This window comes from Novosphingobium aquae (assembly GCF_037572715.1).
Lineage (GTDB): Bacteria > Pseudomonadota > Alphaproteobacteria > Sphingomonadales > Sphingomonadaceae > Novosphingobium > Novosphingobium aquae.
The window spans coordinates 897,132-953,089 of the sequence record NZ_JBBHJY010000001.1 but is presented as its reverse complement, the minus strand read 5'-3'; the positions used below and the strand labels follow the sequence as shown (position 1 = coordinate 953,089).

General features: G+C 63.1%; 53 protein-coding genes and 5 tRNA genes (2 of these 58 cut by a window edge). 39 read left to right on the top strand and 19 right to left on the bottom strand.

The genetic code is table 11. The features are described 5' to 3' along the window. Positions 1-158: the 5' portion of a hypothetical protein gene (locus WG900_RS04770; RefSeq protein WP_339965101.1), read on the bottom strand. It extends 118 nt beyond the left edge of the window; only the first 158 of its 276 coding nucleotides appear in the window; the start codon lies at positions 156-158; the stop codon falls past the left edge of the window. A gap of 146 nt (positions 159-304) precedes the next feature. Beyond that, positions 305-381 (bottom strand) — tRNA-Pro (locus WG900_RS04765). A gap of 114 nt (positions 382-495) precedes the next feature. Here WG900_RS04765 and thyA point away from each other — a divergent pair. The 5 genes from thyA (at position 496) to WG900_RS04740 (ending at position 5,923) form a co-directional block, all read left to right on the top strand. Beyond that, on the top strand, positions 496-1,464 hold the full coding sequence (gene thyA, locus WG900_RS04760; protein WP_339965098.1) for a thymidylate synthase: 969 nt from the start codon (positions 496-498) through the stop codon (positions 1,462-1,464). A 184-nt stretch (positions 1,465-1,648) separates the two neighbouring features. Further along, positions 1,649-2,932, top strand: coding sequence for a 3-methyl-2-oxobutanoate dehydrogenase (2-methylpropanoyl-transferring) subunit alpha (locus tag WG900_RS04755; protein ID WP_339965095.1), 1,284 nt, complete (start codon positions 1,649-1,651; stop codon positions 2,930-2,932). A 47-nt stretch (positions 2,933-2,979) separates the two neighbouring features. Then, a complete protein-coding gene (locus WG900_RS04750; RefSeq protein WP_339965326.1) occupies positions 2,980-3,987 on the top strand; it encodes an alpha-ketoacid dehydrogenase subunit beta in 1,008 nt (335 codons plus the stop codon). Continuing rightward, positions 3,987-5,312 carry a dihydrolipoamide acetyltransferase family protein gene (locus WG900_RS04745; protein ID WP_339965092.1) on the top strand — a complete coding sequence of 442 codons (1,326 nt, stop codon included), beginning with the start codon at positions 3,987-3,989 and terminating at the stop codon, positions 5,310-5,312. The genes WG900_RS04750 and WG900_RS04745 overlap by 1 nt, the downstream gene beginning before the upstream one ends. A 14-nt stretch (positions 5,313-5,326) precedes the next feature. Further along, positions 5,327-5,923 (top strand): YdeI/OmpD-associated family protein, encoded by a 597-nt coding sequence (locus WG900_RS04740; protein WP_339965090.1) that lies wholly within the window; start codon positions 5,327-5,329, stop codon positions 5,921-5,923. On the opposite strand, the gene WG900_RS04735 is transcribed toward WG900_RS04740, so the two are convergent. After that, positions 5,924-6,277: a hypothetical protein gene (locus WG900_RS04735; RefSeq protein WP_339965088.1), complete on the bottom strand. Its 354-nt coding sequence runs from the start codon at positions 6,275-6,277 to the stop codon at positions 5,924-5,926. 242 nt (positions 6,278-6,519) lie between these two features. On the opposite strand from WG900_RS04735, the gene WG900_RS04730 reads away from it, so the two are divergent. Next, positions 6,520-6,596 (top strand) — tRNA-Asp (locus WG900_RS04730). A gap of 13 nt (positions 6,597-6,609) precedes the next feature. On the opposite strand, the gene WG900_RS04725 is transcribed toward WG900_RS04730, so the two are convergent. The 3 genes from WG900_RS04725 to WG900_RS04715 form a co-directional block, all read right to left on the bottom strand. Continuing rightward, the gene (locus tag WG900_RS04725; protein ID WP_339965086.1) at positions 6,610-6,828 is read right to left on the bottom strand and encodes a DUF2842 domain-containing protein; all 219 of its coding nucleotides are present in this window, start codon (positions 6,826-6,828) and stop codon (positions 6,610-6,612) included. Next, positions 6,828-7,403 carry a 5-formyltetrahydrofolate cyclo-ligase gene (locus WG900_RS04720; protein WP_339965084.1) on the bottom strand — a complete coding sequence of 192 codons (576 nt, stop codon included), beginning with the start codon at positions 7,401-7,403 and terminating at the stop codon, positions 6,828-6,830. The genes WG900_RS04725 and WG900_RS04720 overlap by 1 nt, the downstream gene beginning before the upstream one ends. Positions 7,404-7,608: 205 nt before the next feature. Next, positions 7,609-7,923, bottom strand: coding sequence for a cell division protein ZapA (locus WG900_RS04715; RefSeq protein WP_339965082.1), 315 nt, complete (start codon positions 7,921-7,923; stop codon positions 7,609-7,611). Between the two features lie 335 nt (positions 7,924-8,258). Between WG900_RS04715 and tkt the strand changes: the two genes are divergently transcribed. Genes tkt through WG900_RS04690 form a run of 5 tightly spaced genes read left to right on the top strand, consistent with a single transcriptional unit; the run spans position 8,259 to position 13,873 of the window. Continuing rightward, a complete protein-coding gene (gene tkt, locus WG900_RS04710; protein WP_339965079.1) occupies positions 8,259-10,226 on the top strand; it encodes a transketolase in 1,968 nt (655 codons plus the stop codon). Positions 10,227-10,245: 19 nt separating this feature from the next. Beyond that, on the top strand, positions 10,246-11,253 hold the full coding sequence (gap, locus tag WG900_RS04705) for a type I glyceraldehyde-3-phosphate dehydrogenase (protein WP_339965076.1): 1,008 nt from the start codon (positions 10,246-10,248) through the stop codon (positions 11,251-11,253). Next, positions 11,253-11,726 carry an MOSC domain-containing protein gene (locus WG900_RS04700; protein WP_339965074.1) on the top strand — a complete coding sequence of 158 codons (474 nt, stop codon included), beginning with the start codon at positions 11,253-11,255 and terminating at the stop codon, positions 11,724-11,726. Before gap ends, WG900_RS04700 begins: the two co-directional genes overlap by 1 nt. Continuing rightward, complete coding sequence (locus WG900_RS04695; protein ID WP_339965072.1) at positions 11,723-12,925, top strand: phosphoglycerate kinase; 1,203 nt, start codon at positions 11,723-11,725, stop codon at positions 12,923-12,925. Before WG900_RS04700 ends, WG900_RS04695 begins: the two co-directional genes overlap by 4 nt. A gap of 51 nt (positions 12,926-12,976) precedes the next feature. Continuing rightward, positions 12,977-13,873 (top strand): fructose bisphosphate aldolase, encoded by an 897-nt coding sequence (locus tag WG900_RS04690; RefSeq protein ID WP_339965070.1) that lies wholly within the window; start codon positions 12,977-12,979, stop codon positions 13,871-13,873. Between the two features lie 67 nt (positions 13,874-13,940). Here the strand turns inward: WG900_RS04690 and WG900_RS04685 are convergent, their stop codons facing one another. After that, positions 13,941-14,318: a hypothetical protein gene (locus WG900_RS04685; protein WP_339965068.1), complete on the bottom strand. Its 378-nt coding sequence runs from the start codon at positions 14,316-14,318 to the stop codon at positions 13,941-13,943. A gap of 77 nt (positions 14,319-14,395) precedes the next feature. Between WG900_RS04685 and thiE the strand changes: the two genes are divergently transcribed. From thiE to WG900_RS04665, 4 genes are all read left to right on the top strand, one after another. Next, complete coding sequence (gene thiE / locus WG900_RS04680) at positions 14,396-15,031, top strand: thiamine phosphate synthase (RefSeq protein ID WP_339965065.1); 636 nt, start codon at positions 14,396-14,398, stop codon at positions 15,029-15,031. Between the two features lie 71 nt (positions 15,032-15,102). Beyond that, positions 15,103-16,239 (top strand): L,D-transpeptidase family protein, encoded by a 1,137-nt coding sequence (locus WG900_RS04675; protein WP_339965062.1) that lies wholly within the window; start codon positions 15,103-15,105, stop codon positions 16,237-16,239. A 1-nt stretch (position 16,240) separates the two neighbouring features. Continuing rightward, positions 16,241-16,882 (top strand): M23 family metallopeptidase, encoded by a 642-nt coding sequence (locus WG900_RS04670; RefSeq protein WP_339965060.1) that lies wholly within the window; start codon positions 16,241-16,243, stop codon positions 16,880-16,882. Positions 16,883-17,034: 152 nt separating this feature from the next. Continuing rightward, on the top strand, positions 17,035-18,972 hold the full coding sequence (locus WG900_RS04665; protein ID WP_339965057.1) for an OPT family oligopeptide transporter: 1,938 nt from the start codon (positions 17,035-17,037) through the stop codon (positions 18,970-18,972). Positions 18,973-18,975: 3 nt separating this feature from the next. On the opposite strand, the gene WG900_RS04660 is transcribed toward WG900_RS04665, so the two are convergent. Then, entirely contained in the window at positions 18,976-19,353 is a 378-nt protein-coding gene (locus WG900_RS04660; protein ID WP_339965054.1) for a hypothetical protein, read from the bottom strand. A 193-nt stretch (positions 19,354-19,546) separates the two neighbouring features. On the opposite strand from WG900_RS04660, the gene efp reads away from it, so the two are divergent. From efp to WG900_RS04625, 7 genes are all read left to right on the top strand, one after another. Beyond that, on the top strand, positions 19,547-20,113 hold the full coding sequence (efp, locus tag WG900_RS04655) for an elongation factor P (RefSeq protein ID WP_339965051.1): 567 nt from the start codon (positions 19,547-19,549) through the stop codon (positions 20,111-20,113). 7 nt (positions 20,114-20,120) lie between these two features. Next, the gene (locus WG900_RS04650) at positions 20,121-20,945 is read left to right on the top strand and encodes an inositol monophosphatase family protein (protein ID WP_339965049.1); all 825 of its coding nucleotides are present in this window, start codon (positions 20,121-20,123) and stop codon (positions 20,943-20,945) included. 53 nt (positions 20,946-20,998) lie between these two features. Beyond that, positions 20,999-21,082, top strand: a tRNA-Leu gene (locus WG900_RS04645). A gap of 44 nt (positions 21,083-21,126) precedes the next feature. Then, the gene (locus tag WG900_RS04640) at positions 21,127-22,440 is read left to right on the top strand and encodes an amidohydrolase (protein WP_339965047.1); all 1,314 of its coding nucleotides are present in this window, start codon (positions 21,127-21,129) and stop codon (positions 22,438-22,440) included. 160 nt (positions 22,441-22,600) lie between these two features. Further along, complete coding sequence (locus tag WG900_RS04635; protein WP_310530857.1) at positions 22,601-23,023, top strand: rubrerythrin family protein; 423 nt, start codon at positions 22,601-22,603, stop codon at positions 23,021-23,023. Between the two features lie 78 nt (positions 23,024-23,101). Continuing rightward, positions 23,102-24,427 (top strand): heterodisulfide reductase-related iron-sulfur binding cluster, encoded by a 1,326-nt coding sequence (locus WG900_RS04630; protein ID WP_339965044.1) that lies wholly within the window; start codon positions 23,102-23,104, stop codon positions 24,425-24,427. Between the two features lie 4 nt (positions 24,428-24,431). Then, on the top strand, positions 24,432-25,028 hold the full coding sequence (locus WG900_RS04625) for a DUF3501 family protein (RefSeq protein ID WP_339965042.1): 597 nt from the start codon (positions 24,432-24,434) through the stop codon (positions 25,026-25,028). A gap of 4 nt (positions 25,029-25,032) precedes the next feature. Here the strand turns inward: WG900_RS04625 and WG900_RS04620 are convergent, their stop codons facing one another. Continuing rightward, entirely contained in the window at positions 25,033-25,692 is a 660-nt protein-coding gene (locus WG900_RS04620; protein ID WP_339965040.1) for a hypothetical protein, read from the bottom strand. Positions 25,693-25,756: 64 nt separating this feature from the next. On the opposite strand from WG900_RS04620, the gene WG900_RS04615 reads away from it, so the two are divergent. Genes WG900_RS04615 through WG900_RS04600 form a run of 4 tightly spaced genes read left to right on the top strand, consistent with a single transcriptional unit; the run spans position 25,757 to position 32,376 of the window. Beyond that, on the top strand, positions 25,757-27,142 hold the full coding sequence (locus WG900_RS04615) for a TIGR03013 family XrtA/PEP-CTERM system glycosyltransferase (RefSeq protein WP_339965038.1): 1,386 nt from the start codon (positions 25,757-25,759) through the stop codon (positions 27,140-27,142). A gap of 4 nt (positions 27,143-27,146) precedes the next feature. After that, positions 27,147-29,255 carry an XrtA/PEP-CTERM system histidine kinase PrsK gene (prsK, locus tag WG900_RS04610; protein ID WP_339965036.1) on the top strand — a complete coding sequence of 703 codons (2,109 nt, stop codon included), beginning with the start codon at positions 27,147-27,149 and terminating at the stop codon, positions 29,253-29,255. Then, positions 29,256-30,620, top strand: coding sequence for a PEP-CTERM-box response regulator transcription factor (gene prsR, locus WG900_RS04605; protein WP_339965033.1), 1,365 nt, complete (start codon positions 29,256-29,258; stop codon positions 30,618-30,620). Beyond that, the gene (locus tag WG900_RS04600) at positions 30,613-32,376 is read left to right on the top strand and encodes a tetratricopeptide repeat protein (RefSeq protein ID WP_339965030.1); all 1,764 of its coding nucleotides are present in this window, start codon (positions 30,613-30,615) and stop codon (positions 32,374-32,376) included. Before prsR ends, WG900_RS04600 begins: the two co-directional genes overlap by 8 nt. Here WG900_RS04600 and WG900_RS04595 read toward each other — a convergent pair whose 3' ends face one another. Then, entirely contained in the window at positions 32,377-33,426 is a 1,050-nt protein-coding gene (locus WG900_RS04595) for a DUF475 domain-containing protein (protein ID WP_339965028.1), read from the bottom strand. Positions 33,427-33,479: 53 nt separating this feature from the next. Continuing rightward, positions 33,480-34,349: a 3-methyl-2-oxobutanoate hydroxymethyltransferase gene (gene panB, locus WG900_RS04590; RefSeq protein ID WP_339965026.1), complete on the bottom strand. Its 870-nt coding sequence runs from the start codon at positions 34,347-34,349 to the stop codon at positions 33,480-33,482. 354 nt (positions 34,350-34,703) lie between these two features. Here panB and WG900_RS04585 point away from each other — a divergent pair, with 354 nt between their 5' ends. Further along, positions 34,704-36,299, top strand: a complete 1,596-nt coding sequence (locus WG900_RS04585; protein WP_339965023.1) for an amino acid permease — start codon at positions 34,704-34,706, stop codon at positions 36,297-36,299. A gap of 71 nt (positions 36,300-36,370) precedes the next feature. Here WG900_RS04585 and WG900_RS04580 read toward each other — a convergent pair whose 3' ends face one another. Then, the gene (locus WG900_RS04580) at positions 36,371-36,862 is read right to left on the bottom strand and encodes a pyridoxamine 5'-phosphate oxidase family protein (protein ID WP_339965022.1); all 492 of its coding nucleotides are present in this window, start codon (positions 36,860-36,862) and stop codon (positions 36,371-36,373) included. Positions 36,863-36,999: 137 nt separating this feature from the next. On the opposite strand from WG900_RS04580, the gene WG900_RS04575 reads away from it, so the two are divergent. Genes WG900_RS04575 through WG900_RS04560 form a run of 4 tightly spaced genes read left to right on the top strand, consistent with a single transcriptional unit; the run spans position 37,000 to position 41,937 of the window. Next, positions 37,000-37,716 (top strand): hypothetical protein, encoded by a 717-nt coding sequence (locus WG900_RS04575; RefSeq protein WP_339965020.1) that lies wholly within the window; start codon positions 37,000-37,002, stop codon positions 37,714-37,716. Beyond that, complete coding sequence (locus WG900_RS04570; protein ID WP_339965018.1) at positions 37,667-39,190, top strand: DUF6504 family protein; 1,524 nt, start codon at positions 37,667-37,669, stop codon at positions 39,188-39,190. The genes WG900_RS04575 and WG900_RS04570 overlap by 50 nt, the downstream gene beginning before the upstream one ends. Before the next feature lie 54 nt (positions 39,191-39,244). Continuing rightward, positions 39,245-40,492: a putative DNA modification/repair radical SAM protein gene (locus WG900_RS04565; protein ID WP_339965017.1), complete on the top strand. Its 1,248-nt coding sequence runs from the start codon at positions 39,245-39,247 to the stop codon at positions 40,490-40,492. Next, positions 40,489-41,937, top strand: coding sequence for a UdgX family uracil-DNA binding protein (locus WG900_RS04560; protein ID WP_339965016.1), 1,449 nt, complete (start codon positions 40,489-40,491; stop codon positions 41,935-41,937). Before WG900_RS04565 ends, WG900_RS04560 begins: the two co-directional genes overlap by 4 nt. Positions 41,938-41,943: 6 nt before the next feature. Here the strand turns inward: WG900_RS04560 and WG900_RS04555 are convergent, their stop codons facing one another. Next, entirely contained in the window at positions 41,944-42,834 is an 891-nt protein-coding gene (locus WG900_RS04555; RefSeq protein WP_339965014.1) for an alpha/beta fold hydrolase, read from the bottom strand. Between the two features lie 168 nt (positions 42,835-43,002). On the opposite strand from WG900_RS04555, the gene WG900_RS04550 reads away from it, so the two are divergent. Beyond that, positions 43,003-46,455 (top strand): error-prone DNA polymerase, encoded by a 3,453-nt coding sequence (locus tag WG900_RS04550; protein WP_339965012.1) that lies wholly within the window; start codon positions 43,003-43,005, stop codon positions 46,453-46,455. A gap of 92 nt (positions 46,456-46,547) precedes the next feature. Further along, on the top strand, positions 46,548-46,937 hold the full coding sequence (locus WG900_RS04545) for a PilZ domain-containing protein (protein ID WP_339965011.1): 390 nt from the start codon (positions 46,548-46,550) through the stop codon (positions 46,935-46,937). A gap of 5 nt (positions 46,938-46,942) precedes the next feature. Here the strand turns inward: WG900_RS04545 and WG900_RS04540 are convergent. The 3 genes from WG900_RS04540 to recJ form a co-directional block, all read right to left on the bottom strand. Next, positions 46,943-47,017, bottom strand: a tRNA-Glu gene (locus tag WG900_RS04540). A gap of 45 nt (positions 47,018-47,062) precedes the next feature. Further along, positions 47,063-47,137, bottom strand: a tRNA-Glu gene (locus WG900_RS04535). An 84-nt stretch (positions 47,138-47,221) separates the two neighbouring features. Continuing rightward, positions 47,222-49,018 carry a single-stranded-DNA-specific exonuclease RecJ gene (gene recJ / locus WG900_RS04530; RefSeq protein WP_339965010.1) on the bottom strand — a complete coding sequence of 599 codons (1,797 nt, stop codon included), beginning with the start codon at positions 49,016-49,018 and terminating at the stop codon, positions 47,222-47,224. Positions 49,019-49,142: 124 nt separating this feature from the next. On the opposite strand from recJ, the gene WG900_RS04525 reads away from it, so the two are divergent. The 3 genes from WG900_RS04525 to WG900_RS04515 all read left to right on the top strand — a co-directional run bounded on the left by WG900_RS04525 (position 49,143) and on the right by WG900_RS04515 (position 51,687). Continuing rightward, entirely contained in the window at positions 49,143-50,402 is a 1,260-nt protein-coding gene (locus WG900_RS04525) for a hypothetical protein (protein ID WP_339965009.1), read from the top strand. A gap of 18 nt (positions 50,403-50,420) precedes the next feature. Further along, positions 50,421-50,909, top strand: coding sequence for an NAD(P)H-dependent oxidoreductase (locus tag WG900_RS04520; RefSeq protein ID WP_339965007.1), 489 nt, complete (start codon positions 50,421-50,423; stop codon positions 50,907-50,909). Between the two features lie 109 nt (positions 50,910-51,018). After that, positions 51,019-51,687: a hypothetical protein gene (locus WG900_RS04515; RefSeq protein ID WP_339965006.1), complete on the top strand. Its 669-nt coding sequence runs from the start codon at positions 51,019-51,021 to the stop codon at positions 51,685-51,687. A 118-nt stretch (positions 51,688-51,805) separates the two neighbouring features. Here the strand turns inward: WG900_RS04515 and WG900_RS04510 are convergent, their stop codons facing one another. Continuing rightward, positions 51,806-52,033: a hypothetical protein gene (locus WG900_RS04510; protein ID WP_339965003.1), complete on the bottom strand. Its 228-nt coding sequence runs from the start codon at positions 52,031-52,033 to the stop codon at positions 51,806-51,808. Positions 52,034-52,107: 74 nt separating this feature from the next. Between WG900_RS04510 and WG900_RS04505 the strand changes: the two genes are divergently transcribed. Next, complete coding sequence (locus WG900_RS04505; RefSeq protein ID WP_339965001.1) at positions 52,108-52,344, top strand: hypothetical protein; 237 nt, start codon at positions 52,108-52,110, stop codon at positions 52,342-52,344. On the opposite strand, the gene WG900_RS04500 is transcribed toward WG900_RS04505, so the two are convergent. Beyond that, a complete protein-coding gene (locus WG900_RS04500; protein ID WP_339965000.1) occupies positions 52,341-53,321 on the bottom strand; it encodes an NAD(P)H-dependent flavin oxidoreductase in 981 nt (326 codons plus the stop codon). The genes WG900_RS04505 and WG900_RS04500 overlap by 4 nt on opposite strands. 160 nt (positions 53,322-53,481) lie before the next feature. On the opposite strand from WG900_RS04500, the gene WG900_RS04495 reads away from it, so the two are divergent. Together WG900_RS04495 and WG900_RS04490 are read left to right on the top strand one after the other, a co-directional pair. Next, positions 53,482-54,660: an FAS1-like dehydratase domain-containing protein gene (locus WG900_RS04495; protein ID WP_339964997.1), complete on the top strand. Its 1,179-nt coding sequence runs from the start codon at positions 53,482-53,484 to the stop codon at positions 54,658-54,660. Between the two features lie 13 nt (positions 54,661-54,673). Continuing rightward, complete coding sequence (locus WG900_RS04490; RefSeq protein WP_339964995.1) at positions 54,674-55,834, top strand: FAS1-like dehydratase domain-containing protein; 1,161 nt, start codon at positions 54,674-54,676, stop codon at positions 55,832-55,834. 44 nt (positions 55,835-55,878) lie between these two features. Here the strand turns inward: WG900_RS04490 and leuA are convergent, their stop codons facing one another. Then, positions 55,879-55,958, bottom strand: partial view of a 2-isopropylmalate synthase gene (leuA, locus tag WG900_RS04485; RefSeq protein WP_339964992.1) — the 3' portion only. It continues 1,591 nt past the right edge of the window; only the last 80 of its 1,671 coding nucleotides appear in the window; the start codon falls outside the window, past its right edge — the gene reads right to left on this strand; it ends in the stop codon at positions 55,879-55,881.

Genomic DNA, 55,958 nt, shown 5'->3' with positions numbered 1-55,958 from the left:
CCAAGGCGCGGATCCTCGTCGCTGCGCCAGTTCTTGGCGAGGTTGAGCGCCGAGACGAACAGGTCGCCGTGCCGTTCGAACAGCAGGTGCGGGGCCAGATCGATGCGGAGGCCGTTGTAATTGGCGGCGAGCAGCTTGCGACGTGCAATCGCTTCCATCACAATCATGCGCGGGTCGGACATCAAGGATACTCGATAGGTTTAAGGGAGGAATTGTGCGGTGCACAATAATGCGCGCACCTGAGCCTGCTGGCAAGCCCGCCGGTGGCCGGCTGGCGAACATTTGCATGTTCGATGGAATGATGTGGTCGGGGAAAGAGGATTCGAACCTCCGGCCCCTGCCTCCCGAAGACAGTGCTCTACCAGGCTGAGCTATTCCCCGACCGATCGTTCACCCGTCCGGACCCGAAAGTCATGGATGGGCAAGGCAGGAGCGCGCCTATAGTGAGGCAATCGCGGGGTGGCAAGCAGGCAATCGCCTCGCTACGAAAGAGTTATGGCCACAATGCTCTCCCCCACCGATTCTCAGCAGAAGCGCGCCGATCCCGGCCATTGGGAGTGGCAATACATCGACCTGATGCGCCGCATCTGGGAGCATGGGGACGAGCGGATCGACCGTACCGGGGTGGGCACGCGATCAGTTTTCGGAGCTCAGATTCGCTTTGACCTGTCCGACGGCAAGATGCCGCTGCTCACTACCAAGCGCGTTTACTGGAAGACCGCGACGCGCGAATTGCTGTGGTTTCTCACCGGCGATACCAACATCCGCAACCTCTGCGCGCAGGGCGTTGAGATCTGGACCGACTGGCCGCTCGATCGCTTTCGCAAGGCCGCAAGCAGCGATATATCCCGTGCCGATTTCTCCCGCCGGATCGTCGACGACGCTGATTTCGCGGCAGAGTGGGGCGATCTGGGGCCGGTCTATGGCAAGCAGTGGGTCGATTGGCCAACGTACCAGCCCAACGGGGACGGCACGTTCTCACCCGGGCCGGGTATCAATCAGGTCGCGCAAGTGATCGAAAGCCTGAAAGCTAATCCCGGCAGCCGCCGCCACATCATCGAAGGGTGGAACGTCGCCGAGCTCGATGCGATGGCCTTGCCGCCGTGCCACAAGACTTACCAGTTCCATGTTTCCGGCAACCGGCTCTCTGGCCTCCTCTATCAGCGTTCCTGTGACCTTGGCCTCGGCTTTGCCTTCAACATGTGGAGCCTTGCCCTGCTGACCCGGATGCTGGCGCAGCAAACAGGGATGGAACCGGGCGAGGCGGTCTGGATGGGCGGGGACGTCCATCTCTACCTCAATCACGCTGAGCTGGTCGAAGCCCAGCTGACCCGTGAGCCGGCCGGCGCCCCCCGGCTTGAGATCGTTCGCCGCCCCGATTCGATTTTCGATTTCCGTATCGAGGATTTCTCGGTTGTCGATTACAGTCCGCAAGCGCACATTTCAGCGCCGGTTGCGGTCTGATTATTGCGCGTTTCTGGCGCTCGGCACACGATTCCTGCCGCTGCGCATTGTCATTGACGACCCATGCTTGGAGAAATAATCTAACACGACGTTGAAATTAATTTCGCACCGCAGACCACAATGTCTTCGGGCGATGCGACAAGGGAGAACGGCCATTTCTCGAGCTGGCGACAAGGGTTCCCGCATGGCAGGCAAGAGAAATCTGCCGCCCCTGGAGTTCTACGTTCCCGAGCCGAAGTTCCGGCCCGGTGACCCCGTCGATTTCGTCCATGTGAACATCCCGCCCGCTGGCGCTCAGCCGCGCCCGGACGAGGGCTGCCCGGCGATCGAGACGAGCCCCCTGTGCTACGATCTCGTCCGCGTGCTGGGTGAGGATCATCAGGCCGTCGGCCCGTGGAACCCGCGTCTGGACGCTGATACTCTGCGGGAAATGCTGCGCGTCATGGCGCGCACCCGGGCTTTCGATGACCGGATGTACCGGGGCCAGCGGCAGGGCAAGACCAGCTTCTACATGAAGTGCACAGGCGAAGAGGCAACCAGCGTTGCCTCTGCCTTTGCGCTGGCTGCCGATGACATGGTTTTCCCGTCATACCGCCAGCAGGGCATCCTGCTTGCGCGCGGCTATCCGATGGTTGAAATGATCAACCAGATCTACTCGAACCGCGCCGACCGGCTTAAGGGCCGCCAGCTGCCGATCATGTATTCGGCCCGCGATTATGGCTTCTTTACGATCAGCGGCAACCTTGCCACGCAGTTCCCGCAGGCGGTTGGCTGGGCGCTTGCCAGTGCATCGAAGGGCGACAGCCGCATTGCCACCAGCTTCATCGGCGACGGGTCGAGCGCCGAGGGCGATTTCCACGCCGCGATGACTTTTGCCACGGTCTATAACGCGCCGGTCATCCTCAACATCGTCAACAACCAGTGGGCTATTTCCAGCTTTTCCGGGTTCGCAGGCGCCGAACGCACGACCTTTGCCGCGCGCGCCATCGGTTATGGCATGGCGGGGCTGCGAGTGGACGGTAACGACGCCCTGGCAGTTTATGCGGCGACGCAGTGGGCCGCCAACCGCGCGCGCTCCAACCAGGGCCCGACCCTGATCGAGCACTTCACTTACCGCGCCGAAGGCCACTCGACCTCCGACGATCCCGGCCAGTACCGCTCCGCGCGCGAGGCTGAGGCCTGGCCGCTCGGCGATCCGATCAATCGCCTCAAGAACCATCTCTGTGCCATCGGTGAATGGACCGATGAGCAGCACGAGGCGATGGACCGCGAACTCGCCGAGGAAGTGAAAGCCGCCACCAAGGAAGCCGAAAAGAACGGCATTCTGGGTCACGGCCTCCACCATCCGTTCCACACCATGTTCGAGGACGTTTACGAGGAACTGCCGTGGAACCTGAAGGAGCAATCCGAACAGGCAATCCGCGAGCGCCGGATAAAATGGCCCAGCTGGAAGGAGTACGAAAAGTGAGCGTCGAGGAAGCGGCCCTGAGCCTTGCCAACGCGCCTTCCAAGCGCATGAACATGATCGAGGCGATCAACGATGCGCTCGACATCATGATGGCCCGCGATCCCGATGTGGTGATCATGGGCGAGGATGTCGGCTATTTCGGCGGCGTGTTCCGCGCCACGCATGGCTTGCAGAAGAAGTTCGGCAAGAATCGGGTTTTCGATACCCCCATCAACGAATGCGGTATCATCGGCGCTGCCGTTGGCATGGCGGCCTATGGCCTGCGCCCGGTGCCGGAAATCCAGTTCGCCGACTATATCTACCCCGGTTACGACCAGCTTGTGTCGGAAGCCGCGCGCCTGCGCTATCGTTCGGCGGGCGAGTTCATCGCTCCGATCACCGTGCGCTCGCCCTTTGGCGGCGGCATCTTCGGCGGGCAGACTCACAGTCAGAGCCCCGAGGCGCTGTTTACCCATGTCGCGGGTCTGAAGGTCGTGATCCCGTCCACGCCGCACGATGCCAAGGGCCTGCTGATCGCCGCGATCGAGGATAACGATCCGGTGATCTTCTTCGAACCCAAGCGCATCTACAACGGCCCCTTCGATGGCTATTACGACAAGCCGGTAAAGCCGTGGAACACCCATCCGGACAGCGTTGTTCCGGAAGGCTATTATTCGATACCCTTGGGCAAGGCTCGCACCGTTCGTGAAGGCGAGGCGATGACCGTCTTGTCCTATGGGACGATGGTCCACGTCGCCGCCGCCGTCTGCGCCGAGAAGGGCGTCGATGCCGATATCATCGACCTCAGAACGCTTGTGCCACTCGATATCGAGGCTGTTGAAAAGTCTGTGGAAAAGACCGGCAGATGCATGATCGTCCACGAGGCGACCCGCACCTCCGGTTTTGGCGCAGAGCTTTCCGCGCTGGTGCAGGAGCGATGCTTCTATCACCTCGAAGCGCCGATCGAGCGCGTAACCGGGTTCGACACGCCCTATCCGCACAGCCTTGAATGGGCCTATTTCCCTGGCCCGGTGCGCATTGGCGAGGCCATTGACCGTCTGCTGGGAGCCGAATGATGGGCACGTATACTTTCAAATTGCCTGACATTGGTGAAGGCATCGCCGAGGCTGAAATCGTCGCCTGGCACGTCAAGGTTGGTGACCGGATCGAGGAAGACGGCCGCATTGCCGACATGATGACCGACAAGGCGACGGTCGAAATGGAGAGCCCGGTTGCGGGAACCGTGATCCAGGTCGCGGGTGAGGAAGGCGATGTCGTTGCCATCGGCGCGCCGCTGGTCGTGATTGAAGTCGAGGGGGAAGGGCAGGCAGATGCTGCCCCCGCGACCGCACAGGCAGAAGCTCAAATCGAGGCGGAAACGCCGGGCATGGAAGAGGTAAATGCATCGCCTCCGCCGCCCGCGCCAGCCCCGCCGGCTCCTGAGCAGGTGAAGGCAGCGCCGCCACCGCCACCGCCACCAGCAGCCCCCGCGCCAAGTCCGAAACCATCCGCTGCGCCGGTCAGTCATGCCAAGGTGCAGGCCAGCCCCGCCGTCCGTGCCCGTGCCGCCAAACTTGGCATTGACCTTGGCGACATTCGCCCGGCCGAAGGCGCGCGCGTGCGCCATTCCGACCTTGACGCGTTCCTGGCCTACAGCGGTACCGGCGGCTATCGCGCACCGGGCCTTCACGGGCAGGACCAGCAGGTAAAGGTCATCGGCTTGCGCCGCCGCATTGCCGACAACATGGCCGCTTCGAAGCGCAATATTCCGCACTTCTCCTATGTCGAGGAATGCGACGTGACCGCGCTGGAAGAAATGCGCGCGCAGCTCAACGCCAATCGCGGCGGCAAGCCCAAGCTCACCATGCTGCCGCTGCTGATCACCGCTGTCTGCAAGGCCGTGCCGCAGTTCCCGATGATCAACGCCCGCTTTGATGACGAAGCGGGCGTGGTAACGCGCTATGCCGCCGTGCACCTCGGCATGGCGGCGCAGACTCCCGCAGGCCTGATGGTTCCGGTGATCCGCAACGCGCAGGACCGCAACCTTTGGCAGCTTGCGCAGGAAGTCGTGCGGCTCGCCGAGGCCGCACGCGATGGCACGGCGAAGAGTGAGGAACTGTCGGGTTCCACCATGACGCTGACCTCGCTCGGCCCGCTGGGCGGCGTGGCGCACACACCGGTGATCAACCGTCCGGAAGTGGCGATCCTCGGCCCGAACCGTATCGTCGAACGGCCGATGTTCGTGCCCGATGGCATGGGCGGTGAGCGGATCGAGAAACGCAAGATCATGAACATCTCGATCTCGTGCGATCACCGCGTGGTTGACGGGTGGGATGCGGCGAGCTTTGTTCAGGCGGTGAAGAATCTGCTGGAAACGCCGGTGCTGCTGCTGGCAAACTGATTGGGAGGAAGGCCATGGCGACGCTCGATCCACGGTTCGACGAGTACATCGCTAATGCCGCCTCTTTCGCCCAACCGATCCTGACGCACATCCGCAGGATCGTGCATGAGGCAGTGCCCGACCTGGTCGAGACGATGAAGTGGTCGATGCCGCACTTCATGCATCAGGGTAAGAACCTTGCCGGCATGGCGGCGTTCAAGGCGCACTGCGCGATGATGATCCACGGTGATGGCCGTCAAGGCGATGCCATGGGGCAGTTCGGCAAGCTGGCTTCGATCGCGGACTTGCCGGGCGATAACGAGCTCAAGTCAAAGATTGTCGCGGCGAGCGAACGTATTGCCTCCGAAGGCACGGCACTTCGAAAGAAGTCGACAGAGGCGAAGAAGGAAGCCAAGCCTGACCTGCCATTGCCGCCTGCATTTGCTGGCGCGCTTGAGGCGAATCCGGCGGCGAAGGCCACCTTGGACGCTTTCGCGCCATCACATCGCCGCGAGTATGTTCAGTGGATCGCAGAGGCCAAGACCGAGGCGACACGCGACCGCCGGATCGCACAGGCCATCGAATGGCTCAGCGAAGGCAAAAAGCGCAACTGGAAGTATGAAGGCTGCTGATCAGCGGACAATAGCGCTGTAGGCGATACGGCCTGAAGCACCGCTTGACTGCACCCGCCACCGCACATGGGTGACGTCTTCGGCGGTTACGTAGCGGCTGCCGGTTCGCATCAGACCAAGTTTGCCCCAGTTGCGGCCGCCGTCGATCGAGACTTCCTCGGTTTCGCTGGCGCTTCCCTGATAATAGAGGCCGCGTGGCAGGGCGTTGGCCACAGTGAACTGACCGCCCGGAGATTCGCGCCGCCATGTCAGCACGGTAACAACGCGGTCACCGGGTACAAGCTGTCTGGCGGGCTCAAGGATACGGGCGGTATCGCGGGTGCGCTCCACGAACACCGAACTGTCGAGCGCCACGCTGCGAGCGGTCGCAGACCCTGCACAGGCCAAGGCAAGTACGCAGCCGGAAACTGCAAGAAACGACTTGGAAAACATCGGCGATCGGCCCCCCAACACGAGAAGGCTTGTCGCAAATCGGCCCCAAGATTTGGTTAACGCAGCTCCACCATAAAACTTTTTGGACGGCGCGTGCGATTGCCCGCCAAAGCTGTTGACACGCTCCGAACCCTGCCTTAGTGGCGCGGCTCCCAAGTGGCTGCGCGGGTGTAGCTCAGTTGGTTAGAGTGTCGGCCTGTCACGCCGAAGGTCGCGGGTTCGAGCCCCGTCACTCGCGCCACTTGGGAATTTATTCAGGCTTTCCAGCGCCCGGTTTCCATCCAGATGAGAAACCGCCGCAGCGGGAGAAGCCAGGCAATCCCCAGAATCAGATATACCGGGGTCTGCGCCAGCGCGGGCCACGAACCGATCAGTTCGGGCACATAGCGCGCAATCACAAGCGAATAGACCGCCAAGGCCAAAATCAGCAGTAGCACGCCGATGGGGATCCGCCAGGTAGGTTCGGTGCGCATCAGCTTTTGCTCCAGTAGACGCGGGTAGGGGTGACCACTGCATCAAGCGCGCGGTCATGCGATTCTGTTGGCAGGCTATCCACGCATTGCGCATCCCAGCCAAGGCCGATGGCAAGGTCCACCGGGTTCGCCGCAAGCCAGCGATCATAATGCCCGCCGCCCTGGCCCAGTCGGTCTCCCTGCGGCGTGAAGGCCACCAGCGGCAGGATCAGCGCATCGGGCACAATCGAGGCGGCATCGTCAGCCGGCTGATCTATGCCCAGCAACCCCGGTTCAAGCTGGCCGTCGTCAAAGGGATTGTCCCAGATGGCGAATTCCATCGTGCTTTGTCCGGCGATGAAGCGGGGCAGGGCCACGCGCCAGCCATTTTCATGGAACCAGCCGATCCACCCGCGAGTCGGGGCTTCTTCGCCTTGGGCAATGTAGAACCCCAGTACCGACTTGCCGCGCAAAGCCTCGACAATGTCGGCCGGTGGGCGATTGAGGACCAGCCCGCGCACAGCATCGGGAATGGACGCGACGAATTGCCTGCGCTTCGCTCGCATCTCGCGTCGTAGCGCTTTTTTGTCTTCCAAGGCCGGCTCCTGCGGGAAGGGTGACGGGACCACCATGGGTCGTTGCCGGGGAAATCCACTGACGCGTTCACGTCAGGTGGGGACCATGTGTGCCGGACCAGGGTCCAACCAGGGACAGCCCCCATAGGATTGCTTATAGCCTCAGGGATGTTCTGTCGGTTCGTACCGGGCAGTACCCGTCAGGCCCTATCTAGGCGCTGGACGATCAACCCTCAAGGGCAGAGGCGCACTTTTCAAGCGCGGCGGCGACGGCTTCTAGCCTTTCGGCCAGCACAGGGTCGGGCGCGAGTGCGGCAGCGGGGGCAGCCGAGGAGCTGCGGCTTTGCGCGTCATGGACTTCATCGGCCAGCATCAGCGAGGCGAACAGCAACATCCGCCCTTCGCTTTGCCCTGCCGCGCCGGGCACGGAAGCGACCTTGGAATCGATCATCCGGCCGAGCCCGGTCACATGCGCTTCCTCACCCGCAGCGCAAGCAACCTTGAATACGCGGCCACCGATGGAGAGGTCGACATCGCTCATGCACTGGCGCTCCCGATCAGGGCATCGAGGTCTTTCAGCGATTGTGCCACGACCGATCGCAGGGCCTCATGCCTCTCGGCAAGCCCTTCGTCCAATGGTCCACGCCTTGCCGATGCCGCCTCAATCCGGGCAGCAGCAGCCTCTATCCGGCTCAAGGCCTGATTTATCCGTTCCCCCGTCATAGAGGAATGGCTAACCCAAAAACGCCGTTACGGAAAGCCGGGTAACGATTAGGCGTTTAATGGATCGCTTAACTTGACGACTCGCCGCCTTCCCGCAAAGAGGCCGCATCCCGAATCGCCCCTAGCCAAGCGCTGCTCCGGAGGCCGCTGAACATGACGCTCGATCCATCCCGCCTGGGCCCCATGGCCAATGCCATCCGTGCCCTATCGATGGACGCCGTTCAGGCGGCCAACAGCGGCCACCCCGGTATGCCGATGGGCATGGCCGACGTCGCAACCGTGCTTTTCAGCCAGTTTCTGAAGTTTGACCCGGCCGCGCCGCACTGGCCGGACCGCGATCGCTTCGTGCTTTCGGCTGGCCACGGATCTATGCTGATCTACTCGCTGCTGCATCTGACGGGCTATGCGCGGCCATCGATGGATGACATCCGCAACTTCCGCCAGCTCCATAGCGTCTGTGCTGGCCACCCCGAGAATTTCGAACTCGCCGGAGTAGAATGCACCACCGGTCCACTGGGTCAGGGACTGGCCATGGCGGTTGGCATGGCGATGGCAGAGCGCCATCTCAACGCCGGATTCGGCGATTCGTTGGTTGATCACAACACTTGGGTGGTCGCTGGCGATGGCTGCCTGATGGAAGGCATCAACCACGAGGCCATCGGCCTTGCCGGGCACCTGAAGCTTGGCCGCCTGAACGTGCTTTGGGATGATAACCGCATCACCATCGATGGCGACACTGACCTTTCGACCAGCGAAGATATCGCCGCCCGCTACCGCGCGACCGGCTGGCACGTTACCGAGTGCGACGGCCATGACTTTGCCGACATCGCCCGCGCACTTGCCGAAGCTGCTGCAGATCCGCGCCCCTCGCTCGTCGCTTGCCGCACGATCATCGGCAAGGGCGCACCGAACAAGCAGGGCGGACACAATGTCCATGGCGCTCCGCTGGGCGCTGACGAAATTGCCGCCGCGCGTGAATATCTCGGTTGGACCTCGGCCCCGTTCGAAGTGCCGACGGACATTCTCTCCGACTGGCGTTCGCTTGGCGCAAAGGGCGCATCTGCCCGCGCCGAATGGGAAGCGCGCCTTGCCGGTAACGCCAATGCTCGCGAATTCAGCCGGCGCATGGCTGGTGTCCTGCCGCAACAGCTGCCGGCCTTCGACGCCTATCTTGCTTCGATTGCCGAAAGCCAGCCCAAGGTTGCCACCCGCAAGGCGAGCGAATCCGCGCTCGAAGCCCTGACGGTCGACATTCAGGAGATGGTCGGCGGTTCGGCTGACCTTACCGGGTCGAACAACACCAAGACCAAGGCGACCACGCCGTTCGGTGCGGATACCTACGGCGGCCGCTATGTCTATTACGGCATCCGCGAATTCGGCATGGCCGCCGCGATGAACGGCATGGCGCTGCACGGCGGCGTGATCCCCTATGGTGGCACGTTCCTCGTGTTCTCGGACTATTGCCGCAACGCGATCCGCATGTCGGCGATCCAGAAGCAGCGCGTGATCTATGTCCTGACGCATGATTCCATCGGCCTTGGCGAAGACGGCCCGACTCACCAGCCGGTCGAACACGTGATGAGCCTGCGCGCCATTCCCGACCTGCTCGTGTTCCGCCCGGCCGATGCGCTGGAAACGGCGGAATGCTGGGCGCTGTCGCTCAAGGAAGCCAAGCGCCCCTCGGTGTTGGCGCTGACCCGCCAGAACTTGCTGGCCCTGCGCTCGGACCTCGAAAACAAGTCCGCCCGCGGTGCCTATCGTCTCAAGGCCGCTGAAGCGCCCCGCAAGGTGGTGCTGCTGGCTACGGGTTCGGAAGTGGCGTTGGCGATCGACACGGCCAAGGTGCTCGAAGCCCAGGGCATTGGTGCGGATGTTGTCTCGATGCCGTGCTGGGAATTGTTCGACGAGCAGGACCCCGCCTACCGCGCCGATCTCCTGCCCGCAGATGCCCTCAAGGTCTCGGTTGAAGCTGGGATCACGCTGGGCTGGCAGAAGTATGTCGGTGACGGCCTGACCATCGGGCTCGACCGCTTCGGCGCTTCGGCACCCGCGGAACAACTGTTTGAATACTTCGGCTTCACCGCCGATGCGATTGTAAAGAAAATCACGGTAAAACTATAATTTAGCAGGAGCATTTCACATGGCGATTAAGGTTGCGATCAACGGTTTCGGACGGATTGGGCGCAATGTCGCCCGTGCGATCCTGTCGCGCACCGATCACGATCTCGAGCTGGTCTCGATCAACGATCTCGCATCGGCACAGGCCAATGCGATGCTGTTCCAGCGGGACAGCGTTCACGGTGCTTTCAAGGGCACCGTCGAAGTCGACGGCAATGACCTGATCATCAACGGCAAGCGCATCCAGGTCACGGCGGAGCGCGATCCGGCAAACCTGCCGCACGCCGCCAACGGCGTTGACATCGCACTGGAATGCACTGGCTTCTTTACAGACCGCACTTCGTGCGAAAAGCACATTGCCGCCGGCGCGAAGAAGGTGCTGATCTCGGCACCGGGAAAGAACGTGGACCTCACCGTGGTTTACGGCGTGAACCACGAAAAGCTCGAAGCCGGTCACACCATCGTGTCGAACGCTTCGTGCACCACCAACTGCCTAGCGCCCTTCGCCAAGGTCCTCAACGATGCGATCGGCATCGAACGCGGCCTGATGACCACGATCCACGCTTATACCAACGATCAGAAGATCCTCGACCAGATCCACGAAGATCCGCGCCGCGCCCGCGCTGCCGGCATGTCGATGATCCCGACCACCACCGGCGCGGCGCGCGCCGTGGGTGAAGTGCTGCCCGAACTGAAGGGCAAGCTAGACGGTTCGGCCATCCGCGTGCCGACTCCGAACGTCTCGGTCGTCGACCTGACCTTCACGCCGAAGCGCGACACGACCAAGGAAGAAGTCAACGCCCTGCTCAAGGCCGCGTCGGAAGGCGCGCTCAAGGGCGTTCTCGGCTTCACCGACCAACCGCTGGTATCGATCGACTTCAATGGCGACGCGCACAGCTCGACGATTGACAGCCTCGAAACCTCGGTTCTCGACGGCAAGCTGGTCCGCGTGCTGAGCTGGTATGACAATGAATGGGGCTTCTCCAACCGCATGGTCGATACGGCCGGCGCGATGGGCAAGCTGGCTTGATGACCTCCGGGCGTCTCATGGGTATCGCGCGGCATGATCGGCCGCGCGGGCCCATGGAGACGCTCGACCATGTCGCCGTGACCTTTTCCGAAGGGCTGCATGGTGATTTTCGCGGTGCAGTGCGCCCCGGCAAACGCCCGCGCCGTCAGGTTTCGCTGATCGAGGCAGAAAGCTGGGCAGCGGCGCTTGCCGAACTGGGCCGGCCGGACGATCCGGTCTTGCCGTGGTGGGTCCGCCGGGCGAACCTGCTGACGCAGGACATCCGCCTGCCGCGCGAGGTCGGTGCCGTGATCGCGATTGGCGCGGACCTGCGAATTGAAGTGACGACCGAATGCGATCCGTGCAGCCGCATGGAAGAAATCGCCTCCGGCCTCAAAGCCGTGCTGACGCCCGATTGGCGCGGCGGCGTTCTGGGCCGGGTAATCGCCGAAGGTGACATCGCCGTGGGCGACGAAATAAGGATATTCGCATGACGAAGTTTCGCACGCTTGACGATCTGGGTGATATTGCCGGCAAGGTGGCCCTGGTCCGCGTCGATCTCAACCTGCCGATGCATGACGGCGCGGTGACCGACGATACCCGCGTCCGCGCCGCCACACCGACCATCAATGAGCTTTGCGCCAAGGGCGCCAAGGTCCTGCTGCTGGCGCACTTCGGCCGCCCCAAGGGCGAGCGCGTCTCGACCCAGTCGTTGTCGATGGTGATCGACGCGGTGCAGGACGTGATCGGCAAGGAAGTGATGTTCTGCCCCGAGATCGCCGGCCCCATCGTGGCGCAGACCGTGGGCATCCTCGGCAATGGCGACGTTGCCCTGCTTGAGAACACGCGCTTCTGGAAGGGCGAAGAAGCAAATGACCCCGAACTCGCCAAGGCCATCGCGGCCAACGGCGATTTCTATGTCAACGATGCTTTCTCCGCCGCGCACCGCGCCCATGCGACGACCGAGGGCCTTGCCAAGATGCTGCCAGCCTATGCCGGACGCTCGATGCAGGCGGAATTGGAAGCACTGGAAAAGGCGCTGGGCAATCCCGAGCGCCCCGTCGCTGCCGTAGTGGGCGGCGCCAAGGTTTCGTCGAAGCTCGACGTCCTGATGCACCTCGTCACGCAGGTCGATCACCTGATCATCGGCGGCGGCATGGCAAACACGTTCCTGGCCGCGAGCGATGTCGATGTCGGCAAGTCGCTGTGCGAGTACGACCTCAAGGACACGGCGCTCGAAATCCTCGGCGCGGCGGACAAGGCCGGCTGCACCGTGCACCTGCCTTATGACGTAGTGGTATCGAAGGAATTCGCTGCCAACCCGCCATCGCTGCGCACCTGCGCGGTCCACGAAGTTGCCGCTGACGAGATGATCCTCGACGTCGGCCCGCAGGCGACCGAAGCCTTGGCTGACGTGCTCAAGACCTGCAAGACGCTGGTCTGGAACGGCCCGCTGGGAGCGTTTGAGACGCCGCCGTTCGATACGGCAACGGTCGCTCTGGCCAAGGTCGCGGCAGCACTGACGGCTGAAGGCTCGCTGGTCTCGGTGGCAGGCGGCGGCGATACCGTTGCGGCGCTCAACATGGCCGGTGTGGCCGACGACTTCTCCTATATCTCGACCGCAGGCGGGGCCTTCCTCGAATGGATGGAAGGCAAGGAACTGCCCGGGGTTGCAGCACTTCAGGTAGCCTGAAAACAGGCACTGCAAGAATACAAACGACGCAGGAAATCAGGGAAACAGACGATGAATACTGATGCAATGACCGCAAAGATGGCCTCCGGTGATGGCTTCATCGCCGCTCTTGACCAGTCGGGCGGCTCGACCCCCAAGGCGCTCAAGGGCTATGGCGTGGACGAAGGCGCGTGGAACACCGAAGAGGAAATGTTCGGCCTGATCCACGAAATGCGCAGCCGCATTATCCGCTCGTCAGTGTTCACCGGCGAGAAGGTGATCGGCGCGATCCTGTTCGAACGCACGATGGACGGCACGGTTGACGGCGCGCAGACCCCGGCAGCGCTGATCGCCAAGGGCGTGGTTCCCTTCATCAAGATCGACAAGGGCCTTGAGGACGAAGTCAACGGTTGCCAGCTGATGAAGCCGATGCCGGACCTCGATGCACTGCTCGAAAAGTCGAAGGCGCTGGGAGTCTATGGCACCAAGGAACGCTCGGTAATCAACTCGGCCAACCGCGAAGGCATCGCTGCCGTGGTCAAGCAGCAGTTCGAGGTCGGCCAGCAGGTCCTCTCGCACGGCATGATGCCGATCATCGAACCCGAAGTGAACATCAAGAGCGAAACCCGCGCCGAATGCGATGCGATCCTGCTCGACGAGATCCTCAAGAACCTTGATGCCCTGCCAGAAGGGCAGCAGGTCATGCTCAAGCTGTCGCTGCCGGTCGTGCCGGGCACCTTCGACGCGCTGGTCGACCACCCCAAGGTGCTGCGCGTCGTCGCGCTCTCGGGCGGCTACGAGCGCCCCGAAGCCTGCGTCGAACTGGCGAAGAACCGCGGCATCATCGCCAGTTTCAGCCGCGCCCTGCTTCAGGACCTGCGCGCGCACATGAGCGATGAAGACTTTGACGCATCGCTGGGTGGTGCTATTGACGAAATCTACACGGGTTCAACGCAGAAGGCCGTCTGACCTTTTTAGCGTTTCAGAGTTGGAGAGGAGGCCGCCGGGCAGGGAACCTGACCCGGCGGTTATCTTATCAGCGCCGTTTATACGAGGAGCGGAAGTTATAATCGGCGCGGCGCGGGCTGGCGTTGGTCATGAAGCTATCCGGGCGAATTTCCGCGATCGAAAGCTCTCCGCTGCGAAGTGCCAGCGGCTTGTTGGATTCAAGCTGCACCGATCGCCGTGCGCCGTTTGCCCACACCGTGGCATCGATCACGACGCGCCCGGCCCAGACGCAGCGGGCGTTCATCGGGCATCGGCTGTCCTCGACGAGTCGATCAGGACGGACCAGGACATCGCCGATCCGGGCACGCTCACCGAACTTCGCCCAGTCGTCCAGGCGGTCATCGGGCAGGCTCGCGCAGGCCGAGAGGCCAAGGCAGAGGACGGGCAAAATGACACGTGCAATCATCGCGCTTTCCTACGAAGGATCACATTAATCGCACCGGAACGCTTGGCGGGGGCAATTGTGCGCGATAGAGCGCCGCCATGGCCGAAGAAATACAGCGTGAACCCACCCAGCTTTACCTCATCTCACCGCTTGAGGTGGGGGGAGACTTTCCCGAGCGTCTGAAGCGGGCGCTCGCCGCCGCGCCGGTCGCCGCGTTCCAATTCCGCGTGAAGGACATGGACGAACATGCCGCCGCAGATCTTGCTGCACCGCTGCAGAAGATTTGCGCCGAGGCCGGCACCGCCTTCATCGTCAACGATTCGATCAGCCTCGCAAAGCGGCTTGACGCGGATGGCGTGCACCTTGGCCAAAAGGACGGCGAGGTGCGCGATGCGCGCGAACGGCTTGGCCGCGATGCCCAGATCGGCGTGACGTGCCATGCCAGCAGGGACCTCGCGATGGAAGCGGGCGAGGCCGGGGCCGACTACGTTGCGTTCGGCGCATTTTTCCCGACGACCACCAAAGAGGTCGAACACTTCGCCGATCCCGAGACGCTGACCTGGTGGCAATCGATCTTCGAGCTTCCTTGCGTGGCAATCGGCGGGATCATGCCGGAAACCTGCGCTGAACTGGCCGAGGCCGGGGCCGATTTCATCGCGGTATCTGGCGCGGTGTGGAACGGTGATGAAGCGGCAGCGGTCAGGGCCTTCGCCGAGGCGCTCGGTCTCAAGTAGGGGAGCCTTTCGGGCTGCCGTTCGTTGTGCTCCCCGGCGGCGCTGAGCTGTCGCAAATTTGGGAAGCCTGAATGAAACGCCCCCTGCTGGTCGCACTGCTGCTTACATCGTCATTGTCGCTTGCTGCCTGCAAGATGGACACGCCAGTCGCCGCCCCGTCGCAGGCCGCGGCGGCGACTGGCGATCTTAATTCGCGCGATGGTCTGCCCGATGCTGGCCCACTGGATACGGAGACGCGCCCGGTGATGCAGGCGCAGGTCGTGCTGGACCGTCTGGGCTTCACCCCGGGAGTGGTCGACGGCAAGATGGGGCTTTCCACCCGCAACGCGATTTCCGGCTATCAGGAAGCGAACGGGATGCCGGTCACCGGCGAACTGGATGAAGTGACGACCAAGGCGCTCTCGCAGTATCAATCGATCCCGGCGACTCGCGTCGTGACGATCCCTGCGGAATTTGCCGCGGGTCCGTTTGTCGCCGTGCCCGACGATGCCGCCGATCAGGCGAAATTGCCTGCGCTGGGTTACGAATCGCTGGACGAAAAGCTGGCCGAACGTTTCCACACCACGGTCGAGACTTTGGCCTTGCTCAATCCGCAGATTGTCCCGCCAGAAGCTTCGGGTGCACCTGGTGCCACTGCCAGCCCTGCGGATGAAAAGGCTCCGACCAACTTCTTCGCCGCCGGACAGCAAATCCGCGTGCCGAACGTGGGCAATGACCGGGTCGATACGGCGCAGGTCAAGGATGCCGCATGGGGGCAGACGCTGGTCATGCTCGGCGTTGCCAGCACGCAGCTGCGTGCCGAACGGATTGTCGTCAGCAAGTCCAAGGGTACGATGAAAGTTTATGACAGCGCGGAAAAGCTCGTCGCAGTCTACACCGCGACGATGGGATCAAAGCACGATCCGCTGCCGCTGGGCGAATGGAAGATCAACGGCACGTCCTACAACCCCAAGTTCAATTACAATCCCGACCTGTTCTGGGATGCGAAGAAGGGTGATAAGAAGGCCATGCTGCCGCCGGGGCCGAACGGTCCGGTCGGTGTCGCGTGGATTGATCTCAGCAAGCCGCGTTACGGCATCCACGGCACACCAAATCCGCAGACCATCGGCCGGGCGGAAAGCCACGGATGTGTGCGGCTGACCAACTGGGACGTGGCGAGACTGGCGCAGATGGTCCACGCCGGCACGCAGGTGCTATTCGAGGCGTAAGATGAATCCCCGCGATTTCCTGCTGAGGGCGCTGGGCGGAATTGCCGTGGTGGGGGCGCTGGTCTTCGCGGTTGGAACCGTGCCTAGCGCGCCGCCGGTTCCGCAGAAGTTCGATGTGCAAAGCGCACAACTCACTCGCTCCGAGCCAGGCCGGACTGCACTTGCCGTACCCGCCGCTCCGCCGCCGGTTTATGCCCTGCCGCCAATTCCCTCTCTGGTGATCCCGATTGAAGGCGTAGCGCCGCGCCAGTTGGTCGACACGTTCACTCAAGCCCGCGCTGGCGGGATGCGGCGGCATGATGCAATAGACATCATGGCACCCACCGGCACTCCGGTGCGGGCGGCGACGGCGGGGCAGGTAGAGAAGCTGTTCCTCTCCCGCGATGGCGGCAATACGATCTACGTGCGCTCATCCGATCGCCGGGTGATCTATTACTACGCACACCTCGATCAATACGCGCCGGATCTGGTTGAAGGACAACTGGTGAGTGCGGGGCAGGTGATTGGGACGGTCGGCTTTTCCGGCAATGCCAACCCGGCCGGACCGCACCTTCATTTCGCCATGCTGGTCACACGGCCCGAAGCGCGCTGGCACGAGCAGGCCATGCCGGTGAACCCCTACCCATTGCTCACGCGCCGCTGACCCCGCGCACCGTCCACAAGCGGAAATCGCGGCCAGTTTCCTAACGCTGGCGACTGTGTCATGTCCCTGTAAGCAAGGCCGCCGCCGGCCAAAGTGACACTTTTCTTCAGGACTGTGTCCAGCGGAGGCGGAAACGCGTGGGGAATCGAGCGATGAGCGCATTTACTGGACAGCGTGAACTGACGATCCGAAGTGTCATCCTCGGCGCCTTGCTTACCTTCGTTTTTACCGCGGCCAACGTCTATTTCGGGCTTAAGGTCGGACTTACATTTTCCACCGCCATTCCCGCCGCCGTTGTCTCTATGGCCCTGCTGCGCACGCTTGGCGGATCAACCATTGTCGAGAACAACATCGTTCAGACCATCGGCAGCGCCGCCGGCGCCGTGGCGACGATGGTGTTCGTATTGCCGGGCTTCGTCATGGTCGGGTGGTGGAGCGAGATTCCCTACTGGGAAACGATGCTCGTCTGCGCGACCGGCGGCATTCTGGGCGTCATGCTCTCGGTCCCCATGCGCCGCGCGCTGGTGGTCGATTCCGACCTGCCGTATCCTGAAGGTGTCGCAGGCGCTGAAATCCTGCGCGTCGGCATGGCCGATGCCGAAGGAGCGAGTGAGAACAAGGCGGGGCTGGCGACAATCATCGTTGGCGCTCTGGCCGGCGCGGGCATGGGTTTGCTCACCACAGTGCGTGTCGCTGCGGGCGAAGTGACCAAGGTCTTCAAACTGGGCGCTGGTTACGGTACGATGGGTAGTTCGCTGTCGCTGGGGCTGGTCGCCATCGGCCACCTCATTGGCCTCGCGACTGGCTTTGCCATGTTTGCTGGGCTTGTCACGGGCAAGCTGGTCCTGCTCCCCTGGTTGAGCGCTGGCCTTCCGGGCGTTCCCGAGGGAGTCGTCGGAACAGTGCTTGGTCAACAAGTGCGGATGATCGGTGCCGGGGCCATGGCCGTGGCAGCTGTATGGTCCCTCATGCGGATATCGGGCGCGATGATGCGCGGCCTTGCCGGCATCGCCGCCACCTCGCGGGCGCGGCGAGGGGGCGAGGCGATTGCCTTGACCGAGCGTGACCTGCCGGGCGGCTGGGTGCTGGGGATCAGCACGGCCATGTTCGGACCGATCCTCTACCTCGTCTGGGAATTCGTGCAGGGCGGACCGCTTGCCGGGTCGATAGGCGCGGTATTCCTGCTGTCGGTGCTGTTCATTGTCGTGATCGGTATCTTCACGGCAGTCGTCACGGGCTACATGGCCGGGCTTGTCGGAACGTCGAATAGCCCCGTTTCGGGTGTCGGCATCCTCTCGGTTCTGATCGTTTCAGTCCTGATCACGGCGATGTTCGGTGCCGGGCAGGGGGACAAGGCACCGTTGATCGCCTTTGCCCTGTTCCTGGTCGCTTTCGTGTTTGGTATCGCCATCGTCGCCAATGACAACCTGCAGGACCTCAAGACCGGGCAACTGGTCGGCTCGACCCCGTGGAAGCAGCAGGTTGCTCTGATCATTGGCGTGATCGCCGGCTCGCTGGTGCTGCCGCCGGTGCTGCAATTGCTCTTTACCAGCTTTGGTTTTGCTGGCGCACCGGGGGCCGGGCCCAATGCACTAGCCGCTCCGCAGGCTTCGCTGTTCGCCGCGATCGCGCAGGGCGTGCTGGGCGGAACGCTGCGCTGGGACCTGGTGGGGCTGGGTGCCGGGATCGGGGTCGTGATCGTGGTGATCGACGAGGTCTTGCGCGCCACCGGCCGGGGCAAGCTGCCTCCCCTTGCCGTCGGCATGGGCATCTACCTTCCGGTCACTCTGGTCTTGCCGACGGTGATCGGCACGGTGATAGGGCATTTCTGGAACAAGTGGGCGGCGCGGACCGCGCGTCCGGAATTCACGGTGCGGCTTGGCGTATTGTTGGCAACAGGTCTTGTCGTCGGTGACAGCCTGTTCGGGCTGGCTTTCGCCGGTGCGGTCGCGGCTGTGGGCGATCCGGCGAAGCTTTCAATCGTGAGCGATGGCTTTGCACCGGTAGCCGAGTGGATCGGTATCGCTGCGGTCGCGGCGGTGCTTTACGGGACCTATAACTGGACCAAACGCAAGGCGATTTCCGCTTAAGGCTCAGCGGAAATTGTTGTAAACGCCCAGCACGCAGCGGAGGTCAGTTTCGCTGCCATCGGCGGCAAGCCGGCGCAGGAAACCGCCCGATTTCCGGCGATATGTCGCGCCCTGAAACGGGCCGGAGGTCATGACCAGCCGGTCACCGGTCAGCAGGTAAACCCCGCGCCCGCGCGCCGTGATATAGGCCGACCCGTTCTCGACGGTGAAATCCTCGTCCGGCACGCGAACCCCCAGTGCGCCGGTCGCATCCCCGGGACGCTCGCAGGCATAGCTACCCTTGGGCATGGTGCCAAGCTCGCCGCCCGGAGCAGCCATGGCCGGGGCGGCAAGGGCTGGCCCGACAAGGGCCGCTACGAAGATGGCGAGGGAGCGCTTCATGGTCTCATCCTGTTTGCCATGGCGGATTAGCACCAGATGAATGGTCACGCCAGATCGCCCGGAAGTCGTTCCCCGTCGTCCTCTGGCCATTCAGGGTGTTGCCCAGTCGCCCCGCACAGGCTAAGGGCGCGGCCTTCCCCGAGCTTCGGGGTTCTTTCTCATCCCAAAGTCATCTGGCTCGAAGGCATCCGTCATGGCGAAGATCAGCGGCGTGGACATCCGTCCCGGCAACATTCTGGAATACGAAAAGGGCATCTGGAAAGTTGCCAAGACTCAGCACACCCAACCGGGTAAGGGCGGCGCCTTCATGCAGGTTGAGATGAAGAACCTGATCGATGGCCGCAAGACGAACGTCCGCTTCCGCAGCCAGGACACGATCGAGCGCGTTCGCCTCGACACCAAGGATTTCCAGTACCTCTATGCCGAGGGCGACGACCTGGTGTTCATGGACGTGGAAACCTATGACCAGATCAACCTGCCGGCTGACCTGCTCGGCGATGCGGCGGCGTTCCTGCAGGACGGGATGACCGTGCTGCTCGAGATGTATGACGAGCGCCCAATCTCGGTGCAGCTGCCCGATCAGGTCGAAGCCACCATCGTCGAAGCCGACGCCGTGGTGAAGGGGCAGACTGCCTCGTCCAGCTACAAGCCGGCTATTCTCGACAACGGCGTGCGCGTGATGGTTCCGCCGCACATCGAAAGCGGCACCCGCATCGTGGTCAACGTTTACGACCGCGAATACGTCGGCAAGGCGAACTGATCAGATCATGGCTGCTGTTCCCGGTCTCATCCGCGTCATGGAAAAAGCTGCCCGCAAGGCGGGTAACCGCCTGCGGCGCGATTTCGGCGAGGTCGAGCACCTCCAGGTCAGCCGCAAGGGCCCGGCCGATTTTGTTTCCAAGGCCGATCAGCATGCCGAACGCACGCTGTGGGACGAACTGCGCATTGCGCGGCCGGACTGGGGCTATGTGTTCGAGGAAGCCGGTGTCGTCGAAGGCGATCCAAACAAGCCTCGCTTCATCATCGATCCCCTCGATGGCACCAGCAATTTCCTTCACGGCATCCCGCACTTCGCGATCTCGATCGCGGTACAGGAACCCCGGCTTGACGGTAACGGCTGGGGCGATGTGACCTCCGCGCTGGTTTACCAGCCGGTCACTGACCAGAGCTTCTGGGCTGAAAAGACCCGCGGTGCCTGGCTTCAGGATGCGCGCCTGCGCGTGTCCTCGCGCCGTCATCTCGATGAGAGCCTGATCGCCACCGGCATCCCGTTTGCCGGCGCTGGTGATCCGGGCGAGTGGATGCGCATCTATGCGAACCTCGCGCCGCAGATCGCCGGCATCCGCCGCTTCGGCGCGGCTTCGCTTGATCTCGCATGGGTTGCTGCAGGCCGCTACGACGGCTTCTGGGAAACCGGCCTCAAGCCTTGGGATACTGCCGCGGGCTGCCTGCTGGTGCGTGAAGCCGGCGGATTCGTTAGTGATTATCGCGGCCGGTCGGAGCAGATCTGCGACCAGCAGGTCATCGCCGGCAACGACGTGATCCACTCAAAGTTGCACAAAGCAATTACCCAGGCTCTCAAGGCCGGTTGAACCTGTTCAAATCTGCGGCTAACGCGGCCGCAGCGGCTACGGCTGCGAAAAGTGCCCCTGTGGCGGAATGGTAGACGCGAACGACTCAAAATCGTTTGTAGCAATACGTGCCCGTTCGAGTCGGGCCAGGGGCACCAATCCGCACTTGCCAGTCCTGACCGGACGGCTAGTCTCGCCATCCATGAAGCACATCGCCCTTTTGCTCGCCGGCGCCGCAGCGCTCACCTCCATTCCCGCTCAGGCCGATCAGGTCAGTGATGCGATCAAGGCCGAGATGCCCGGCCTGATGACGATCTACCGCGACCTTCACGCCAATCCCGAACTCAGCTTCGAAGAGAAGCGTTCAGCCGGGATCATGGCCGCAGCGGCGAAGAAGGCAGGCTTCGAGGTAACCGAAGGCGTCGGCAAGACTGGCGTTGTTGCCGTGATGAAGAACGGTCCCGGCCCAGTTGTCCTTATCCGCGCCGACATGGACGGCCTGCCGGTAATCGAACAGACCGGCCTGCCGTTCGCTTCCAAGGTGCGCGGGGTCTCTACGGCGGGCGTTGAAAGCGGCGTGATGCACGCCTGCGGACATGACACGCATATGACCGCGTGGATCGCCGTCGCGCGCTATCTCGCCGCGAACAGGAAAGACTGGTCCGGCACGATCGTTATGATCGGACAGCCGGCCGAAGAGCTGGGTTTTGGCGCGAGGGCCATGCTGGCCGACGGACTGTACAGCCGCTTTCCGAAACCCGATTACGCTATCGCGTTCCATGATACGCATGAATTGCCGAGCGGCGTGATCGGTGTAACGCCTGGCTATGCACTGGCAAATGTCGATAGTGTGGACGTGACGTTTAAGGGTGTCGGCGGCCACGGTTCGCGCCCGCACCAGACCAAGGACCCGATTGTTGTCGCAGCCGCATTCGTCACTCGCGTCCAAACGCTGATCAGCCGCGAGAATGATCCCGCGGTCCCGGCAGTGGTAACGGTCGGTTCGTTCCACGCCGGCGCAAAGCACAACATCATTTCGGACAAGGCCGAACTGCAGATAACCGTGCGCAGCTATGCTGACGACGTGCGCCAGAACCTGCTTTCAGGAATTCGCCGCGTGGCCGAGGGCGAAGCCATGGTGGCAGGACTGCCCGCCGAACTGAAACCCACCGTCGTCGTGCGCGAGCCATACACCCGCTCCACTTTCAATTCGCCCGATTTCAGCCGCGACATGCTGACATTCTTCAAGGGCCGGTTTGGCGATGATCGCGCACGACAGGTCCCCGCGAGCATGGGCGGCGAGGACTTTGGCGAATTCTATCGCGCCGATCCTGACAAGATGAAGTCGCTGATCTTCTGGGTTGGCGGAACACCGGCGGAGCGCCTCGCCAAGGGAGACATGGCCAACATCCCCGGAACCCACAGCCCGTTCTTTGCGCCTGAGGCCGACAAGGTGATCAGCGCGGCGGCAGAAGCTTTGATCTCGGCAACCATCAGACTTTTACCTACCAAGTAGCGGATTGATCGATTGATCGGTTTTTGAGAATTATTCTCATTAAAATGATCGGTTTTATCGATCAGCCATTTCAGAAAATCCGCTTTCCGTTCATGAGGGATTGGGCGCAGTCTGACTGGGTAAGAATTTCAACTCACCGTCTTAAAAAGAGGAGCATGACATGGGACTGAAGGGATCACAGACGGAGGAAAACCTCAAAGCTGCGTTTGCTGGCGAGAGCCAGGCTAACCGCCGCTATCTTTACTTCGCACAGAAGGCTGACATTGAAGGCCACAACGATGTCGCATCGGTTTTCCGTTCGACTGCCGAAGGCGAAACCGGCCACGCGCACGGCCACCTCGAATACCTCGAAGAATGCGGTGACCCGGCAACGGGTGAACCGATCGGCGATACCGTCGCCAACCTGAAGGCGTCGATCGTTGGCGAAACCCATGAGTACACGGATATGTACCCGGGTATGGCCAAGACGGCGCGCGACGAAGGTTTCGACGAAATCGCCGACTGGTTTGAAACGCTCGCCAAGGCTGAAAAGAGCCACGCCGGCAAGTTCCAGAAGACGCTCGACGCGGTTCTGGAAGGCTGACACCAAAACCCGGCCGGCGACTTGCGGGTTGCCGGCCGGATTCTATCTGCGACACGCAGCACTTGGGGAGGGGCCCTGATGGAAGGCAGTCTTGAAGCACCGACCCGCCACGTCATCCCGTGGCAGGACGAAGCATGGTATGACGAGGCCGCGCTCGACGCCGAGCTGCGCCGCGTTTTTGACATCTGCCACGGCTGCCGGCGCTGCTTCAACCTGTGCGACAGCTTCCCCATCCTGTTCGACGCGATCGACGAAAGTCCGAACGAGGAAGTCGAAGACCTGAGCGCTGAGCAGTTGGCCTCGGTCGTCGAAGCATGCACGCTGTGCGACATGTGCTTCATGACGAAGTGCCCTTATGTGCCGCCGCACTCGTTCGATCTGGATTTCCCCCACCTCATGCTGCGCCACCGCGCAGTAGAGCATCGCAAGGGCAACACATCTTTTGCCGACCGCGAACTGGCGAAGATGGAACGCAACGGTAAACTCGGCTCAATGGTCGCCGGCGCTGCCAACTGGGCAACGAAGGAAGGCAACGCGCTCACCCGTCCGGTAATGGAAGCCGTAATGGGGATCGACAAGCGCGCGCACCTGCCGCCGTTCCTCGATACGCGGTTGACCAACCAGGCCCCCGCGCTCGTACCGCCGCCCAATCCGGATGGTCCGGCATTTGGCAGGAAGGCTGTGATCTATGCCGGCTGCCATGATGAATTCAACGATGCCACTCCAGGCCTTGCGCTGGTAAAGGTGCTTGCCCACAACGGGGTGAAGGTTCGCATCGACCATCCCGATTGCTGCGGAATGCCGCTGTTCGAGAATGGCGACATGAAGGGCGTTGCCTCTGCTGCCGATCGGATTTCTGCGCACTTTGCGCCGATGATCGCCGACGGCTGGGATATTGTGCCGCTGACCACGAGCTGCGCGCTGATGCTCAAGTTCGAATGGCCCCTGATCGAGCCAGGCAACGAGCAGGTGCAAACCCTCTCAAAGCACACCTTCGACGTCAGCGAATTTATCGTCGCTCTTGCCAAGCAGACCGGGCTTGTTCCGATTGCCGAGATGCCGGCCGCGATTTCCGTCCATTTCGCCTGCCATGCCAGAGCTCAGAACATGGGACCCAAGGCGATGGAAATGCTGCGCCTGATCCCCGGTGCCGCGCCGGCGCTTACTGAACGCTGCTCAGGCCACGGCGGCAAGTGGGGCATCTTCGCCGAAAATTTCGATCGCGCGGTCAAGGTTGGCAAGCCGGCCGCGCGCAACCTGATGAAGACCGAACCTGCAATCGTTGTCAGCGAATGCCCCCTCGCCGGGCCGCACTTGCGCCAGGTTATCGCCGCCAACGGACAGACCCCGCCCGAACGGATCGGCCACCCCATCGAGGTGGTCGCCAAAGCTTATGGATTGTAAACCGATGCCACGCGACACCCGTTCAATCACCGCAACCGACATCATGCCGCTGGGCGAATATGAATCGATCCGGGCCGACAAGAAGCAGGAAGCGATCCTGCGTAAGACGCTGACCCGCATCGCGGTTGGCCCCAATGCCAGCGCCATGTTCGAAACCTGGGATTCGATGTGGCTGCAGATCCAGGAGATGCTGAGGATCGAGAAAGGCGGCGAGGCGCAGATTCCTGATGAGCTCGCCGCTTACAATCCGATGGTGCCCAAGGGCAGCGAATTGACTGCGACGCTGCTGTTCGAAGTGCCCGACCCGGTCCGCCGCGATGCTTTCCTGCGGACCATCGGCGATATCGAGGAACATATTGCCATCCAGGTTGGCGGCGAAGTTATCCGCGCGCGTCCGGAAGGCGATGTCGAACGCACGCGCGAAAGCGATGGCAAGGCAAGCGCGGTCCACTTCCTGCACTTCGACTTCACGCCCAGTTCGATTGCCGCGTGGAAGAGCGGGGAAGGTCAGGCCATGCTGGTGATCAACCATCCCGCCTATGGCCACGCTGCGCTGATTGGCGCGGAAGCGCGGAGCTATCTGGCGAGGGAATGCTTCTAGGAAGTCAGTTGCCAGCCTGGGTCGCGGGCCCGGCGCGCTCTTCGCCGAAGCGCATCAGCCGATCAATATCCGCGGGCGTCACCTTCTTTGGCGGCTTCGGGCGGATTGGCGCCACTTGCGGTGCTTCGGGCATGCCGATCCCGGGATTGAAATAGCCCGGCGGCATCATCGACGTATCCTGACCTTGCGGACGGTATTGCTGCGATCCCATAGCCGGCTCGCTGCTTGCTGCGGGATCGAGGGATGACTCCTCGGACGTTCCGGTTGTTTCTATTCCGAAGCCATTACCCCGGTTGAATTCCTGCTTTGCACCGATCTTTTGAGGGCCATTGCGCTCGGCATCGAGCGTTCGCAGCTCCTGCCGCTGCCGGTCAGCCTTGATCTCGGCCCCGATCGCCTCACGACGCTCACCATCGGCGAACAGCGCGATGCACGCCGTGATCGCCAGCGTAATCGCCGCGAAATGGCGGACTACCTTGGCGGGCACCGGAATCGAGGCGAGAAGCTCTTTCACGATCGCCCTATTAGCCCCCGGCAGGTTAAGCCTTGGCCGCGTAACATGGTTAAAGCGAGGTTGAGGCAAATCGTTCAGGATGTGGCGGGATTGTAAAGAGGGCCGACATTTTTGCTTGCCCGCCAGACCGAGTCCTCGAGAATCTGCCATTCTGCCTCGCTCAACCTCCTGTCAGCTTTACCGACAATTTACGCCTTGCCGCTAGACCCGCCGAATGATCCGGCTGTTCAAACACTATATTCCGCATGCAGTCTTGCTGCTGGGACTTATCGATGTCGTGCTGCTGGCCCTGGCCGGCGAGGCAGCCTGGCGGCTCCGGGCCGCCCAGATCGACATCGCCATCGGCTCGCCGCTTGATCGGGTGAGCCTGCTAGGCGGTTTCTCGGCAGTCATGCTGACCGTCATGATCGCTGTCGGGGTCTATGGATCTGAAAGCCTGCGGTCGATGCGTTTTGCCACGGCCCGGCTGCTGGTCGCCATTTCACTTGGCGTGATTGCCCTGTCGTTCCTCGACTGGTTGACGGGCGGCGCACATTACTGGCGCTCGGTCCTCGCTTACGCCATGGCCTTTGCTATTCTCTTCCTGATTGGCAACCGCTTGGTAGTCGGCGGCATCCTGGGGGCGTCGGCCTTCCGCCGGCGCGTCCTAGTGCTCGGCGCCGGACAACGCGCCGATCGCCTTCGCAAGCTGGGTGAGCGTCCGCAAAGCGGTTTCGTGATCGTCGGCTATGTCGGAATGAGCGACGGCCCGCACCAGGTCGAAGAGGCGATCAACCGCAGCGCCATCCACAACCTCAAGCGCTTCGTGGAAAACCTTGGCGTCAGTGAAGTGGTCCTCGCACTGGAAGAGCGGCGCAATTCGCTGCCTTTGCAGGACCTGCTGCGGATCAAGACTGCCGGCGTTCACGTCAACGATTTTTCCAGTTTCATCGAACGCGAAACCGGCCGTGTTGATCTTGATACTGTCAACCCAAGCTGGTTGATATTCTCCGACGGCTTTTCGTCGGGCCGGGCGTTCTCCAGTGCTGCAAAACGTGTGTTCGATATCATCGCGAGCCTGTTACTGCTTGCGCTCACGGCACCCCTGATCGTGCTGTTCGCGATAATCGTAAAGCTAGACAGCCGTGGTCCTGCCTTCTTCCGCCAGACCCGCGTGGGACTGTTCGGCGAGCCGTTCGACGTGCTCAAACTGCGGTCGATGCGCACTGACGCAGAAATCAACGGAGCCCAGTTCGCGCAGAAGAATGATCCGCGCGTCACCCGCATTGGCCGCTTCATTCGCAAGGTTCGCATTGATGAACTGCCGCAGACATGGAGCGTGCTGAAGGGCGAAATGAGCTTTGTCGGCCCGCGTCCTGAGCGGCCGGAATTCGTTTCCGATCTCGAAGAAAAGCTCCCTTACTATGCCGAACGGCACATGGTGAAGCCGGGCATCACTGGCTGGGCGCAGATCAATTATCCCTACGGAGCGAACCTCGAAGATTCGCGCCACAAGCTGGAATACGACCTCTATTATGCCAAGAACTACACGCCGTTCCTTGACTTGCTGATCCTTCTGCAGACCCTCCGCGTCGTACTCTGGCACGAAGGGGCTCGGTAAGGTCGTGACATCCGGCTGGCCTCTCCTTGCAGCAATAACCCACGTCCTGGGCGCCTGCGCGGCGACGGGAATGGCGTTCTGGCTTATGCCGCGCCGCGCGAAGCTGGGCCGGGTCGGACTGGCCTGTGTCCTCGCGCTGGCAGTCAGCGTTTCCTGGGCCATCACGGCGGGGGCGACCGGCACCGAAAGCGCTGGAACCTACTTCGCTGAATCGCTGCGGAACGTCGCCTGGCTTGCCGTGGTCTGGATGCTTTTCGAAACTGACGGGCGCAACAACTCCATCAAGGCGGTGCGCCCGCTTGTCATTGCCTTGGCCGCGGTCGAGATTATCGCCGGGTCGCTACTGATCGTGCTGCATCGCCCGCTGAGCGGTTTCCTCGATCAGGACCAGGCCTTCGAAATGATGGTAAGTTTCCGGCTGATCTCCACCATCGGCGGACTGGTCCTGCTTCACAACCTGTACAGCGGCGCTTCCAACCAGGCGCGGCTTGCCCTGCGCTGGCCGGCAGCAGGCCTTGCCGTTCTGTGGATCTATGATCTCAACATCTACACCGTTGCCTGGATTGCGGGCTATTGGCCTGAAGGTTTGGCCGCCTTGCGCGGGTTGTCGCTCGCCTGCGGAGCGCTGTTCCTCCTGCCGGCACTAGCCCGGCGGCAGGAGGAACTGCACTTCAGTCCGTCGCGTATGGTCACGTTCCAGTCGGTCGCGCTGCTTGGGATCGGTGGATATTTCGGTGTGATGCTGCTGGCATCGCAGCTCGTCCATCTGGTGGGTCCGAAATATGCCAACCTGTTCCAGTTCGGGCTGTTCATTGCGGCATCCACTCTCGCTGTCATGCTGGTTCCGTCAAAGCGCCTGCGGTCCTGGGTCAAGGTCGTGCTGACCAAGCACCTCTTCCGCCACCGCTATGACTACCGGACGGAATGGCTGCGCTTTGCCGGCACGATCGGCCGGAGTGGTGAAAATGCCCTGCCGCTCGAACAGCGCGCGGTGCAGGCTGTCGCCCAGATTACCGAAAGTCCTGCCGGCCTGTTGCTGGTTCCCGGCGACAGCGGCGACTTCGTCCTGTCGAGCTCTTGGCAATGGCGCCTTGCCGATGTCCCGGCGATCGCCCTAGATGCAGCGGCAGCGCGGCTGCTCGAACAGACCAGCTTCATTGTTGAACTCGATCAGGTGCGCGCCGGCAAGGATCATCGCGGCGAACGCGATGTCATTCCCGCGTGGCTGCGCGACGATCCGCAAGCGTGGGTTATCGTCCCTCTGCTGCATTACGAGAGGCTTGTCGGCCTCGTCGTCCTGGCACGGCCGGTGAATGACCGGGCTCTCGACTGGGAAGATTTCGATGTCCTGCGGGTCATCGGCCAACAACTCGCAACAACCTTGGCCGAACACACAGGTCAGGATGCCTTGGCCGAAGCCGCGCGCTTCGATGAATTCAATCGCCGCATCGCCTTCGTGATGCACGACATCAAGAACCTGGCGAGCCAGTTCGGTCTGCTCGCCCGCAATGCCGAACTGCACGCGGACAACCCCGAATTCCGCGCAGACATGCTGGTGACCCTGCGCAGTTCGGCCGACAAGCTTAACGCCCTGATTGCCCGGCTTTCGCGTTACGGGGCGGGCGGGAGCGACCGGGCCGAGAAGTGCGACGCCGCAGACCTCGTCGAACGTGTCGCGCAGCAATTCGCCAGCAGCCATCAGGTCAACGTCGTCCAGCGGCAGGGCGGTGAGCTTTGCCTGAATCGCGAAGGAATCGAGCAAGCTCTGATCCACCTTGTCCAGAACGCCATAGACGCCAGCGATCGCGGCACGCCCGTGTTCATCGATCAGTCGACCGACGGCCTTACCGTGACGATCCAGATCGCTGATTCGGGCGTAGGAATGTCACCCGAATTTGTCCGCACGCGACTGTTCAAGCCGTTCGTCTCGTCCAAACCCGGCGGGTTCGGCATCGGCGCCTTTGAAGCACGCGAACTGGTCCGCGCCGCCAAGGGCCGGCTTGATGTCGAAAGCCGCGAAGGCCTTGGAACCCGCTTCATCGTGCGCCTGCCGCTCGCCACCACGGCGGAACTGCTGTCGGGGCGCGAAAATCAAAACTGGAAAGTTGCCTGAATGCCCGAGCAAAAACCCAAGTTGCTGATTGTCGAAGACGATGCCGGACTTCAAGCCCAGCTGAAATGGGCCTATCCGGATTTCGATGTCCTGATCGTCGGGGATCGCGCTTCGGCAATTGCCGCCGTGCGTGCCGAAGAACCGCCAGTGGTCACCCTCGACCTCGGACTACCGCCTGATCCCGACGGGACGAGCGAAGGTTTTGCCGTGCTTGACGAGATCATGGCGATCAAGCCCGACACCAAGGTTATCGTTGCCAGTGGACACGGTGCGCGGGAATCCGCGCTTCAGGCAATCGCGCGCGGTGCATACGATTTCTACCAGAAACCGCTCGACATTGATGCCATCGGTCTAATCGTTCGCCGCGCGTTCCATTTGCACGAGATCGAGGAAGAAAACCGTCGACTCGCATCTAGCGCCGGGGACGAGAACCGCGTGCTCGGCCGGATGATCACCGCCGCGCCCGAAATGGTACGCGTTGCGCGGACTATCGAGCGAGTGGCCAACACCAATGTCTCGGTCATGCTGCTGGGGGCCAGCGGAACCGGCAAGGAATTGCTCGCACGCGGTCTGCATGATGCCAGCGACCGGTCGAAGGGCGCGTTCATTGCGATCAACTGCGCGGCGATTCCGGAAAACCTGCTCGAAAGCGAACTGTTCGGGCATGAGAAGGGTGCCTTCACCGGGGCGGTAAAAACCACCGAGGGCAAGATCGAAATGGCCGATGGTGGCACGCTGTTCCTTGACGAAGTGGGCGACATTCCATTGCCCCTACAGGTCAAGCTGCTGCGCTTTCTGCAGGAACGCGTGATCGAGCGGATCGGCGGGCGCACGGCAATCCCGGTCAACACCCGCATAGTCTGCGCAACGCACCAGAACCTCGAAGCGATGATCACCGAAGGACGCTTTCGCGAAGACCTCTACTACCGACTCGCTGAAATCGTCGTCAGGATCCCAAGTCTGGCTGAGCGACCGGGCGACGCGACGTTGCTCGCCAAGGCCTTCCTGTCGCGCTTTGCTCGCGAGATGAACCCGATGGTCAAGGGACTGGCGCCCGATGCGCTGGCCGCAATCGATGGCTGGCAATGGCCGGGCAACGTGCGCGAGCTTGAGAACCGCGTGAAGCGCGCGGTGATCATGGCGGACAGCAAGCTGGTGGCAGCGGCTGACCTCGATCTGCCAGGCGGCACGAGCGAGGTAAGCAACCCGCTCAACCTCAAATCGGCGCGTGAAAATACCGATCGTAAGATGATCCGCCATGCTTTGGCACGCAGCGAAGGCAACATCTCCAGCACGGCCAAGTTGCTCGGCATCAGCCGGCCGACATTGTACGACTTGCTCAAGCAATATGACCTCCATGGCTGAAATCTGGCGCCGGGACTGGTGGAAGATTACGGCTGGCGCGCTGGCGCTGGCGGTTTCCGCTTCGCCCGGGCTGAGTAATACCGCTGGCCGCGACGCTGCTTTTGTCAAGGCCCGCGCGGCGCTGGCTCGCGGCGATGGTGTCGCGGCCGAGATCGCGCTGAAGGATGCGCAGGCGCAGGGCGCCGACAAACGCACGATTGCCGCCGGCATGGGCGAGGCCTTCCTTGTCGAAGGGAAGCTCGACAAGGCGCGCGAATGGCTTGGCGCCGGCCAGTTCGCCGACGCCGACCAGACGCGCGGTCTGCGCATGCTGTCTCGCCTTGAAAGCCAGCAAGGCAACACGGCTGCGGCATTGGCGGCGCTGGAAAAAGCCATTGCCGCCAATGCCAAGGACGCTGATGCCTTAGTCGATCTGGCGCAACTGCGGTACCGTACCGGCAACCAGTTCGCCGCGCTGGACGCATTGCAATCCGCGTTGAAGATGAGACCTGACAATCTGCGCGCACTGGACTTTCAGGGGCTGATCGTCCGTGATCAGTTCGGTCCGGAAGCGGCGATTATCTGGTTCGAGCGCGGGCTGATGAAATCGCCGAATGATGGTGTCCTGCTGGGTGATTACGCCGCGACACTTGGCGAGCTTGGTCGCTATCGTGAGATGCTGGTGGTGACCCGGCGGATGCTGGAACTTGGCGTCGGCGAACCGCGCGCGCATTACTTGCAGGCGGTGCTCGCGGGGCGGGCGGGCAACCTCTCGCTGGCTCGGTCCTGCCTGAACCGAGCAGGGGCGGCGGCCGACGATATGCCCTCGGCAGCCCTGCTTTCCGGCATTATCCACCTTCAGGATGGCAATCCCAAGCTTGCGGTTGACGCGTTCCAGCGCATTACCGGGCAGCAGCCGCAGAACGAGGTGGCGCATCTGCTTTTGGCCCGCGCACTTTACGAAGCGGGCGATCAAAAGGGCGTGATCGAGCGCTATTCGGCCTGGGCGTCCAGCCCGTCGGCACCGCCCTACTTGCTGACCCTGGTGGCCCGGGCTTACGAGGATACCGGCAACCGGGCGCTCGCTGCCCCACTGCTCGACCGGGCCGCTGCCGTCCAGCAAGCCGGGTTACGACCAGTCTTTGCGTTTGCTGCCACCGGTTCCGCTCCGGCGGATGCAGCAGCAGCACAGGTTCGGGCAGCTCTCGCCGGCGGGCGGGCCAATGAGGCGGTTGCCATTGCCGAGCGCCTTCGGGGCGACTGGCGCGGCATGGGATCAGCGCACCTATTGGCCGGCGACGCCTATTTCGCTGCCGGACGTTTCGACCTTGCCGCCAGTGCCTTTGCCGAAGCTGCCCGGGTGCGCGGCGATGACAACCTCGCGGTCCGGCTCGTGCTCGCCAATGCCGGGCAAGGCCGGCTGGCACCCGGAGCGCAAGTGGCGGCAAACTTCCTGGCTACCCACCCGCAGAGCCCCGTCGGGGCTCGCCTAGCCGCCGACTATGCCGCCTCGGTTGGCGACTGGGGCCGGGCGCGGATGCTGCTAGAGAACCTTGCCGTCGGCAGCGGAGACCGCGACATGCGGCTGCTGAGCGACTTGTCCTTCGCCCAACTCCGTCTTGGCGACACGAAGGCAGCCGTACAATCGGCCCGCCGCGCCCTCGATATCCAGCCTGCGAGCCCGGTCGCAGCGCAAGCTCTGGCCATGGCGCTCAAGGCCGGAAAGCAGGACGAGGCCTTGGCAGCCGCACTTTCTGCACGGGCGGCGCGACCCTGATCAGGCCTCGGCTTCAGCACCGTGGTGGCGGTTCCAGCGAACGGACCACCACAGCGAAAGCCCGATCATCGCCGCGCCAATCAGGCCGGTGATCGCCTCGGGAATATGGAATTTCGCCGAGGCGAGCATGATCCCGCCCAGCGCGATGATCGCCCAGAACGCGCCGTGCTCGAGATAGCGGTATTCGGCGAGCGTGCCCTTCTGAACCAGCATGATCGTCATCGATCGCACGAACATCGCACCGATCGACAGGCCCAGCGCGATGATGATCATGTTGTTCGACAAGGCAAAGGCACCTATCACACCATCGAAGCTGAACGATGCGTCGAGCACATTGAGGTAGAGGAACCCGCCCAGACCCGAACGCACCACTGCGCCGGCCGCACGGTGCGCTGCTTCACGCATTTCCATGATCGTACCGATCGCTTCAACGGCGATGAAGCTGACCAGGCCAAGCATGCCGGCGACGAGGAAGGTCAGTGCTTCGCCCGGCTCAAGAAGCAGAGAAATCCCATAAATCACCAGCAGCAGCAGCGCGATTTCCAGCGCCTTGATGCTCGAATACTTGCTCAGCCAGGATTCCAGCCCCTGAATCCAGTGCACTTCCTTGTCCGAATCGAAGAAGAAGCTGAGCCCGACCATGGCGAGGAAAGCGCCGCCGAAACCGGCAATGCCAACGTGAGCGCTGGAAACTATCGCCTCGTATTCCTTGGGGTTGTTAAGCGACAATTGCACCGCCTCGACCGGACCAAGTCCCGCCGCGATGGCAACAATCGCCAGCGGAAACACGATGCGCATGCCGAACACGGCGATGACCATGCCCCAGGTCAGGAACCGGCGCTGCCAGACCTCATCCATTTCCTGCAGCACCGTGGCGTTGACCACGGCGTTGTCGAACGACAGCGAGATTTCGAGGATCGACAACACGAAGACGATCCACAGGACCGAAAGCATGCCGCTCATTGTGCCGTGAAGCACCCAGCCATAATAGGCACCGAGCGCCAGACAGATAACGGTGAAAAGGATGGAACCCTTGTAGAAACGGAGCAAGGCAGGCCTCGATTGCTGAAAGTGGGGGGATTGTTGAAAGTGCGGGGAGGGGATTACTTGGGCTGATAGGTCTGTTCGATGCCAGGAAACGTGCGGGCACGGACATCGGTTGCATAACGTTCTGCCGCCGCCGAAATGGTATCGGCGATTTCCTCATACCGGCGAACGAACCGGGGCACGCGTTCGAACATACCCAGCATGTCTTCGGTGACGAGCACTTGTCCGTCACACTGGGCCGAGGCGCCGATGCCGATGGTCGGGCAGGTAACCGCCTTGGTCACGTCGATGGCAATCGGTTCGACCACGCCTTCGATGACAATGGCGAAAGCTCCTGCAGCGTCGAGCGCCACGGCGTCGGTCACGATCTTCTGCGCTTCGGCATGGCTGCGGCCGCGCGCATTATAACCACCCAGCACGTTCACCGCCTGCGGGGTCAGGCCGACATGGCCGATCACCGGGATGCCGCGCTTGACGAGGAATTCGACCGTCGGCGCCATCGCCTCACCGCCCTCAAGCTTCACGCCCGCGCAGCCAGTTTCCTTGAGCAGGCGCGATGCACTTTCGAAGGCCTGCTGGGGGGAGGCTTCATAGCTGCCAAAGGGCATGTCAACGATGACCACAGAATGGTACGATCCGCGCACCACGGCCGCGCCGTGCGCCGCCATCATGTCGAGCGTCACCTGTACGCTGGAGGGCAGGCCATAGATCACTTGGCCCAGCGAATCCCCCACCAGCAGCACGTCGCAGTGGGCATCAAGCAACTGCGCCTGCCGCGCCGTATAGGCGGTGAGCATGACGATCGGTTCGGCGGTGGCACCGCCCACCTTGCGCTTGCGGATCGCGGGCACGGTCAGCCGCTTCATCGGCGCGGGAGTGGGATTGGCCCGGCTGGTGGCGGTATCGAGCTGGAAAGTTGACGACATGGCGGTTCCTTTAAGCGTGATTGCGGCAAAGCGCCAGACGCGAGAGCGGCAGAAATCCGTGGTGCATGGGTGACAGAGGTGACACCGTGTCACCCTGTTGTTCTGGGGAATATCTGGCCAATTCCCGCCAGTTTGGGGCCGCCAGATCACGGGTGACACGTCGCGAGGTGCGCGCGGGAACAGGGATGAGCCGCGTTTTCATGAGGTCGATAAGCCACAGAAATGCAGTTGTAGGACAGCCTTTCCGCCGGGGGATGCGACAAACGGCTGGGGAATGCGCGCGTTTAGTGCTTGCCAATGAAACCAGTCCCGCTAGCTTCCGCGCCATAAATCAATCCGGATCGGGGGAACCGCATGTTCGGTCGAATAAAGCCGCTGGACGCCATTCTGGCGACAGCTGAAAAGAAGTCTCTGCATCGCTCGCTCGGAGCATTCCAGCTTACCATGCTGGGCGTCGGCGCCATCATCGGCACCGGCATTTTCGTTCTCACGGCAGAAGCCGCGCAAAAGGCCGGACCCGGCATGATGCTCAGCTTTATCATCGCCGGCCTGGTCTGCGCCGTCGCGGCGCTTTGCTATGCCGAAATGGCCTCGATGGTTCCGGTTTCGGGGTCGGCCTATACCTACAGCTACGCCGTCATGGGCGAACTGCTGGCCTGGATGGTCGGCTGGGCGCTGGTGCTGGAATATGCGGTGGCCGCCGGCGCGGTTTCTGTGGGCTGGTCAGGCTATTTTGTCGGGCTCTTGCGCGAATACCTCAACATTGGTTTGCCGCAGGAAATCGTCAACGCCAACGCGCTGATCGCCCATGTGAAGCTGGCCTTCGGGGCGACGCCTTCGGCTGAACTGTCATCGGCACTTGAAGTGGGCGGCTATATCAACCTGCCGGCCTTCGTCATCGCCCTGCTGGTCACCTGGCTGCTGGTCATCGGCACCAAGGAAAGCGCCTTCGTTAACGCCGTGCTCGTCGTGGTGAAGATCACTGCTCTGACCGCCTTTGTCGTGCTGGCCGTGCCGGTGATGAATTCGGACAATTTCCAGCCCTTCACGCCGCTGGGCTTTGGCGGTGTTTCGGCTGCGGCAGCCTCGATCTTCTTTGCCTACGTCGGATTTGACGCGGTCTCTACCGCGGCCGAGGAAACGAAGAATCCGCAGCGCAACATGCCGATCGGCCTGATCGGCAGCCTTGCAATCTGCACCGTGTTCTACCTGCTCGTTGCTGCCGGCGTGATCGGCACGGTGGGCGCGCAGCCGGTGCTCGACGCGGCTGGCAATGGCATCGCCCCCGGCAATGCCACTGCCATGGCCGCTGCCTGCGCCAGCATCGCCAACGATGCGGTGGTCTGCTCGAAGGAAGCGCTGGCCTGGACGCTGCGCGAAATCGGCTGGAAGCAGATTGGCAACCTCGTCGGCCTTGCCGCCGGTCTGGCCCTGCCTTCGGTCGTGCTGATGATGATGTTCGGCCAGACCCGCATCTTCTTCGTCATGAGCCGCGACGGCCTGCTGCCTGAGAAGCTTTCAACCATCCACCCGAAGTACAAGACGCCGCACGTGGTGACGATCATCACCGGTATTGTCGTGGCGATCTTTGCCGCACTGTTCCCGGTGGGCGCACTGGCCGACATCTCGAACTCGGGCACGCTGTTTGCCTTTGCCATGGTGGCGATTGCGGTGATGGTCCTGCGCAAGACCGATCCGGGCCGCCATCGTCCGTTCCGTACGCCGGCAGTGATGATCACGGCGCCGCTGGCGATTATTGGCTGCTTCTACCTGTTCTTCAGCCTCGATTGGTACACGCTGCGCCTGTTCGTTGGCTGGGCAGTTCTGGGTCTGCTGATCTACTACTTCTACAGCCGTCACCACAGCCATGTTGGTCGCGGTCTGGTCGAAGTTCACGAGGATGACGATGACATCCCGCCGAGCTCGGTACCGCCGCTCCCGGGGATCTGATCACCCGATCCGGCAATAAAAAAAAGGGGCCGCTCCGCATGGAGCGGCCCCTTTCATTTGTGGGAACAAGGTCAGTTGGCCCGGTCGAGCCGCGTCTCACGGTGATAGCCTTCGGCATCCTCACGCACGTCCATGCCCAGCATCATCTTGACCGTGGTCACCGGGCCAAGGTCCGAATCCCAGATCGAGGCATCGCCGAGGTCCATGCGCAACATGATCAGGTCGGGATCGTCCTTGCCGCCGGGGAACCAAGCCTCGACGAAGTTCGACCAGTGTTTTTCAAGGCGTTCGCGGTTGGTTTCCTCGATCAGCACGCCGTGGAAACGGGCGAAAAGGTCGTGGTTCTTGGAAGCATAGGTAGCGGTTGCAGATCCGCCCTGGGCAAAGCGGCCCGAACGCGAGGTGTAGAACCAGATGTTGCCATGGCCTTCCTTGTCAAGCTGCGCGGTCATCGGTGCGGCACTGTCCGGATCGGCATCAAGCTGGAGCATCACCATCGGCGACTGCACCATGTTCTTCCAGAACTTCTCCTTGATTTCGTGATTGCTGTCGTGGTCGGTCATGTCGGTCTCGCTTCGTGCGGGTGGGGGGTGTGGATGGAACCGCCGAGCCGCGCATCGGTTCCCTTGCCAAGCCGAGACAATGAGAACATAAAAGGAACATAAAGACGATTCGTGTTCCGATGATGATGACCAGCACCATGCCTCTTTCCGCCCCGCAGACCGCGCGATGGCAGCCCGGCGCCAGCGCGGCGGCGCAGCATGCCGAGCTGTTCGCTCCGGGCGGGGAGGGGGCAGGTGCGGCGCTGGCGCTTGCCTTGGCGCGCGATCACTTGCGCGGCGCGGGCGATCCCTTGGCCGACATCCCGGACGAGCGGGCGTGGCTGTGGGTGCAGGACAAGGCGGCGATCCGCCTCTCGGGCCGGCCCTATCGCCCTGGCCTGCCGCGCGAACTGCGCCACCGGCTGATCCATGTCGCGGCGGACAAGCCTGACGATGCCCTGTTCGCCATCGAGGAGGGGCTGCGGTGCCGCGACCTCGCCTTTGTGGTCGGAGAGATTGCCGGCAATCCCCGGGCGCTGGATTTCACGGCGTCGCGGCGGCTCAGCCTGACGGTGGAGCGGCACGGTGTTCCGCTGTGGCTGGTGCGGCTCGATGCGGCGCGCGATCTTGGCTCGGCGCGGATGCGCTGGCAGGCCCGCTCCGCTCCATCCGCCTGGCCCCACCGCAACCCCCGCGCGCCGGGATCGGCCACCTGGCAGGCCGAACTGTTCCGGGCGCGAAGTCATCCCCCCGGAGAATGGACCCTGCGCGATGAAGGAGGAGCGCTCCACGCCGACCCAATGCGCTACACCGGGCCGCCGCATCATGGCGATCTGGTGCGCGCACCTATCGATCGACCGCTGGCTGCTGGCTGAAGGCTGCGCGCGGGGGACAGGGGCCGATGCTCAGCCCCATGCCCTGATTGCCGAAACGGCGCATGGTCCAAGGATCACCGCGCTCAACCCCGCCGCCGCACAAGCCGGAGCGCGCCGCGATGCGCTGCTCGCCGATGCGCGGGCGGTGTGCCCCACGCTCGCCACCAGTCCGGCCGATCCGGCAGGCGATCTGGCCTTCCTCGAAGCGTTGGCGCTGTGGGCGCAGCGCTGGGGACCGTGGTCAGCGATCGATCCGCCCGATGGCATCATCATCGATGTCACCGGTGTCTCGCACCTGTTCGGCGGCGAGGCGGCGCTGCTTGGCGATGCCGGGCGGCGGCTCATTGCCCGCGGGCTGACGGTGCGCGCGGCCATTGCACCAACCGCCGGGGCAGCCTGGGCGCTCGCTCATTATGGGCCGCAACCGGCGATCATGCATGGAGGAGACAGCCTCGACGACCTGCCGGTCGCGGCGCTGCGGCTCGATCCGGCGGTGAACCTGCTGCTACGCCGGCTCGGCCTCAAGCGGATCGGTGATCTTAGCGAGGTGACTCGGCTGGCACTGGCGCGGCGGTTCCGCAACCGGCACAACCCCGCCGCCAATCCGCTGATCCGGCTCGACCAGCTACTCGGCCGCGTGCCCGAACCACTGCTGCCGGTGATCGCGCAGGAGGTGCCGCTGGTGCAGCGCCGCCTGATGGAGCCGATCCGCCACCGCGAGCTGCTCGACCGGGTGATGGCGGACCTCGCCCACGATATGGCCCGGCTGCTCGAAGCGCGGGGCGAGGGCGCACGCCGGCTTGAGGCGGGGCTGTGGCGCGTCGATGGCGAAGTGCTGGTGCGCCGGCTCGAACTCGCCTCGGCCAGCCGGGATGCGGCGCACATCGTCCGCCTGTTCGCCGCGCGGCTTGACGATGTCGATGCCGGCTTCGGGATCGAGATGGTCCGCCTGCGCGCGCCGTGGTGCGAACCTGTCGCGCTGTCACAGCGGGATTTCGATGCCGCCTCGGAAGAGCACGGCACCAGCCTTGCCGCCTGCATGGACCGGCTGGTGGTGCGGCTTGGCGAGGGCGCGGTGCGCCGCCCGGTGCCCCACGCCAGCCACCTGCCCGAACGCGCCCAGCGCTGGCAGCCGCCGCTGGAACCGCAGCCCGCCAGCCAGGGCGAGCTAGCCTTCCACGAACGCCCCTTGAAGCTTCTCGATCGCCCTGAACCGATCGCCGTGCTCTATGCCACGCCCGATGGCCTGCCGCGCCGGTTCCGCTGGCGCGGGCAGGTCCACGACATCGCCCGCGCCGAAGGGCCTGAGCGCATTGCCCCCGAGTGGTGGCGCGAGCGCTCCTCGGCGCGGCTGCGTGATTACTACCGGATCGAGGATGAGGCCGGCCGCCGCTACTGGATCTACCGTGCCGGGCTGGCAGGCGACGGGCGGGGCGGGGTACCCGAATGGTTCCTACAAGGACTGTGCGCCTGATCCCGGAAGATGAAACCTCTGGCCTTTCCAACACCAAGAACATATACGGAACATATGTCGCAACCCAGCCTGATAGAACGCCTCGCCATCCTCGCCGATGCCGCGAAATACGACGCCTCCTGCGCATCGTCCGGCACGTCGAAACGCAACAGTAAGAACGGGACAGGCATCGGTTCGACCGAGGGCATGGGCATCTGCCACGCCTATGCCCCCGATGGTCGCTGCATCTCGCTGCTCAAGATCCTGCTGACCAACCACTGCGTGTTCGATTGTCATTACTGCATCAACCGCAAGAGCTCCAACGTCCGGCGTGCGCGGTTCACGCCGCAGGAAGTGGTCGACCTCACGCTCAGCTTTTACCGCCGCAATTATATCGAGGGGCTGTTCCTCTCCTCCGGCATTGTCAGGAATTCCAGCCACACGATGGAACAGATGGTCGAGGTCGGCCGCATCCTGCGCGAGGAGCATGACTTTCGCGGCTACATCCACCTCAAGACCATTCCCGAGGCCGATTCCGAGCTGGTCCGGCAGGCGGGGCTTTGGGCCGACCGTGTCTCGATCAACGTCGAACTCCCGACCAAAGCTGGCCTCACCAAACTCGCGCCCGACAAGAGCGAAGCCGTGATCGAAGGCGCGATGGCCGATGTGAAGGAGGCGATTGCCGAGAACAAGGACGCCCGCAAACACTTCCGCTCCGCGCCGAAATTTGCGCCCGCCGGCCAGTCCACCCAGATGATCGTTGGCGCCGATGCCGCCAGCGATGCCGATATCGTCGGCAAGGCAAGCGCGCTTTACGGGCAGTTCCGCCTGCGCCGCGTCTACTATTCCGCCTTCAGCCCGATCCCAGACGCCAGCAGCGTGCTGCCACTCAAACGCCCGCCGCTGATCCGTGAGCATCGGCTGTACCAGTCCGACTGGCTGATGCGGTTCTACGGCTTTGCCCCGCAGGAAGTGCAGGCCGCCGCAGGCGCAGATGGCATGCTGCCGCTCGATATCGATCCCAAGCTGGCCTGGGCGCTCAAGTTCCGCGAAAGTTTCCCGGTCGACGTGAACCGAGCGCCGCGGGAAATGCTGCTGCGGGTTCCGGGGCTCGGCACAAAGGTGGTCGGCGCTATCCTGGCCAGCCGGCGGCACCGCACGCTGCGGCTTGAAGATGTTGCCAAGCTCACCGTCTCGGTTGCCAAGCTGCGCCCGTTTATCGTCACGGCTGACTGGCGGCCCGTCCTGCTGACCGACCGCGCTGACCTGCGCACCCTGATCACTCCGCAGCGATCGGAGCAGCTTGAACTGTTCGCCGCATGACCCCGTTCCGCGACGCGCGCATTACCGATGCCTGCGCCGTGCCGCTGACCGCGCCCGATGATTTCGATGGCTGGCGAGAGCAGGCGCGGCGGCTGATCATGGCCGAAGTGCCGCCTGACCGGGTGGTGTGGACCGTCCCCGGCGAAGGCAATGGCGATCTGTTTGCCGAAGCGCCGGGCCAGTCATGCCGGCCTCCCGCGCCGGCTCCGTCTGCCCCGCAGCCCCGCGTCTCCCGCGCCTTCCTGACGCTAGCAAAGGCGGCGGCGCTCCATTCCGATCCGCACCGCTTTGCGTTGCTCTATCGCCTGCTGTGGCGAATGCAGGGCAAGCCCGGTCTGCTTGAGGACGCGGCCGATGCGGACGTGCGGCGGCTGAATGACCTGTCCCGAGCAGTGCGGCGCGACATTCACAAGATGCGCGCCTTTGTGCGTTTCCGCAGCGTGGCCGACGCGGACGGGCAGGAGCAATTCGTCGCCTGGTTCGAACCGTCGCACCATATCTTGCGTACAAACGCCGTGTTCTTCGTCAACCGCTTCACCCAGATGCGCTGGTCGATCCTGACGCCGCGGGGCAGCCTGCACTGGGATGGCACTTTACTGCACGAAGGCCCTCCCGCCCGGTGTGAAGATGCCCCCGGCGGCGATCCGGCCGATGACCTGTGGCGCCAGTACTATTCCTCGATCTTCAATCCGGCCCGACTGAAAGTGGGCGCCATGGTCAAGGAAATGCCGCGCCGATACTGGAAGAACCTGCCCGAAGCCGCGCTCATCCCGGAGCTGATCGCAGGGGCACAGGCGCGGGAGGCGGCCATGGTTTCCGCCGGGGGCGATGCCTTTGCGGGGGTTCCGCAGCCGCAGGATCTCGATGCCCTCGCTCGCGGGCTGCGCGATTGCCGCCGCTGCCCGATCGGCTGCAACGGGACGCGCGCCGTGCCGGGCGAGGGGCCAAGCGATGCCGCGCTGATGATCATCGGCGAACAGCCGGGAGATAACGAGGAGATGGCAGGCCGGCCCTTTGTCGGCCCCGCCGGCCAGTTGATGAGCGACTATCTCGGCCACGCCGGCATCGACCGGGCGCAGGCGCGGCTGACCAATGCAGTGAAGCATTTCAAATTTGAACCCCGTGGCAAGCGCAGGCTGCACCAGAACCCGTCCGCCAAGGAGATCGATATCTGCCGCTGGTGGCTCGATGCCGAACGCGCCCTTGTGCGGCCCAAACTGGTGCTGGGACTGGGGGCGAGTGCCGGCCGGTCGCTACTCGGCAAGACGACATCGATCCAGCAAGTGCGCGGCAAGCCGATTGCCCTGGCCGATGGCAGCGAATTGTGGCTGACGGTCCACCCGTCCTACTTGCTGCGGCTCGACGGTGAAGCGCGAGAGACCGAAAGCGACAAGTTTGCGGCAGACCTGGCAGCCGTCGCCGCCCGCAGCCGCGAACTTGCCTGAAGGACGTTAGATAGGGTCAGCGGCGAAGGCCTGGCGGGTCATCTCGTCAAGTGCTTCCTGCGGTATCGGCGCATTCTCACCGGCGATGAAGGCCAGCAGGTCGTTCTTCAGCCGCTCGGTATCAGTGGCGAACACGCCGTGCGCCGAGCCATCGTATGCGATCAGCCGCGATCCCGGCACCTTGCGCGCCACTTCGCGGGCGGTGGCATCGATCGGCACGGTCTTGTCATCGGTGCCGTGAATGATCAACGTTGGCACCTTGAAGTGGGCGAGGTCGGGACGGAAGTCGGTGGTGGCGAAGGCCTTGGCTGCTGCGAGCGTCGGGCGAAGGCCGGCCTGCATCGCGGTTTGCCACGACAGGTCGAGCACTTCCTCGCTCACCGGCTTGCTGATCATGCCGACGCCGTAGAAGCCCTTGAAGAATGATGTGAAGAACTTCGGCCGGTCGTCCAGCATACCCTGCGTCATTTCATCGAAGGTTTCCTGCGGCACGCCGTCCGGGTTGCTTTCGTCCTGCAGCATGAAGGGGACCACCGAGGCGATCAGCGCCACGCGGCTCACACCCTTGCCCTGGTGGCGCGACATGTAGCGGGCTATTTCGCCGCCGCCCATCGAGAAGCCGATCAGCGTGACGTCATCAACTGCATCATGGAACTTCATCACGGCGGAAAGGTCATCGGCAAAGGTATCGTAGTCATAGCCGCCCGAAGGCTGGCTCGACCGGCCGAAACCGCGCCGATCATAGGAGATGGCCTTGAAGCCGGCTTCGGCCAGCGCGTGGCTGATCGGGTCCCAGCTGTCGGCGGAAAGCGGCCAGCCATGGATCAGCACGACCGGCGGGCCTTCGCCCCATGCCTTGGAATAGAGGTGGGCGTCGCCGGTTTCGATGATGTGCATAGTGGGTCTCCGAATGGGTGATTGTGCAACGCCCCAGAATCAAAGGCGTTCCGCAGCGGTTCTGGGATTTGCGGTCAGGAGTGTGCGGCATGCCGACAAAAGGATTCGCCGGCCCGACAAAAAGAACATAAAAGGAACAGTTGCCCCTTTAGCGATGTTGTCTCACCCGTGCCTGAAGCCGCCCTAACTCCCGAACGCCGCCGCGTGGAGCAGTCCATGCTGCCGCCCGCCGATGCCGCGCCTTTCGTGGAACTTGGTCTGGCGAGCTGCTTTTCGTTCCTGCGCGGGGCGTCCGATGCGGTCGACCTGGCGCTCACCGCGCGGCGGCTTGGCTATGACGCGCTGGGCATTGCCGATGCCAACACCATGGCCGGCGTGGTGCGGCTGCATGGCGAGGCGAAGGCGCTGGGGCTGCGGCCGGTCATCGGCTGCCGGATCGAGACGGTGGAAGGGCTAGCCTTCCTTGCCTATCCGGTGGACCGCGCTGCCTATGGCCGCCTGTGCCGCCTGATCTCGGCCGGACGCATGGCGCGGCCCGATGGCGAATGGCAGGACAAGGGCGTCTGCGAGATCACGGTTCCCATGCTGGCGGACCATGCCGAGGGGGTGCAGCTGGTGCTGGTGCCGCCGAGGGATGTGGCGTCAGAGTTCACCTTGGCGGTGGCGAACAATGTTATCGGGCTGGACGGAGAACCAGTATCCGGGGAGCGATTGTTCAAGGGATGTTTGGAAACCCTGCTCCCCCAACTGCGCGCGCAATTACCAGGCCTGCGCCACATCGCGGTGAGCTATCTCCATGTCGGTGACGACATCCGCCGGATCGCTGCGCTCGATGCCATGGCGCGCGAGAATGGCATGGGCGTGCTGGCCACCAACGACGTGCTCTACCACGCCCCCGAACGCCGTCCGCTGCACGATGTGATGACCGCGATCCGGCACAAGACCACGGTCGCCAAGGCCGGCTACCTGCTCGAGGCCAATGGCGAGCGGCACCTGAAATCGCCCGAGGACATGTGCCGGCTCTTCGCCCGCTGGCCCCACGCGATCGAGGCGGCGCGGCAGGTGGCCGATGCCTGCCGCTTCAGCCTTGACGAACTGCGCTATGAATACCCCGAGGAGACCTGCCCGGAAGGCCGCACGCCACAGGAGCAGCTCGAATATCTGACCTGGCAGGGGGCGGAGGGTCGCTATCCCGATGGCTTGCCGCAGGACGTGTGCACCACGCTCTCCCGCGAGCTGGAGCTGATCGGCAAGCTGAGCCTCGCCCGCTATTTCCTCACCATCAAGGACATCGTCGATTTCGCGCGGTCGCAGGATCCGCCGATCCTGTGCCAGGGGCGCGGTTCTGCGGCCAATTCGGCGGTGTGCTATGTGCTGGAGATCACGGCGGTCGATCCGGCGCGTCACTCGCTGCTGTTCGACCGTTTCATCTCCGAAGACCGTAACGAGCCGCCCGACATCGACGTCGATTTCGAGCACGAACGGCGCGAGGAGGTGATCCAGTACATCTACGCCCGCTATGGCCGCCACCGCGCCGGGCTTTGCGCCACGGTGATCCACTATCGCCCGCGCATGGCGATCCGCGAGGTGGGCAAGGCGATGGGCTTGTCCGAAGATCTGACCGGCGTGCTCGCCCGCACGGTCTGGGGCGGGCACGGGCGCTCGATCAAGGAGGCGCATGTCGCCAGCGAGACCGGCGTCGATCTCGATGATCCGCACCTGCGCCGCGTACTGGCGCTGACCGAGCAGATGATCGGCATGCCGCGCCACCTCTCGCAGCATGTCGGCGGCTTCATCCTTACCCAAGGCCCGCTGACCGAAACCGTGCCGATCGGCAACGGCGCCATGCCTGAGCGCAGTTTCATCGAATGGGACAAGGACGATATCGAGGCGCTGGGCATCCTCAAGGTCGATGTTCTGGCGCTGGGCATGCTCACCTGCATCCGCAAGTGCCTCGACCTGCTGGGTGAACACCACGGGCAGAACCTGACGCTGGCCACCGTGCCCAAGGAGGATCCGGCGGTCTACGACATGCTGTGCAAGGGCGATTCGCTCGGCGTGTTCCAGGTGGAAAGCCGCGCGCAGATGAACATGCTGCCGCGCCTGCGCCCGCGCCAGTTCTATGACCTGGTGATCGAAGTGGCGATTGTGCGGCCCGGGCCGATCCAGGGCGACATGGTCCACCCCTATCTCAAGCGGCGGCGCGGGGCGGAGAAGGTGGAGATCCCCGCGCCCGGCCCGGCGCATGGCCCTCCGGACGAGCTGACCTCGATCCTCGGCCGCACGCTGGGGGTGCCGATCTTTCAGGAACAGGCGATGAAGATCGCGCTCGACGCCGCCAAGTTCACCGGGGCAGAGGCCAACCGACTGCGCAAGGCGATGGCCACATTCCGGTCGCGCGGCATGGTCGATGAATTGCAGGACATGATGGTCGGCCGGATGATCGAACGCGGCTATGATCCCGATTTCGCCGAGCGCTGCTTCAACCAGATCAAGGGCTTCGGCGAATACGGCTTCCCCGAAAGCCACGCGGCCAGCTTTGCCCTGCTGGTCTATGTCTCGTCCTGGCTGAAGTGTCACTTCCCGGCGGCCTTCGCCTGCGCTCTGCTCAATTCGCAACCGATGGGCTTCTACGCCCCGGCGCAGATCGTCCGCGATGCACGCGAGCATGGCGTGCCGGTGCTGCCAGTCGATGTGAATTGCAGCGGGTGGGATAATACCCTCGAAAGGGAGAGAGGGAAAGTCGCCCTGCGCCTTGGCCTGCGGCAGGTCGATGGCTTTCCCGAAGCGGCGGCGGCGCGGATCGTTTCGGCGCGGGAAGAGACCGGGCACTTTGCTGACGTGCGCGAATTGCAGGAACGGGCAGGGCTGTCTCCGGCGCTGATCGAGCGGCTCGCGGCGGCGGATTGCTTCAATTCATTGGAGATCACCCGCCGGCAGGCCTTGTGGGATGCGCGCAGTCTTATTGCAGCGCCGAAGCTACCCCTTTTCGCCGCGATGAAGGCGCGGGGCGAGGGGGCTGAGGCGAAGGTAACACAGCTCCCCGCCATGCCGCTCAGCGAGGAAGTGGTCGCCGACTACCAGACCCAGCGGCTGTCGCTCAAAGCGCACCCCATGGCCTTCCTGCGCCCGGCACTGGCCGAGCGCGGCTTCGTCCGGGCGGCAGACCTGCGTGCACGCAAGTTCCGCTCAGCGGTGCAGGTGGCCGGTGTCGTGCTGATCCGCCAGCGTCCGGGCAGCGCCAAGGGAGTCTGCTTCATCACCATCGAGGACGAAAGCGGGGTCGCCAACCTCGTCATCTGGCCCGACGTGATGGAAAAGCAGCGCAAGATCATCATGAGCGCGCGGCTGATGGAAGTGCGCGGGCGGGTGGAATACGATGACGAGGTGATCCACGTGATCGTCAGCCAACTGACCGACGCCACGGCGAGCCTCCATGCCTTGTCCGACAATATGCTCAGCAGCCCAGTCGCCCGCGCCGATCATGTCAGCCGGCCGCTGCCATCGCGGTTCCAGCCCGAAGAATGGCAGCCGCCCGGTCCGGCAAACCGCGATTGCGGATGGAGCCACGGCCACCCGCGCGATGCCCGGATCATCCCCGGTTCGCGCGATTTTCACTGAACTCCGAAGGCTTTCATCCCAAAGCCGTCACGAAAAAAATGCCTAGCCCAGCGCATAGCGCCTGTTTGCCTGTCCGGAGGCATGATGCGCACATGGGCCATATCAGCTTTGATCACATCCTTCCGGAAGTCGGCAAGCGCGTCACCAGCCGCCTGCGCCTGCGCCTCGCCGCGCGCATGATGACCACCGCACAGGCATGGCCGGCAGAACTGCTCGACCTGTCCTATTTCGGCGGCCGCATCGCCTGCGATGAGCCGCCGCAGCCGGGGCAGGACGTGCTTATCGAATGGGGCGATTTCGACGCCTTCGGCATGGTCGTGTGGGCCAACCTGCGCACCTGCGGCGTGCGCTTCTACGAACCGCTCAAGGCGCAAGTCCTGATCGCCACGCGCGACCGCAACGATGTCGAACCCGTCCAGACCAACAAGGACCGCGCGCACCATGAAGCCCGGGATTTCGTTATGGGAAAATTGAACCGCTGAACGGCTGGTGACCCCTACGGGAATCGAACCCGTGTTTCAGCCGTGAGAGGGCCGCGTCCTAACCGCTAGACGAAGGGGCCGGATATGTCCGGCCAAGCCTGCAAATGCCCAAACCCGCTAAAGTTTGGTGACCCCTACGGGAATCGAACCCGTGTTTCAGCCGTGAAAGGGCCGCGTCCTAACCGCTAGACGAAGGGGCCGCACCAGCTTGCGCCGAGGCGAGGCGAGGCCGCGCACTTAGTGGGAGACCTAAAAACGGTCAAGCCCTGTAATTGAACAAATCATCAATCGGCCCAGGCTGCGTCATCCAGATGCAGCTCGGCCTGAGGGCGGTTGGCCCAGTCATCGATCTTGGCGCGCCCGGCCAGCCAGAGCTTTCGGCCCTTGGAACCATGCAGCAGCGCCTGGCCGAGATCACTCTGCGCGGCACGAAATGCAATCGCCTTGAAGCTGGCGCCATCGTTGCCGCCAGCCAGCAAACGGACGTGATCGGTGCCGACAATGTCCGCCTTGATCAGGTGAACCGGCCCGATCGCGATTCGCGGAGCCGGCCAGCCCATGCCGAAGGGGCCGGCGCTTTCCAGTTCGGTCACCAGTTGCGGGGTCAGTCCGCGCGGTGACAGACTGAGGTCGAGCAGCATCGACTGTCCCGCCATCGCGGCGAGGACATCGGTGGCGAGCTTTTCGTCAAGCCAGTCAGCCAAGGCTTCCAGCTTGCCGGGGGCCACGGTGAGACCCGCCGCCATGGCATGGCCGCCGCCGGCGATCAGCAATCCGGATTCGCGAGCAGCTATGATGGCTGCGCCCAGATCGACGCCGGTGATCGATCGGCCTGATCCCTTGCCGTTACCGGCCTCGTCAGCATCGAGAGCAATAACCAGCGTGGGCTTGCCGGTCTTTTCCTTCACCCGTCCCGCGACGATGCCGATCACGCCGGGGTGCCAGCCATTTCCGGCTAGAACGATGACCGCGCGGTTGTGCTGGCGGTCGATCTGCATTTCGGCAGCTTCCTGCACGGCTGCCTCAATGGCGCGGCGCTCTTCGTTCAATTGCGAGAGCTGAGCAGCGATGGCGCGGGCCTCATCGGGGTTCTGCGTTGTCAGCAGCCGCACGCCAAGGGTGGATTCGCCCACTCGGCCGCCGGCATTGACCCTTGGACCGAGCGCAAAGCCGAGGTCGCTGCAGGTCGGCGCGCGCGACAGACGGCTGGCGTCGATCAGTGCCGCCATGCCGATGTTTTCACGCCGGGCCATGACTTTCAGGCCCTGCGCCACGAAGGCACGGTTGAGACCCCTGATCTGGGCCACGTCAGCAACCGTTCCCAGCGCGACCAGATCGAGCAGGCCAAACAGGTCTGGCTCCTTGCGCTCGGCGAACCAGCCGGCATTCCGCAAGTTCCGGACGAGCGCGACTGCCAGCACGAAGGCGACGCCTACTGCGGCCAAGTGTCCATGCGCAGCGGCCTCATCGTCTTCGTCAAGCCGGTTGGGATTGACGAGGAACAGCGCCGCCGGAAGCTGCGCCGAGCATTTGTGATGATCGACAACGACGACGTCGACGCCGGCATCCTTGGCCATCTGCAGCGCCTCATAGGCCATGGCGCCGCAATCGACCGTGATGATCAACGTCGAACCATCCTGCGCCAGGCGGACCAAGGCTTCGCCGGACGGACCATAGCCTTCAAGCAAGCGGTCAGGGATATAATAGGCCGGATCGGCACCCAGATCCCGCATCAGGCGGATCAGCAGAGCGGCGCTGGTTGCACCGTCGACATCATAATCGCCATAGACTGTGACTTTCTCTCCGTTGGTCACGGCGGCGGCGAGTCGCTTTGCCGCGTCTTCCATGTCGCGAAAGACCGAAGGATCGGGAAGGAAGCCACGTAAGCTGGGGTTGCGGTGCCGATCGAGATCCTCGCGAGCCACGCCGCGCGCGATCAGCAGCTGGGCGACGAGGTCGTCTCCCAAGCCGCCACCGTCGAAAGCGCCGTCCCCAAGGTCCATGTTACCGGCGCGCCAACGCCACGCCTTGCCCGAAAGCGATTGTTCGATTGAGGCGACAGAGGATGCGCGGGTGGCCATGCGATCAGCGCTAGCCTCTCCGGCCGCGCGCGGGAAGGGCGGGAAGGCCGCATCTGCCGAAAATTGACAATCGGGGCATGGGGGTATTGAGTGCCGCCGGGTGCCATGTCGAAAGGATCGAACCATGTTCGCATCACCGAAGCCTGCCCTTTTAGCTTCGATTGCCATAAGCACCGTCGCCGGACTGGCGATGCCATTGTTGGCGCAGACCAAGCCTGCCAGCGGGCCAGTTGCGCGCTATGACATGCGCGCCGGAACCGTGACCGGGATGGGGGCGATGGGCGGCGGCATGCGCGGGGCCATGAGCATGGCGTTTGGCGGCGGCGGAAACAGCGCCCCGCAGCATGAATTGTACTTGCGGCTCGGTTCAGGACAGCCTCCGGTGAAGGGTGCTCCCAAAGCTGACCATTTCATGCCGCCGGCTGCGAAACTGGGCAAATCGGTGCCGCTGCTTACCCCGCAGGCCGAACGCGACGCTCGCGATGAACTGCCGCAGATGGGCAATGAAAAGCCCAAGGGCCGCATGCTGATCTTCTGGGGCTGCGGCGAACATGCGCCCAAGGGGCAGCCGGTGGTGATCGATTTCGCCAAGCTGGCTGCCGGCCAGATGCCCCCGGGAATGTGGTCCACCACCGTGCTGCGCGACTGGGGTCCGACGCTAACCAACAGCAAGACCTTCGGGCGCTGGCCAAACGAGGATACGATGGGCGGCAACAAAGCGATCCGCACTGATGCATCCCTGCTTGGCGCTCACCGGGTTGCCGGCAATTACAGTCCCGAGATCGGTTTCAACCTGACGAAAGACTTCATGACCGCGCTCAATGTGCGCACCAGTACGTTGCCATCGGGTGCTGGCATGTTGCGCTGGAACTCAGTTCCCGAAGCCACCGGGTTCTATGCCTACATGTTCGGTGCGAAACAGGGCCCGGGTGGCGACATGGGTGACATGGTCATGTGGTCTAGCAGCGCCTCACGGCAATTCGGCGGAGGCCTGCAGGACTGGCTCTCGCCGTCACAAGTCGCTCCGCTGGTGACCAACAAGACCGTTCTGCCGCCCAGCGCAACGGCCTGCATCGTCCCCGCAGAGGTCAAGGCGGCCACGGACTTTCGCATGGGCACGTTGACCGCCTTTGGCCCGGAAGAGAACTTCTCCTATCCTCCGCGTCCAGCAGACCCGAAGGCAGCATGGGCCGTGCAGTGGACTGCACGAGTCCGCCACCGCTCAACCACGAGCTGGATGGACATGCCGGGGATGACCGGCGGGATGCCCGCCGGAATGGGCTCCGGAGAGGGACCAGTGCCGCAGCAGCCTCGCCCGAATTGCAAGCCGAGGGGACTCGGCGGTATCATGGGCGGAGTGCTCACAGGACGAACGGGGTGCTGACGCTGCCGACAGCTGGCGATGGCTGAGCCGGGCGGATTGGCCATCATCTGGCACAGCCGAACCGGAGCGAGCGAAGCCATGGCGCGGGCGATTGCCGAGGGCGCCGGCGAGCTCGCCCGGATTGTGCGTGCGCAGGACGCGAACGCCGATGCAATACTGTGCGCGGCGGGTCTCATATTCGTCTGTCCGGAAAATCTCGGGACAATGAGCGGTATCATGAAAGACATGTTCGACCGGACCTACTATGCCGTGCTGGGCAAGATCGAGGGCCGCGCCTATGCCACTGCGATCGCTGCCGGGTCCGCCGGGCAAGGTGCAGGGTCACAGATTGACCGGATCGTCGCCGGGTGGCGTCTGCACCGGGTAGCCGATCCGTTGATCGTGAACCTGAATGCCCAGAGTCCCGAATCGATACGAGCGTGGAAAACGGTTGCGGTAGAAGACCTTGTACGCTGCCACGATCTGGGCAAGGCCTTCGCCGAAGGTGTACGGATCGGTATCTACTGAATCCGCACGGATATATCAGTCAATATCATGGATTGAGGGGTCGACGCGCTTGGAAAAGCAAGCAATTCACAGTGTACCGGCAGGAAGGGCAATTCAATTTGCCGCGCATGTGAACGATAGACCAATTTCATCCAGTCCGGCGCTCAGCCTGCACTTTGCGAAGGGCATGCGCCCGAACGTCGAGGCGATCCTGCGCCTCGCGACGCGTCCGGCTGAGAGCACGGCATTCTCCGTCAGCCTGATGCCTGAGCCCGATGAAGGCTGGCTTGAACTGCTGGCCATGGGGCTGACTTTCGACTTGCAAGGAGTTGAGCCTTTTCCGGCGGAGCGCATCGATCCCGCCAGCCATTATTTCGGGTTTTCCCAGAGTGACTATGTCGAAGGCAGCGATGCGCTGAGGCTGACTCCCGGGCCGCACCTTGCCGGTTCAGCGACCATGATGCCGGTACTGCGCATCCTCGCCGGGCTGGGAGCAGAACTTGCGCGGCTGCCTGGTCTCGAGGCGGTCGGCTGGGCGACATCGGCCACGCGCATGGCACCGTCCTATTTCATGAGCAGTGTCACGGCCTGGCTTTCGGGCGGGGCATTTCCCGCGCTCGGCCTGACCGGTTTGACGACACGGGACGATGGCGGCCTGGAAAGCGAAGGGCTAGCCCTGTTCGTCGGATACGAGATCGCGATCGAACCTCTCCCCGGCGAATCGATGGCTGACCGCGCCAAGCGGGCCGCGCGGGCCATGCATGCCATCGTCCAGTCGGGAACCCGCGACATCGGCTAGCTTGTCGATAGCCAAGGCAGGGCATTCACGCCGACCTGCCGGCGCAAGACGGAGTGCTGCGTCTGTGGCGATCGGTCTGACGCGCCGCGCGGGCGAGCCGCTGGGAATCTCAGGCAGGTCAGGAGATCGGAAGCAGCATCTGGGTTACTGGCCAATCAATGCCCGTCGAAACAAGAACCGATGAGCTGCGCTTCCGCGCGGTCAAGACTATAGCGCCGGCCTCCAGCGGCATCATTTGCTGCCGCTGCAACTGCTCTCGATGCGGTGGTTTGGCCAGTTTTTCGAAGGCATCGGACTCAACCGCATCGGCTTTGACGATTTCCGCCGCAACGCTTGCTGCTCCCATGCAGTGCCCAGACGGCAACGATGATGGCGCTGCCAATGCATCGCGGACCGCACCATCGCTAAAATGCGCTGGCTATGGACCGCGTTGCCTGGATCGAACGCACCTGGCGAGCGGGCGGCCGATGCGATGCTGCGGCAAAAGACGCGCTGTTTCGTCTGGACCTGCTGCAAAGTGCGTTGCGACGGCGCTTGCTCGATCCATCTCGGCACCCGATCCCGCTCAACAGCCGCGATCCTGGATTGCACAAGCTCGACTTCAGTGATCTTGATGCCATGGCCGACCTGTTGTGGGCAGCGACCGAAAGCCCTTAAATCGCGAAGCCCGCAGTCCGCCCGGCCAGTTCGGCGCGGGCCTCGGCATATTGGGCGGCCAGCTTCTCGACCCGGTCGGCCACGCTCTCCACCGCGTCGACTGCGCCGATGCCTTGACCCGAGCCCCAGATATCCTTCCATGCCTTCGCCGCAACGTTACCGCCCGATCCGAAGTTCATCTTGCTCGGATCGCTTTCGGGCAAGGCATCGGGATCGAGGCCGGCGGCGGCGATCGAGGGCTTTAGATAGTTGCCATGAATGCCGGTGAACAGGTTGGTATAGACGATGTCTTCCGAGCTGCCGGCGACAATTGCCTGCTTGTAGGCATCGACAGCGTTAGCCTCGGTGGTAGCGATCCACGGGCTGCCAATATAGGCAAAATCCGCGCCGAGCGCCTGAGCGGCCAGGATCGAACGCCCGCAGGCAATTGAACCGGACAGCGCGACAAGGCCAGTGAACCAACTCCGGATTTCCTGCATCAGCGCAAAAGGTGAAAGCGTGCCGGCGTGGCCACCGGCGCCGGCTGCGACCGGGATCAATCCGTCCGCGCCCTTGTCGATGGCCTTGCGGGCAAAGCGGTCGTCGATGACGTCATGAAGCACGATGCCGCCCCAGCCGTGCGCCGCGTCGTTGACTTCCTTCACCGCGCCCAGCGAAGTGATCAACATCGGCACGGCCCACTTGGCACAGGCGGCTAGGTCGCTTTGCAGCCGGTCGTTGGTTCTGTGCACGATTTGATTGACGGCAAACGGAGCCGCAGGCCGGTCGGGGTTGGCGCGGTTGTGCGCGGCGAGTTCTTCGGTGATCTGGTGCAGCCACTCATCCAGTTGGCTGGCAGGGCGGGCATTGAGAGCCGGGAAACTGCCGACGATCCCGGCTTTGCACAGCGCGATCACCAGTTCCGGGCCGGAAATGATGAAAAGCGGCGACCCGATGACGGGAAGGCGAAGGTGTTCGAACGGTGCGGGCAAGCTCATTGACGGGCGATAGCCCCAATTTGCCCCTTTTGTCGAGCAAAGCCGGGTGATCGCGCGGGCGCTTTTGGGCTGTTCAGGTGGTCAGCCGGATCAAGTCCAATTGCCTTTGCAGGGCACTTGGCCGAAGGCATCGGCAACTGATTTGCGGGAGACTATACCGATGAGCGCGCCAGAACTCGATTGCTCTGACCTCGACAACTACATCGGCAAGCCGATGCAGCCGGCGCGGATGGTCGATCCGATCGCCAACAGCGATATTCGTCGCTGGGTCCAGGCAATGCACTATCCCAACCTCCTGCATTACGACCACATCTATGCAGCACAAAGCCGCCACGGCCAGCTGGTCGCCCCGCAAAGCTTCCCGGTGGTGATGGACTGCGCGCACGGTTCGGCGCCGTCTTGCATCGGCATGATCCCCAATTCGCACATGCTGTTCGGCGGTGACGAATGGTGGTTTTATGGCCCAACGCTGAAGGCGGGTGAGCGCGTGTTCAACGAGCGGATTCCGTTCGACTACACGGTCAAGAACACCTCATCGTTCGGCCCGACCTGCTTCCAGCGCGGTGACAACTTTTACTACAATCAGGACGGCGAACTGGTCGCCAAGCAGCGCTCGACCTCGATCCGCTATTTGCAGGCAGCCGGTGAGGCGAGCCAGAGCGGCAGCACCGAAGGTCAGGACGATCCGGTATGGACCGACGAAGAGCTGGAATCGCTTGAGGATCGCAAGTTCACCTGGATCCAGATGCTGCACGATCTTGGCCATTCGCCGCGTTACTGGGACACGGTTACCGTGGGCGAAGACCTGCCGGAGCGTGTGTTCGGACCGCACTCGATCGTCAGCTTCACCACCGAATGGCGCAGCTACCTGTTCACCAGTTGGGGCACCACGCACCGCCGCACAGATCTCGATATCGAGGCGCTCGGCTTCGTCGGCCCCATGGCCGGCAAGGAGCAGGATCCCACGCTAGAACGGATCAACCCTGAACAGACCGACGGCGCCTACATCGGGCCGAGCCGCGGCCATCTGTTCCCGCGCTGGGCCCGCTACATCGGAATGCCCCGCGGCTATGGCTATGGCGCGTCGATGGGTGCCTGGCTCACCGATTATGCTTCGGGCTGGGCGGGCGAATGGGGCATGGTCCGTCACTCGGCCTGCAACTATCGCAGCCCCGCTCTGACCGGCGACATCACCATCCAGACTGCCAAGATCACCGACAAGTTCGTCGATGAAGACGGCCGCCACATGGTCAAGATGGAAGTCCGCATGACCAACCAGCTCGGTTCGGTTCTGGCCACGGCAAAGACCACTGTCGAACTTCCCGTTCGCCCGGCGTAAGGAAAGCAATCAAATGGTAGAAGCCTTCGACTGTTCGGATATCGACAATTACCTCGGTAAGCCGATGGATCAGTCATTCCTGCGCGAGCCCATCGCCGGGAATGACATCCGCCGGTGGGTCCATGCGATGCATTATCCTAATCTGCTGCACTTCGATCCGAAGTTTGCGGGCGAGAGCCAGTTCGGCAAGCTGGTCGCGCCGCAGAGCTTCGCGATTGCTACCGATGACGGACACGGCGCCGGCCCGGCCTGCGTTGGCAAGATCGCCAATTCGCACCTGCTGTTCGGCGGGGACGAATGGTGGTTCTATGGCCCGCGCATCCTTCCGGGCGACACCATCGAGAACCAGCGCATACCGTTCGATTACGCCGTCAAGCAGACCGGCTTCGGCCCGACCTGCTTCCAGCGCGGTGATAACAATTACGTCAACCAGAACGGCGAGGCGATTGCCAAGCAGCGTTCGACCGCAATCCGATATCTCGCTTCGGCAGGCGGCGGCAGCGTCAACGAGGCCGATTTTGATGAGCCCGAGTGGACCGACGAGGAAATGGACGCCTTCGATGCTCGCCGCTTCGCCTGGGTGAAGATGCTGCGTGACCTTGGCCACAAGGAACGTTGGTGGGACGATGTTTCAGTCGGTGACAAGCTGGATGAACGCCTGTTCGGACCGCATTCGATTGCCAGTTTCACCACTGAATGGCGTGCTTACCTGATGAACACCTGGGGGGCGATCGGCTTTCGCAAGAACGACCTCGAAGCGTTGGGCTTTACCCGTGAAATGGCCGGTTACGAGAACGATCCCGACATGATGCTGGACAACACGTTCCTGACAGACGGTGCCTATTACGGCCCTTCACGCGGGCATCTGTTCCCCAAATATGCTCGCCGCATCGGAATGCCGCGCGGCTATGGTTATGGCGCCTCGATGGGCTCTTGGGTGACAGATTACTTGTCGGGCTGGGCTGGGGAACACGGGATGGTCGTGCATTCCATCGCCAATTATCGCGGTCCGGCGCTGACCGGCGATGTCACCATCCAGACTGCGGAAGTCACTGAGAAGTCGGTTGATGCGGATGGCCGCCACCTGATCCACGTCAAGCACCTGATGGAAAACCAGCGCGGCGTGAAGATGTGCACCGGCACCGCTGAAATCTGGCTGCCGAAAAAAGGCTGATTGAAAAGCCGGCCTCCTCCCGCATTCAGGGAGGAGGCCGCTTTTTACTTCAGCGCATTCGCCGCGCTGAGCACGGCGCGGACGCCGGCCGTGGCGACGTCTTCGTCGATGCCCACGCCCCAGA

What these genes read in the sequence shown, in the direction of transcription:
- thyA (WP_339965098.1), top strand. Translation starts at nt 496, where the DNA reads ATGGCCACAATGCTCTCCCCCACCGATTCTCAGCAGAAGCGCGCCGAT.
- WG900_RS04755 (WP_339965095.1), top strand. Translation starts at nt 1,649, where the DNA reads ATGGCAGGCAAGAGAAATCTGCCGCCCCTGGAGTTCTACGTTCCCGAG.
- WG900_RS04750 (WP_339965326.1), top strand. Translation starts at nt 2,980, where the DNA reads ATGAACATGATCGAGGCGATCAACGATGCGCTCGACATCATGATGGCC.
- WG900_RS04745 (WP_339965092.1), top strand. Translation starts at nt 3,987, where the DNA reads ATGGGCACGTATACTTTCAAATTGCCTGACATTGGTGAAGGCATCGCC.
- WG900_RS04740 (WP_339965090.1), top strand. Translation starts at nt 5,327, where the DNA reads ATGGCGACGCTCGATCCACGGTTCGACGAGTACATCGCTAATGCCGCC.
- WG900_RS04725 (WP_339965086.1), bottom strand. Translation starts at nt 6,828, where the DNA reads ATGCGCACCGAACCTACCTGGCGGATCCCCATCGGCGTGCTACTGCTG.
- WG900_RS04715 (WP_339965082.1), bottom strand. Translation starts at nt 7,923, where the DNA reads ATGAGCGATGTCGACCTCTCCATCGGTGGCCGCGTATTCAAGGTTGCT.
- tkt (WP_339965079.1), top strand. Translation starts at nt 8,259, where the DNA reads ATGACGCTCGATCCATCCCGCCTGGGCCCCATGGCCAATGCCATCCGT.
- gap (WP_339965076.1), top strand. Translation starts at nt 10,246, where the DNA reads ATGGCGATTAAGGTTGCGATCAACGGTTTCGGACGGATTGGGCGCAAT.
- WG900_RS04700 (WP_339965074.1), top strand. Translation starts at nt 11,253, where the DNA reads ATGACCTCCGGGCGTCTCATGGGTATCGCGCGGCATGATCGGCCGCGC.
- WG900_RS04695 (WP_339965072.1), top strand. Translation starts at nt 11,723, where the DNA reads ATGACGAAGTTTCGCACGCTTGACGATCTGGGTGATATTGCCGGCAAG.
- WG900_RS04690 (WP_339965070.1), top strand. Translation starts at nt 12,977, where the DNA reads ATGAATACTGATGCAATGACCGCAAAGATGGCCTCCGGTGATGGCTTC.
- WG900_RS04685 (WP_339965068.1), bottom strand. Translation starts at nt 14,318, where the DNA reads ATGATTGCACGTGTCATTTTGCCCGTCCTCTGCCTTGGCCTCTCGGCC.
- thiE (WP_339965065.1), top strand. Translation starts at nt 14,396, where the DNA reads ATGGCCGAAGAAATACAGCGTGAACCCACCCAGCTTTACCTCATCTCA.
- WG900_RS04675 (WP_339965062.1), top strand. Translation starts at nt 15,103, where the DNA reads ATGAAACGCCCCCTGCTGGTCGCACTGCTGCTTACATCGTCATTGTCG.
- WG900_RS04670 (WP_339965060.1), top strand. Translation starts at nt 16,241, where the DNA reads ATGAATCCCCGCGATTTCCTGCTGAGGGCGCTGGGCGGAATTGCCGTG.
- WG900_RS04665 (WP_339965057.1), top strand. Translation starts at nt 17,035, where the DNA reads ATGAGCGCATTTACTGGACAGCGTGAACTGACGATCCGAAGTGTCATC.
- WG900_RS04660 (WP_339965054.1), bottom strand. Translation starts at nt 19,353, where the DNA reads ATGAAGCGCTCCCTCGCCATCTTCGTAGCGGCCCTTGTCGGGCCAGCC.
- efp (WP_339965051.1), top strand. Translation starts at nt 19,547, where the DNA reads ATGGCGAAGATCAGCGGCGTGGACATCCGTCCCGGCAACATTCTGGAA.
- WG900_RS04650 (WP_339965049.1), top strand. Translation starts at nt 20,121, where the DNA reads ATGGCTGCTGTTCCCGGTCTCATCCGCGTCATGGAAAAAGCTGCCCGC.
- WG900_RS04640 (WP_339965047.1), top strand. Translation starts at nt 21,127, where the DNA reads ATGAAGCACATCGCCCTTTTGCTCGCCGGCGCCGCAGCGCTCACCTCC.
- WG900_RS04635 (WP_310530857.1), top strand. Translation starts at nt 22,601, where the DNA reads ATGGGACTGAAGGGATCACAGACGGAGGAAAACCTCAAAGCTGCGTTT.
- WG900_RS04630 (WP_339965044.1), top strand. Translation starts at nt 23,102, where the DNA reads ATGGAAGGCAGTCTTGAAGCACCGACCCGCCACGTCATCCCGTGGCAG.
- WG900_RS04625 (WP_339965042.1), top strand. Translation starts at nt 24,432, where the DNA reads ATGCCACGCGACACCCGTTCAATCACCGCAACCGACATCATGCCGCTG.
- WG900_RS04620 (WP_339965040.1), bottom strand. Translation starts at nt 25,692, where the DNA reads ATGGCAGATTCTCGAGGACTCGGTCTGGCGGGCAAGCAAAAATGTCGG.
- WG900_RS04615 (WP_339965038.1), top strand. Translation starts at nt 25,757, where the DNA reads ATGATCCGGCTGTTCAAACACTATATTCCGCATGCAGTCTTGCTGCTG.
- prsR (WP_339965033.1), top strand. Translation starts at nt 29,256, where the DNA reads ATGCCCGAGCAAAAACCCAAGTTGCTGATTGTCGAAGACGATGCCGGA.
- WG900_RS04600 (WP_339965030.1), top strand. Translation starts at nt 30,613, where the DNA reads ATGGCTGAAATCTGGCGCCGGGACTGGTGGAAGATTACGGCTGGCGCG.
- panB (WP_339965026.1), bottom strand. Translation starts at nt 34,349, where the DNA reads ATGTCGTCAACTTTCCAGCTCGATACCGCCACCAGCCGGGCCAATCCC.
- WG900_RS04585 (WP_339965023.1), top strand. Translation starts at nt 34,704, where the DNA reads ATGTTCGGTCGAATAAAGCCGCTGGACGCCATTCTGGCGACAGCTGAA.
- WG900_RS04580 (WP_339965022.1), bottom strand. Translation starts at nt 36,862, where the DNA reads ATGACCGACCACGACAGCAATCACGAAATCAAGGAGAAGTTCTGGAAG.
- WG900_RS04575 (WP_339965020.1), top strand. Translation starts at nt 37,000, where the DNA reads ATGCCTCTTTCCGCCCCGCAGACCGCGCGATGGCAGCCCGGCGCCAGC.
- WG900_RS04570 (WP_339965018.1), top strand. Translation starts at nt 37,667, where the DNA reads ATGGCGATCTGGTGCGCGCACCTATCGATCGACCGCTGGCTGCTGGCT.
- WG900_RS04565 (WP_339965017.1), top strand. Translation starts at nt 39,245, where the DNA reads ATGTCGCAACCCAGCCTGATAGAACGCCTCGCCATCCTCGCCGATGCC.
- WG900_RS04560 (WP_339965016.1), top strand. Translation starts at nt 40,489, where the DNA reads ATGACCCCGTTCCGCGACGCGCGCATTACCGATGCCTGCGCCGTGCCG.
- WG900_RS04555 (WP_339965014.1), bottom strand. Translation starts at nt 42,834, where the DNA reads ATGCACATCATCGAAACCGGCGACGCCCACCTCTATTCCAAGGCATGG.
- WG900_RS04545 (WP_339965011.1), top strand. Translation starts at nt 46,548, where the DNA reads ATGGGCCATATCAGCTTTGATCACATCCTTCCGGAAGTCGGCAAGCGC.
- recJ (WP_339965010.1), bottom strand. Translation starts at nt 49,018, where the DNA reads ATGGCCACCCGCGCATCCTCTGTCGCCTCAATCGAACAATCGCTTTCG.
- WG900_RS04525 (WP_339965009.1), top strand. Translation starts at nt 49,143, where the DNA reads ATGTTCGCATCACCGAAGCCTGCCCTTTTAGCTTCGATTGCCATAAGC.
- WG900_RS04520 (WP_339965007.1), top strand. Translation starts at nt 50,421, where the DNA reads ATGGCTGAGCCGGGCGGATTGGCCATCATCTGGCACAGCCGAACCGGA.
- WG900_RS04510 (WP_339965003.1), bottom strand. Translation starts at nt 52,033, where the DNA reads ATGGGAGCAGCAAGCGTTGCGGCGGAAATCGTCAAAGCCGATGCGGTT.
- WG900_RS04505 (WP_339965001.1), top strand. Translation starts at nt 52,108, where the DNA reads ATGGACCGCGTTGCCTGGATCGAACGCACCTGGCGAGCGGGCGGCCGA.
- WG900_RS04500 (WP_339965000.1), bottom strand. Translation starts at nt 53,321, where the DNA reads ATGAGCTTGCCCGCACCGTTCGAACACCTTCGCCTTCCCGTCATCGGG.
- WG900_RS04495 (WP_339964997.1), top strand. Translation starts at nt 53,482, where the DNA reads ATGAGCGCGCCAGAACTCGATTGCTCTGACCTCGACAACTACATCGGC.
- WG900_RS04490 (WP_339964995.1), top strand. Translation starts at nt 54,674, where the DNA reads ATGGTAGAAGCCTTCGACTGTTCGGATATCGACAATTACCTCGGTAAG.